This window comes from Agrobacterium fabrum str. C58 (assembly GCF_000092025.1).
GTDB classification, from domain to species: Bacteria; Pseudomonadota; Alphaproteobacteria; order Rhizobiales; family Rhizobiaceae; genus Agrobacterium; species Agrobacterium fabrum.
This window is the reverse complement of record NC_003062.2, coordinates 1-55,000: the sequence shown is the minus strand read 5'-3', so window position 1 is coordinate 55,000 and position 55,000 is coordinate 1. Positions and strand designations below refer to the sequence as shown.

General features: G+C 59.0%; 51 protein-coding genes (1 of these 51 cut by a window edge). 26 read left to right on the top strand and 25 right to left on the bottom strand.

The features are described 5' to 3' along the window. The 3 genes from hrpB to ATU_RS00245 all read left to right on the top strand — a co-directional run. Nucleotides 1-1,409 carry the 3' portion of an ATP-dependent helicase HrpB gene (gene hrpB, locus ATU_RS00255; RefSeq protein WP_010970628.1) on the top strand. It extends 1,078 nt beyond the left edge of the window, so only the last 1,409 of its 2,487 coding nucleotides appear in the window; its start codon lies off the left edge, out of view; its stop codon occupies nucleotides 1,407-1,409. A gap of 29 nt (nucleotides 1,410-1,438) precedes the next feature. Continuing rightward, on the top strand, nucleotides 1,439-2,746 hold the full coding sequence (gene actS / locus ATU_RS00250; protein WP_010970627.1) for a two-component system sensor histidine kinase ActS: 1,308 nt from the start codon (nucleotides 1,439-1,441) through the stop codon (nucleotides 2,744-2,746). 73 nt (nucleotides 2,747-2,819) lie between these two features. Beyond that, nucleotides 2,820-3,407, top strand: coding sequence for an ActR/PrrA/RegA family redox response regulator transcription factor (locus tag ATU_RS00245; RefSeq protein WP_010970626.1), 588 nt, complete (start codon nucleotides 2,820-2,822; stop codon nucleotides 3,405-3,407). A 60-nt stretch (nucleotides 3,408-3,467) separates the two neighbouring features. Here ATU_RS00245 and ATU_RS00240 read toward each other — a convergent pair whose 3' ends face one another. Then, a complete protein-coding gene (locus ATU_RS00240; protein WP_006311123.1) occupies nucleotides 3,468-3,953 on the bottom strand; it encodes an MmcB family DNA repair protein in 486 nt (161 codons plus the stop codon). Nucleotides 3,954-4,136: 183 nt separating this feature from the next. Between ATU_RS00240 and ATU_RS00235 the strand changes: the two genes are divergently transcribed. After that, nucleotides 4,137-4,850 (top strand): L,D-transpeptidase, encoded by a 714-nt coding sequence (locus ATU_RS00235; RefSeq protein WP_006311122.1) that lies wholly within the window; start codon nucleotides 4,137-4,139, stop codon nucleotides 4,848-4,850. A gap of 180 nt (nucleotides 4,851-5,030) precedes the next feature. Here the strand turns inward: ATU_RS00235 and ATU_RS00230 are convergent, their stop codons facing one another. The 4 genes from ATU_RS00230 to hslV all read right to left on the bottom strand — a co-directional run bounded on the left by ATU_RS00230 (nucleotide 5,031) and on the right by hslV (nucleotide 10,399). After that, entirely contained in the window at nucleotides 5,031-7,199 is a 2,169-nt protein-coding gene (locus ATU_RS00230; protein WP_035258105.1) for a malate synthase G, read from the bottom strand. Between the two features lie 120 nt (nucleotides 7,200-7,319). Continuing rightward, the gene (locus ATU_RS00225) at nucleotides 7,320-8,285 is read right to left on the bottom strand and encodes a DUF1402 family protein (protein ID WP_006311118.1); all 966 of its coding nucleotides are present in this window, start codon (nucleotides 8,283-8,285) and stop codon (nucleotides 7,320-7,322) included. A gap of 194 nt (nucleotides 8,286-8,479) precedes the next feature. Next, nucleotides 8,480-9,787 carry an ATP-dependent protease ATPase subunit HslU gene (gene hslU / locus ATU_RS00220; RefSeq protein WP_010970624.1) on the bottom strand — a complete coding sequence of 436 codons (1,308 nt, stop codon included), beginning with the start codon at nucleotides 9,785-9,787 and terminating at the stop codon, nucleotides 8,480-8,482. A gap of 87 nt (nucleotides 9,788-9,874) precedes the next feature. Further along, nucleotides 9,875-10,399 carry an ATP-dependent protease subunit HslV gene (gene hslV, locus ATU_RS00215; protein ID WP_003521197.1) on the bottom strand — a complete coding sequence of 175 codons (525 nt, stop codon included), beginning with the start codon at nucleotides 10,397-10,399 and terminating at the stop codon, nucleotides 9,875-9,877. A 200-nt stretch (nucleotides 10,400-10,599) separates the two neighbouring features. Between hslV and hisB the strand changes: the two genes are divergently transcribed. The 7 genes from hisB to coaA are packed head-to-tail and all read left to right on the top strand — an operon-like array spanning nucleotide 10,600 to nucleotide 15,220. After that, nucleotides 10,600-11,196, top strand: a complete 597-nt coding sequence (gene hisB / locus ATU_RS00210; RefSeq protein WP_010970622.1) for an imidazoleglycerol-phosphate dehydratase HisB — start codon at nucleotides 10,600-10,602, stop codon at nucleotides 11,194-11,196. A 22-nt stretch (nucleotides 11,197-11,218) separates the two neighbouring features. Further along, the gene (locus ATU_RS00205; protein WP_010972624.1) at nucleotides 11,219-11,713 is read left to right on the top strand and encodes a DUF2628 domain-containing protein; all 495 of its coding nucleotides are present in this window, start codon (nucleotides 11,219-11,221) and stop codon (nucleotides 11,711-11,713) included. Nucleotide 11,714: 1 nt separating this feature from the next. Then, nucleotides 11,715-12,365: an imidazole glycerol phosphate synthase subunit HisH gene (gene hisH, locus ATU_RS00200; RefSeq protein ID WP_010970621.1), complete on the top strand. Its 651-nt coding sequence runs from the start codon at nucleotides 11,715-11,717 to the stop codon at nucleotides 12,363-12,365. A gap of 1 nt (nucleotide 12,366) precedes the next feature. After that, a complete protein-coding gene (gene hisA / locus ATU_RS00195) occupies nucleotides 12,367-13,110 on the top strand; it encodes a 1-(5-phosphoribosyl)-5-[(5-phosphoribosylamino)methylideneamino]imidazole-4-carboxamide isomerase (protein WP_010970620.1) in 744 nt (247 codons plus the stop codon). Continuing rightward, the gene (gene hisF / locus ATU_RS00190) at nucleotides 13,107-13,883 is read left to right on the top strand and encodes an imidazole glycerol phosphate synthase subunit HisF (RefSeq protein ID WP_010970619.1); all 777 of its coding nucleotides are present in this window, start codon (nucleotides 13,107-13,109) and stop codon (nucleotides 13,881-13,883) included. Before hisA ends, hisF begins: the two co-directional genes overlap by 4 nt. A gap of 15 nt (nucleotides 13,884-13,898) precedes the next feature. After that, nucleotides 13,899-14,222, top strand: coding sequence for a phosphoribosyl-ATP diphosphatase (locus tag ATU_RS00185; protein WP_006311110.1), 324 nt, complete (start codon nucleotides 13,899-13,901; stop codon nucleotides 14,220-14,222). Continuing rightward, entirely contained in the window at nucleotides 14,219-15,220 is a 1,002-nt protein-coding gene (gene coaA, locus ATU_RS00180; protein WP_169539100.1) for a type I pantothenate kinase, read from the top strand. The genes ATU_RS00185 and coaA overlap by 4 nt, the downstream gene beginning before the upstream one ends. A 19-nt stretch (nucleotides 15,221-15,239) precedes the next feature. On the opposite strand, the gene arfB is transcribed toward coaA, so the two are convergent. Beyond that, nucleotides 15,240-15,674, bottom strand: a complete 435-nt coding sequence (gene arfB, locus ATU_RS00175; protein WP_010970617.1) for an alternative ribosome rescue aminoacyl-tRNA hydrolase ArfB — start codon at nucleotides 15,672-15,674, stop codon at nucleotides 15,240-15,242. A 127-nt stretch (nucleotides 15,675-15,801) separates the two neighbouring features. Beyond that, nucleotides 15,802-17,412: a phosphoenolpyruvate carboxykinase gene (locus ATU_RS00170; RefSeq protein WP_010970616.1), complete on the bottom strand. Its 1,611-nt coding sequence runs from the start codon at nucleotides 17,410-17,412 to the stop codon at nucleotides 15,802-15,804. A 338-nt stretch (nucleotides 17,413-17,750) separates the two neighbouring features. Between ATU_RS00170 and chvI the strand changes: the two genes are divergently transcribed. From chvI to trxA, 12 genes are all read left to right on the top strand, one after another. Further along, a complete protein-coding gene (gene chvI, locus ATU_RS00165; protein ID WP_010970615.1) occupies nucleotides 17,751-18,476 on the top strand; it encodes a two-component system response regulator ChvI in 726 nt (241 codons plus the stop codon). A gap of 55 nt (nucleotides 18,477-18,531) precedes the next feature. Continuing rightward, on the top strand, nucleotides 18,532-20,322 hold the full coding sequence (chvG, locus tag ATU_RS00160; RefSeq protein ID WP_006311105.1) for a two-component system sensor histidine kinase ChvG: 1,791 nt from the start codon (nucleotides 18,532-18,534) through the stop codon (nucleotides 20,320-20,322). Beyond that, nucleotides 20,312-20,776, top strand: coding sequence for an HPr kinase/phosphorylase (locus tag ATU_RS00155; RefSeq protein ID WP_010970614.1), 465 nt, complete (start codon nucleotides 20,312-20,314; stop codon nucleotides 20,774-20,776). Before chvG ends, ATU_RS00155 begins: the two co-directional genes overlap by 11 nt. A gap of 125 nt (nucleotides 20,777-20,901) precedes the next feature. Beyond that, nucleotides 20,902-21,303 carry a PTS sugar transporter subunit IIA gene (locus ATU_RS00150; RefSeq protein WP_003505374.1) on the top strand — a complete coding sequence of 134 codons (402 nt, stop codon included), beginning with the start codon at nucleotides 20,902-20,904 and terminating at the stop codon, nucleotides 21,301-21,303. 11 nt (nucleotides 21,304-21,314) lie between these two features. After that, nucleotides 21,315-21,590, top strand: a complete 276-nt coding sequence (locus tag ATU_RS00145) for an HPr family phosphocarrier protein (RefSeq protein ID WP_006311103.1) — start codon at nucleotides 21,315-21,317, stop codon at nucleotides 21,588-21,590. Nucleotides 21,591-21,718: 128 nt separating this feature from the next. Beyond that, nucleotides 21,719-23,119, top strand: coding sequence for an adenosylhomocysteinase (gene ahcY / locus ATU_RS00140; RefSeq protein WP_006311102.1), 1,401 nt, complete (start codon nucleotides 21,719-21,721; stop codon nucleotides 23,117-23,119). A gap of 208 nt (nucleotides 23,120-23,327) precedes the next feature. After that, nucleotides 23,328-25,973 (top strand): sensor histidine kinase, encoded by a 2,646-nt coding sequence (locus tag ATU_RS00135; RefSeq protein ID WP_010970612.1) that lies wholly within the window; start codon nucleotides 23,328-23,330, stop codon nucleotides 25,971-25,973. Further along, entirely contained in the window at nucleotides 25,970-27,481 is a 1,512-nt protein-coding gene (locus tag ATU_RS00130; protein WP_010970611.1) for a bifunctional tRNA (adenosine(37)-N6)-threonylcarbamoyltransferase complex ATPase subunit type 1 TsaE/phosphotransferase, read from the top strand. The genes ATU_RS00135 and ATU_RS00130 overlap by 4 nt, the downstream gene beginning before the upstream one ends. A 14-nt stretch (nucleotides 27,482-27,495) precedes the next feature. After that, the gene (locus tag ATU_RS00125) at nucleotides 27,496-28,233 is read left to right on the top strand and encodes a nucleotidyltransferase family protein (RefSeq protein ID WP_006311099.1); all 738 of its coding nucleotides are present in this window, start codon (nucleotides 27,496-27,498) and stop codon (nucleotides 28,231-28,233) included. Continuing rightward, nucleotides 28,230-31,415 carry a double-strand break repair protein AddB gene (gene addB, locus ATU_RS00120; protein ID WP_010970610.1) on the top strand — a complete coding sequence of 1,062 codons (3,186 nt, stop codon included), beginning with the start codon at nucleotides 28,230-28,232 and terminating at the stop codon, nucleotides 31,413-31,415. Before ATU_RS00125 ends, addB begins: the two co-directional genes overlap by 4 nt. Then, nucleotides 31,405-34,962 (top strand): double-strand break repair helicase AddA, encoded by a 3,558-nt coding sequence (addA, locus tag ATU_RS00115; protein ID WP_010970609.1) that lies wholly within the window; start codon nucleotides 31,405-31,407, stop codon nucleotides 34,960-34,962. The genes addB and addA overlap by 11 nt, the downstream gene beginning before the upstream one ends. Before the next feature lie 77 nt (nucleotides 34,963-35,039). Then, entirely contained in the window at nucleotides 35,040-35,360 is a 321-nt protein-coding gene (gene trxA, locus ATU_RS00110; RefSeq protein ID WP_006311093.1) for a thioredoxin, read from the top strand. A gap of 47 nt (nucleotides 35,361-35,407) precedes the next feature. Here trxA and ATU_RS00105 read toward each other — a convergent pair whose 3' ends face one another. From ATU_RS00105 to ATU_RS00070, 8 genes are all read right to left on the bottom strand, one after another. Continuing rightward, entirely contained in the window at nucleotides 35,408-36,787 is a 1,380-nt protein-coding gene (locus ATU_RS00105) for a bifunctional folylpolyglutamate synthase/dihydrofolate synthase (protein WP_169539099.1), read from the bottom strand. A gap of 86 nt (nucleotides 36,788-36,873) precedes the next feature. Continuing rightward, entirely contained in the window at nucleotides 36,874-37,770 is an 897-nt protein-coding gene (gene accD, locus ATU_RS00100; RefSeq protein WP_006311090.1) for an acetyl-CoA carboxylase, carboxyltransferase subunit beta, read from the bottom strand. Nucleotides 37,771-37,797: 27 nt separating this feature from the next. Beyond that, the gene (gene trpA, locus ATU_RS00095; protein WP_010970607.1) at nucleotides 37,798-38,637 is read right to left on the bottom strand and encodes a tryptophan synthase subunit alpha; all 840 of its coding nucleotides are present in this window, start codon (nucleotides 38,635-38,637) and stop codon (nucleotides 37,798-37,800) included. A gap of 4 nt (nucleotides 38,638-38,641) precedes the next feature. Further along, a complete protein-coding gene (gene trpB, locus ATU_RS00090) occupies nucleotides 38,642-39,862 on the bottom strand; it encodes a tryptophan synthase subunit beta (RefSeq protein ID WP_010970606.1) in 1,221 nt (406 codons plus the stop codon). Nucleotide 39,863: 1 nt separating this feature from the next. Further along, entirely contained in the window at nucleotides 39,864-40,526 is a 663-nt protein-coding gene (locus tag ATU_RS00085; RefSeq protein ID WP_010970605.1) for a phosphoribosylanthranilate isomerase, read from the bottom strand. Between the two features lie 102 nt (nucleotides 40,527-40,628). Then, complete coding sequence (locus tag ATU_RS00080; protein WP_010970604.1) at nucleotides 40,629-41,396, bottom strand: M48 family metallopeptidase; 768 nt, start codon at nucleotides 41,394-41,396, stop codon at nucleotides 40,629-40,631. 69 nt (nucleotides 41,397-41,465) lie between these two features. Continuing rightward, nucleotides 41,466-42,698, bottom strand: coding sequence for a polyhydroxyalkanoate depolymerase (locus ATU_RS00075; protein WP_035258068.1), 1,233 nt, complete (start codon nucleotides 42,696-42,698; stop codon nucleotides 41,466-41,468). Between the two features lie 125 nt (nucleotides 42,699-42,823). Next, entirely contained in the window at nucleotides 42,824-43,666 is an 843-nt protein-coding gene (locus tag ATU_RS00070) for a fumarylacetoacetate hydrolase family protein (protein ID WP_010970602.1), read from the bottom strand. A gap of 128 nt (nucleotides 43,667-43,794) precedes the next feature. Here ATU_RS00070 and ATU_RS00065 point away from each other — a divergent pair, with 128 nt between their 5' ends. Continuing rightward, the gene (locus ATU_RS00065; protein WP_010970601.1) at nucleotides 43,795-44,397 is read left to right on the top strand and encodes a nitroreductase family protein; all 603 of its coding nucleotides are present in this window, start codon (nucleotides 43,795-43,797) and stop codon (nucleotides 44,395-44,397) included. A 104-nt stretch (nucleotides 44,398-44,501) separates the two neighbouring features. Here ATU_RS00065 and gyrB read toward each other — a convergent pair whose 3' ends face one another. The 5 genes from gyrB to ATU_RS00040 form a co-directional block, all read right to left on the bottom strand. Next, on the bottom strand, nucleotides 44,502-46,937 hold the full coding sequence (gene gyrB, locus ATU_RS00060) for a DNA topoisomerase (ATP-hydrolyzing) subunit B (RefSeq protein ID WP_010970600.1): 2,436 nt from the start codon (nucleotides 46,935-46,937) through the stop codon (nucleotides 44,502-44,504). 158 nt (nucleotides 46,938-47,095) lie between these two features. Further along, a complete protein-coding gene (locus ATU_RS00055; RefSeq protein ID WP_006311080.1) occupies nucleotides 47,096-47,461 on the bottom strand; it encodes a helix-turn-helix domain-containing protein in 366 nt (121 codons plus the stop codon). Next, nucleotides 47,458-48,027 (bottom strand): Smr/MutS family protein, encoded by a 570-nt coding sequence (locus tag ATU_RS00050; RefSeq protein WP_010970599.1) that lies wholly within the window; start codon nucleotides 48,025-48,027, stop codon nucleotides 47,458-47,460. Before ATU_RS00050 ends, ATU_RS00055 begins: the two co-directional genes overlap by 4 nt. After that, complete coding sequence (gene mltA / locus ATU_RS00045) at nucleotides 48,024-49,136, bottom strand: murein transglycosylase A (RefSeq protein WP_010970598.1); 1,113 nt, start codon at nucleotides 49,134-49,136, stop codon at nucleotides 48,024-48,026. The genes ATU_RS00050 and mltA overlap by 4 nt, the downstream gene beginning before the upstream one ends. After that, nucleotides 49,133-49,831 carry a Tim44/TimA family putative adaptor protein gene (locus tag ATU_RS00040; protein WP_035258064.1) on the bottom strand — a complete coding sequence of 233 codons (699 nt, stop codon included), beginning with the start codon at nucleotides 49,829-49,831 and terminating at the stop codon, nucleotides 49,133-49,135. Before ATU_RS00040 ends, mltA begins: the two co-directional genes overlap by 4 nt. 140 nt (nucleotides 49,832-49,971) lie before the next feature. On the opposite strand from ATU_RS00040, the gene ATU_RS00035 reads away from it, so the two are divergent. Further along, nucleotides 49,972-50,508 (top strand): FxsA family protein, encoded by a 537-nt coding sequence (locus tag ATU_RS00035; protein ID WP_010970596.1) that lies wholly within the window; start codon nucleotides 49,972-49,974, stop codon nucleotides 50,506-50,508. Between the two features lie 103 nt (nucleotides 50,509-50,611). Beyond that, a complete protein-coding gene (gene secB / locus ATU_RS00030; protein ID WP_010970595.1) occupies nucleotides 50,612-51,094 on the top strand; it encodes a protein-export chaperone SecB in 483 nt (160 codons plus the stop codon). A 98-nt stretch (nucleotides 51,095-51,192) separates the two neighbouring features. On the opposite strand, the gene dnaQ is transcribed toward secB, so the two are convergent. Genes dnaQ through ATU_RS00005 form a run of 5 tightly spaced genes read right to left on the bottom strand, consistent with a single transcriptional unit; the run spans nucleotide 51,193 to nucleotide 54,798 of the window. Beyond that, nucleotides 51,193-51,891 carry a DNA polymerase III subunit epsilon gene (gene dnaQ, locus ATU_RS00025; protein WP_010970594.1) on the bottom strand — a complete coding sequence of 233 codons (699 nt, stop codon included), beginning with the start codon at nucleotides 51,889-51,891 and terminating at the stop codon, nucleotides 51,193-51,195. Nucleotides 51,892-51,911: 20 nt separating this feature from the next. Beyond that, complete coding sequence (gene coaE, locus ATU_RS00020; protein WP_010970593.1) at nucleotides 51,912-52,493, bottom strand: dephospho-CoA kinase; 582 nt, start codon at nucleotides 52,491-52,493, stop codon at nucleotides 51,912-51,914. Then, nucleotides 52,493-53,353 (bottom strand): shikimate dehydrogenase, encoded by an 861-nt coding sequence (locus tag ATU_RS00015; protein ID WP_010970592.1) that lies wholly within the window; start codon nucleotides 53,351-53,353, stop codon nucleotides 52,493-52,495. Before ATU_RS00015 ends, coaE begins: the two co-directional genes overlap by 1 nt. Next, a complete protein-coding gene (actR, locus tag ATU_RS00010; protein ID WP_010970591.1) occupies nucleotides 53,346-53,945 on the bottom strand; it encodes a two-component system response regulator ActR in 600 nt (199 codons plus the stop codon). Before actR ends, ATU_RS00015 begins: the two co-directional genes overlap by 8 nt. Before the next feature lie 31 nt (nucleotides 53,946-53,976). After that, complete coding sequence (locus ATU_RS00005; protein WP_010970590.1) at nucleotides 53,977-54,798, bottom strand: pyruvate, water dikinase regulatory protein; 822 nt, start codon at nucleotides 54,796-54,798, stop codon at nucleotides 53,977-53,979. Between the last annotated feature and the right edge of the window lie 202 nt (nucleotides 54,799-55,000).

The window sequence follows — 55,000 nt, the reverse complement described above, 5'->3', positions numbered from 1 at the left end:
CGCCACCGCAAATTCTGGCGAGCGATCTTTCCGGTCTCGCCCTCGATCTCGCCCACTGGGGCGTTCACGACCCTTCCGCGCTCGCATTTCTCGATGCGCCGCCTGAAGCTGCACTGAAAGAATCGGTGGCGCTTCTCAAAAACCTCGGTGCCCTCGATAACAGCGGCGGGCTGACGCGACAGGGCCATCTGATGCGTGGCCTTTCATTGCCGCCGCGGCTTGCGGCCATGGTGATTGCCTCGGCGGAAGAAGGTGCCGGGAAAAAGGCGGCGATGCTCGCCGTCATGCTGACGGAACAGGGACTGGGTGGCAACGACATCGACCTAGATGAAAGGCTGCGGCGCTTTTTTTCCGAGAGAAGTGAGAGGGCACAGGCGGCGCGCAAGCTTGCATCAAGGCTGCTCGACGCGATCGGCGACAAGACCGCGAAGGCTGAAACGCCGAGCGAGGTCGGTGCTCTGTTGCTGCACGCCTATCCGGACAGGATTGCGCTTCAACGCGGCGCGCGGGGGCGTTACGTGATGGCCAATGGGCGGGGCGCGGAGCTGGCCGAGACCGAACGGCTGGCGGCAAGCAAAATGCTCGTCGTGGCCGATATTACCGGACGGGCGGCGCAGCCACGTGTTCTTGCGGCGGCGGCTATCGAAAGGGCTGATATAGAAGAGCGGATGCCGCATCTTATCGTCCAGCAGGAACAGTTGCTGTTCGACAAGGCGAGCGGTCAGGCGCGGGCGCGAAAAGTGACACGCCTTGGTGCCATCATTCTCGACGAGACACCCTTGCCCAGACCCGATGGCGAACAGGCGGCGCGGGCACTTGCCAATGGCGTCAGGGAATTCGGCCTCGACATTCTTCCATTTTCGAAAGAAACCCTGCAGCTGCGTGACAGGATCGGTTTTCTGAATGCCAGCATCGGCGATCCGTGGCCTGACGTTAGCGATGCGGCGCTGCTTGCACGGCTGGAGGAATGGTTCGTTCCTTTCCAGAACGGCGCCCGCAGCCTTCAGGACATCCGGCCCGGCAGCCTCTCCGAGGGAATCCTGTCGCTGGTGCCGCATGAGGTGGCACGAGATCTCGGGCGGCTGGCACCGACGCATTTCGAAGCGCCGACGGGTCAGCGGCACCCCATCCGTTACGACGCCAGCGAACCGACGCTTTCCATTCGCGTACAGGAGCTTTTCGGACTGAAGGCCCACCCCGCCATTGCGCAGGGGCGCCTGCCGCTGCTCCTGGAATTGACCTCCCCGGCGCACAGGCCGATACAGACGACACGCGATCTTCCCGGTTTCTGGACGGGCTCGTGGAAGGATGTGCGGGCGGATATGCGCGGGCGGTATCCGCGCCATCCCTGGCCGGAGGATCCGGCCTCGGCCCTGCCGACCAGCCGTGCGAAACCGCGCGGGACGTGACGATGATGAAAAGGGTAAAGGAGAAGACGGTGGCTGGCCATCCGATCGAAACCACCAGGCTTGGCCGCGCCAGCCGCAGGATAAGGTTGCAGACTATCATCTGGCTGCGCTGGCTGGCGGTGGCCGGACAGACGGCGACGATCCTGTTTGTCGCTTTCGCGCTGAATTTTCCCCTGCCGCTTCTCGCCTGCGGACTTCTGATCGCGGCGCTGGCGCTTGCCAATCTGTTTCTCACCGCCCGTTTTCCGTCCACCTATCGTCTGGAGCCGTGGGAAGCGACATTGCTGCTCGCCTTCGACCTGCTGCAACTGACGGCACTGATCTATATTACCGGTGGACTTTCCAATCCCTTCGCGCCGCTGATCTGCGTGCAGGTCATCATCGCCTTTGCCTCGCAGCCGCTGAAGCATTCGCTCATCCTGCTCGGCTTTGCCGTCATCTGCTCGACGGCGATCGCCTTTTCGCCTTTTCCTGTTCCCTGGTACCCCGACGAGGTTTTGCCGATCCAGCTTCTGCTGCATGTCGGCACCTGGGTTGCGATCATCGCTACTACGTCTTTCGCGGCCTTTTATGCCTATCGCGTTTCACATGAGGCCAATCAACTGGCTGATGCGCTGGCGGCAACGGAGCTGGTGCTGGAGCGGGAAAAACACCTTTCCCAGCTCGACGGGCTGGCGGCAGCGGCAGCGCATGAGCTCGGCACGCCGCTTGCGACAATCAGCGTCGTCGCCAAGGAAATGGAACGGGAACTGGGGCATGATGAGAAATACGGCGAAGACATCGCGCTGCTGCGCAGCCAGAGCGAAAGATGCCGCGATATTCTGCGCCGGCTCACCTCGCTTTCCGCCGACAACGAGGAGCATATGAGCCGCCTTCCACTTTCCTCGCTGATCGAGGAGGTGATGGCGCCGCATCGCGAGTTTGGCATTCGCCTGGAACTGGTGGAAAAGACTGGCCGTGCCGAGGAGCCGGTCGGTATCCGCAACGCCGGCATTATCTACGGACTGGGCAACCTCATCGAAAATGCCGTGGACTATGCGCGTGAGAAGGTGACCGTGACGGTGGATCACGATGCCCAGAACGTCGCCGTCACCATAGAGGATGACGGTCCGGGTTATGCCCATGACGTGCTTGCCCGTATCGGCGAGCCCTATGTGACCGAACGTCACAATGATACGCGCGCCGGTGGGCTCGGGCTCGGGCTTTTCATCGCCAAGACCTTGCTGGAGCGTTCCGGCGCGGCCGTCACCTTTGAGAATCGCGCGTCAAGCAAAAGCGGGGCGCGGGTCACAATCGTCTGGCCTCGGGCGCTGATGGACGATAAAAGAAGCCGTTGACTTTACCATCCACGTTGAAGCGGCGATAAGAAGAAGAAAATCAAGCCGATGAAGTTGCCGGAAGGCCGGAAACATGAAGATTGAAGACCAGACCCCAGCCACCAGCGAACCGGTGGACGATATCGATCCGATCGGACCCGACAGATCGCTGCTGATCGTCGACGATGACGGCCCGTTTCTGCGCCGGCTTGCCCGGGCCATGGAAACGCGCGGCTTTGCCGTCGATACTGCCGAGACAGTGAGCGAGGGCATTGCCCGCTCCAAGGCCGCGCCGCCGAAATATGCGGTCGTCGATTTGAGGCTTGCTGACGGCAACGGGCTGGAAGTGATCGAAGCCATCAGGCAGAACCGGGACGATACACAGATCGTCGTTTTGACCGGCTACGGCAATATCGCCACCGCCGTGACTGCCGTGAAGCTCGGTGCGCTGGACTATCTCGCCAAACCCGCCGATGCGGACGATGTCTTTAATGCTCTGACACAGCGCAAGGGTGAAAAGACCGAGGTTCCCGAAAACCCCATGTCGGCAGACCGCGTGCGCTGGGAGCATATTCAGCGGGTTTATGAAATGTGCGAACGCAATGTTTCGGAAACGGCGCGTCGGCTCAACATGCATCGGCGCACCCTGCAGCGCATTCTCGCGAAACGCGCTCCGAAGTGAAGCATTTCCAGTAAAAGTGCGCAATGGTTTTACGTCCGGATAATGGGCTGGAACCGAACGCTATTCCCCGAAACTGCGCCCGGTCGTCCATTCAGCCAACATAAGCCGGGTTGCAGCGGTTCTTGAAAAATCCAGCATTACCGATTTGCGGGTCGCCGGTGGCAATTTGTGCTCCGGCGCATCTCGCAGCATGTGTGCTCCATAGCCATCCGAGAGGATCAGCCCACATTCCTCAGGGAATATGTCGGTCGGAACTTCCGGATGAGTGGCGAAAAATAGCCGGTCGCAATGCAGGCGATAATCCGGCCATTTACGATCGACGCGGAAATCCTCGATCGAGGATTTGATTTCGATGATCCAGATTTCACCCTTGGCCGACAGGCTAATGAGATCGGCTCTGCGTCCGCTCGCAAGCGGCAGTTCCGGCAGAACCGAATGGCGCATCTCATGCAACAGCACCTGTACGCCGCGACGTACCAGCATCGCCTTGTCCGACTGGCGGCCGTCGATTAACGGATTATTATTGGTAAAGGAAAGAATAGTCATGGATAAAGGCTGCTGAAGCGTTTGGCCTATTGTTGCAAAAAGGCAATCAACCGGCAATTTTAAAGGCGTTGCCGTTTCGCGGCTGCACAATGGCTTGCCAAGTGCGACTTAATGGAAAATAACCGATTTATCCAATTAAGCCTACTCCTTCGCACAATTTGGCGAATTTTCCGCGAGAACGACATGCGCATCCGCACCCCATTGACCCTACTCGGTCTGACGGCAGCACTGGCACTGGCCGGCTGCGCCGAAACGACTTCCCAATCCTCCGCTCCGACCTCCGGCAAGATCGCGGCGTCAGTGCCGGTTGCTGACCCCGTTCCGGCGAAGGTCGAAACGGTCCAGATTTTCAACGATGTCTACGGTCCCGTGACCGATGCGGGTTATGCGCTGCCGGCCATTCCGATCAATCGCGTGAATGAGAAGTACCGCCGCCAGATCGTCGAGTTCCAGACATCCGAGCGTCCCGGCACCATCATCGTCAATACGCGCGATCGTTACCTCTATTATATCATGTCCGGTAACCGCGCTGTGCGTTACGGCATTGGCGTCGGCAAGGCAGGTTTTGCATGGGCCGGTGAAGCCTATGTGGCCTGGAAGCAGGAATGGCCGATGTGGCATCCGCCGAAGGAAATGGCCGACCGCAAGCCGGAAGTGGCCAAATATGTCGAGGCCGGCATGGGCCCGGGCCTTTCCAACCCGCTCGGCGCGCGCGCCATGTATCTCTTCAACGAAAAGGGACAGGACACGCTGTTCCGCATCCATGGTTCGCCCGAATGGGCTTCGATCGGCACTGCTGCCTCTTCGGGCTGCATCCGCATGATCAACCAGGATGTGATCGATCTCTATAGCCGCGTCCGCCCCGGCCGCAGCACCAAGGTCGTCGTGATCCAGTAAAAGTTACATCAGATCAAGAAAAAGCCGCCGAGGATTTTCCCGGCGGCTTTTTTGTTTATGGAAACGCTAGAGAATTTCCGGTGAAAACGGGATCACCTGCAATGCTCAATCTCTTTGGTTTTCAGCATTTCCGGACGTAAAACCGCTACGCACTTTTACTGGAAATACCAGGCGGCCGCTTCAGCCCGCCTGCTTTGCTTTCAGCTCCAGACGGCGGCGGTGCAGAACCGGTTCGGTGTAGCCGTTCGGCTGTTCACGGCCCTTCAGCACCAGCTCGACAGCAGCCTGGAAAGCCACCGATCCATCGAAATCCGATGCCATCGGCAGATAGGCCGGATCGCCGGCATTCTGCGTGTCCACTACCGCGGCCATGCGCTTCATGGTCTTGATGATCTGGGCCTCCGTCACCACGCCGTGGCGCAGCCAGTTCGCCATGTGCTGGGCGGAAATGCGCAGCGTGGCGCGGTCCTCCATCAGGCCAATATTGTTGATGTCAGGCACCTTGGAGCAGCCGACACCCTGATCGACCCAGCGAACAACATAACCGAGAATGCCCTGGGCGTTATTATCAAGCTCGCGCTGGATTTCCTCCGGCGTCCAGTTGGGACGCGGTGCGACCGGCACCGACAGGATATCGGAGAGCTTTGCGCGACCGCGGCTTTTCAGGCCTTCCTGAACGGCTGCGACGTCGACCTTATGGTAATGCGTGGCGTGCAACGTCGCCGCCGTCGGCGACGGCACCCAGGCGGTATTGGCGCCGGCTTTCGGATGCGCGATCTTCTGCTCCAGCATGGCAGCCATCAGATCCGGCATGGCCCACATGCCCTTGCCGATCTGGGCGTGGCCGGAGAGACCGCATTCGAGGCCAATATCGACGTTCCAGTTTTCATAAGCCGCGATCCATGCAGCCTGTTTCATGTCGCCCTTGCGGATCATCGGGCCTGCTTCCATAGAGGTATGGATTTCGTCGCCGGTGCGATCGAGGAAGCCGGTATTGATGAAGACTACGCGATCCTTCGCCGCGCGAATGCTTTCCTTGAGGTTGACGGTGGTGCGGCGCTCCTCATCCATGATGCCCATTTTCATGGTGTTCGGCGCCATGCCCACAAGATTTTCGACGCGGGCGAATATCTCGTTGGCGAAAGCAACCTCTTCCGGTCCGTGCATCTTCGGCTTGACGACATACATGGAGCCGGCGCGGGAATTCTGGCGTCGTCCGGACGGGCCGACATCGTAAAGCGCGATCAGCGCCGTGACGACGGCATCCATAATGCCTTCCGGCACGTCGCGGCCATCCCTGTCGAGGATCGCCGGATTGGTCATGAGATGACCGACATTGCGCACCAGCATCAGGGAACGGCCCGGCAGCGTGAGCGCGGAACCATCGGGAGCGGTATAATAACGATCCGGGTTGAGGCGGCGGGTGAAAGTGTTGCCGCCCTTGGAGACGGCTTCCGTCAAATCGCCGCGCATCAGGCCAAGCCAGTTGCCGTAAACCAGCACCTTGTCCTCGGCATCGACGGCGGCGACAGAATCCTCGCAATCCATGATGGTCGTCAGCGCTGATTCGAGAATGACGTCCGATATGCCTGCTCTATCGCTTTTGCCGATTTCGGTCGAGGGATCGATGACGATTTCCGTGTGCAGACCGTTCTTGCCGAGCAGGATCGTGGCGGGCTTTGCCGCTTCACCGCTGAAACCTTTGAATTGAACTGCATCCTTGAGGCCAGTCGTGGCAGCACCGATGGCAAGCTGCAACAGGCCGTCAGCAATATTGAAGCCTGTGACGTCGGACCAGCTTCCTGTCTCGAGCGGGGCGGATTCATCGAGGAAATTGCGCGCCCAAGCGATGACCTTGTCACCACGCTTCGGATTGTAACCCCTGCCCTTTTCCGCACCGTCGGCATCGGAAATGGCGTCTGTGCCGTAGAGCGCATCATAAAGCGAACCCCAGCGGGCATTGGCGGCGTTCAGCGCATAACGCGCATTCATGACGGGAACAACGAGTTGCGGACCGGCGACGACGGCAATTTCCGGGTCGACATTATTAGTTTCGACCTTGAAGCCGGGACCTTCCGGCAGCAGGTAGCCGATCTCCTTCAGGAAGGCCTCATAGGCATCGAAATCCGAGGGAGCGCCGTTCTCACGGTACCAACCATCGATTTTTTCCTGCAGCGCATCGCGCTTGGCAAGCAGTTCACGATTCTTCGGAGAAAGCTCATGGACGATGGCCGAAAAACCCTCAAAGAAGGTCTCGCTGTCCAGACCTGTGCCCGGAAGCACCTCGTCCGTCAAAAAGGCATACAGCCTGTCGTCAATGGAAAGACCGAATTTATCCGTGCGGCTCACATGCGCCTCCTTATATTCTGAAGGCATAGATTGGACGCTGAGGCGGTCGCTCGTCAATCGCGGCATCCAGCCAAATATTATTTCCTTTTTGGAAACAATATGGCGGATAATAGTCTTTTTCTACAAAAGCGCCTGCAGATCCTTGATGCGGTCGTTTACCAGCCAGCCGTAATAATTTTCTTCCGGCAATAGCGGCTGCTCGCCGCCTCCGGCGCGTTGGCGGTTCTTCTGTGCAAGCGCAGCCGCACGCTGCTGCGAACCGCCGACATTATAAAGCGTGGAGGTCACACCAGGATTCTTCGAAATATCCATGTCGGCGATCGATCGGTAGTCGTCGATCGACTTGCGGATGGAGGCTGCCATGAAGGCGAGCGAGCGGTCCGGATCCATGATAGCCGTATAAACGGCAGTGGCATCGTTTTCATCCAGCTTTTCGTAACCGGAGGTTCTCGACACCATGTCGGACAGCATCAGCGCTGTTAGCGGGTTGATCTGGCCGAGGCCGAAGGTCTGGCCGGCATAAAATGGCTGGAAGAAAACGGCGCTGAAACGGTTGTTCGGATAGGCCACGCCGTCGACTGTTTTGCCACGGAAGCTGTCGTCCCAGACATCTTCGCGGCAGTTCCAGAGGCTGTAGGAATCCTTCTTCGCCTGGCATTTGGAAAATTGCGCATGCGTCAGAAACTGCGCAATCGTCTCATCCTTGTAGCCGAAGCGGAAACTGCTACCGGCATAGGAGGCCGCCTTGACGTAATAGGACTGCAGACGGTCATAAGCGTCGACATTATAGGTGTGTTCGCCGACGATCGCGCCGACCATATGAATTGGATCGATGCCGTAGCGTCCGGCGGTCGACTTGATCTTGGCGATCAGCGCCTTGTCGGAGGACAAAAGGTCGATCACCTTCTGGTACTTGCGTTCGAAAGAGCTGTTGGACGCCTTGGTTCTGCGGGCGGAAGCGCCGGGAACACCCGGCTGTTCGGCATTGCGATTGCCCGGGGGAACAACCGTCGCGGCCTCGGCATAAGAAGACGAAACGGCGGAAACCGCCAGAGCCACGACAAATGCCAGAAGAATTTTGCGCACGAGCGACTGCCTTTTCTCGAGCCGGCCCTTCCCGGCATGACAAGCGGGAAAACCGGATCATTCCACGAAAGCGGTTCCAACCGGAATGCAGCCCTTCCCATAAACAAAATGCGGGCTGAATGCGAGATGAGGCAGATAAAATAAAAGAGTGCGGCAAATATGGCCGCACTCTTCTTTCGTTGTCCCTGAAGTCTTCAGAGAATGTAACGCGACAAATCCGTATCGGCGGCAAGATCGCCGACATGTTTTTTGACGTATTCCTGATCGATCTTGACGGCAGACCCACCACGATCCGGTGCGTTGAAGGAGATCTCGTCGAGAACGCGCTCCATCACGGTCTGCAGGCGGCGCGCACCGATGTTTTCGACCGATGAGTTGAGATGAACGGCGACATCGGCCAGTGCATCGATGGCGTCATCTGTGAAATCGAGATCAAGTTCTTCCGTTGCCATCAGCGCCTTGTACTGGCGGATAAGGCTTGCTTCCGTCTCGGTGAGGATACGGCGGAAATCTTCCTTGGTCAGCGGCTTCAACTCGACGCGGATCGGCAGGCGACCCTGAAGCTCCGGCAGAAGATCCGACGGCTTCGCCACATGGAAGGCTCCAGAGGCGATGAAGAGGACATGGTCGGTTTTGACAGGGCCATATTTCGTCGAAACCGTCGTGCCTTCTACAAGCGGCAGGAGATCGCGCTGCACACCCTCGCGGGAGACGCCGGCGCCCATGCCGCCATCGCGGGCGGCGATCTTGTCGATCTCGTCGAGGAAGACGATGCCGTCATTTTCCACCGACTTCACCGCCTCGCGCTGGATCATTTCATTATCCAGCAGCTTGTCGGATTCGTCGCGGACAAGATCGGTATAGGACTTCGAGACCGTGGTGCGCACCTTCTTGGTACGTCCGCCCATAGCCTTGCCGAACATTTCCGACAGGTTCAGCACGCCGATATTGGCGCCCGGCATGCCGGGAATTTCGAAACCGGGCATGCCCGAGCCGCTATCCGCCACCTCGATATCGATTTCCTTGTCGTCCAGCTCACCGTCGCGCAGCTTTTTGCGGAAGCTCTCACGCGTGCCCGGCGATGCGGTCGAGCCAACAAGTGCATCAAGCACCCGTTCCTCGGCGCTTTGATGCGCCTTAGCCTGGACTTCGGCGCGCTTCTTTTCGCGCACGAGACCGATACCGATCTCCACCAGATCGCGGATGATCTGCTCGACATCGCGGCCGACATAACCGACTTCGGTGAATTTGGTGGCTTCGACCTTGATGAAAGGCGCGCCGGCCAGCTTGGCGAGGCGGCGGGAAATCTCCGTCTTGCCGACACCGGTCGGCCCGATCATCAGAATGTTTTTTGGCATGACTTCGTCGCGCAGGCTCTCATCGAGCTGCTGGCGGCGCCAGCGGTTGCGCAGTGCAATCGCGACCGCGCGTTTTGCATCATGCTGGCCGATGATGTGGCGGTCGAGTTCCGAGACGATCTCCCGGGGAGAAAAAGTGGTCATTCTATCCTCTCGGCTTTCCTGCTCCGGCCGGCCATTCCGGCCCGGCCCACAGGACCCTTGGGTGAGAAATGGGGTTGAGAAATTCGCTTATTCTGCGTCGAGCGTTTCGACGACGAGATTATGGTTGGTATAAACGCAGATATCGGCGGCGATATCGAGCGACTGGCGCGCTACCTCTTCGGCCGACTTGTCCGTGTCCATCATGGCGCGGGCGGCGGCGAAGGCATAGTTGCCGCCGGAGCCGATGGCGATTGCGCCGTGTTCCGGTTCCAGCACATCCCCATTACCGGTGATGGCAAGCGTGGTCGATTTATCGGCCACCAGCATCATCGCTTCGAGATTGCGCAGATATTTGTCCGTGCGCCAGTCCTTCGCAAGCTCCACGGCTGCGCGCATCAACTGGCCGGGATATTGCTCAAGCTTCTTTTCGAGACGGTCGAGCAGCGTGAAGGCATCCGCCGTCGCACCGGCAAAACCGGCAATCACCTCACCCTTGCCGATACGGCGAACCTTGCGGGCATTGCCCTTCATGACGGTCTGGCCAAGGCTTACCTGCCCGTCGCCAGCCATGACGACCTTGCCGCCCTTCCTGACTGTAATAATTGTTGTCATCAAACACCTGTCTGCCCTGACGGGCCTGGGGTTAACGGGCCGGGACACGGCCCTCTGTGGCTCTATGTAAGTTTGCTTTTCACGATTGCAATCTTCGGGGCGACGCACCGTTTTCGGCGCGTCACGCAAGACGATGGAACAACTGGATATTTGTGTCCCGTGCTGATAAGGAACGGCAACATTTTCACGGAGCGGCCAAAATGGCAGAACGTAAAGGCGAGATTATCCGCAAGACCAACGAAACCTCGGTTTCGGTGCGCGTGGATATCGACGGCACCGGCAAATCGAAAATTTCCACCGGCGTGGGATTTTTCGACCATATGCTGGACCAGCTCAGCCGCCATTCGCTGATCGACATGGACATCGAAGTTCAGGGCGATCTGCATATCGATGACCACCACACCGTGGAAGACACCGGCATCGCCATCGGCCAGGCAATTGCCAAGGCGCTGGGCGACCGGCGTGGCATTACCCGTTACGCCTCGCTCGATCTGGCCATGGACGAAACGATGACCAAGGCTGCCGTCGATATTTCCGGCAGGCCGTTCCTTGTGTGGAACGTCAATTTCTCCGCGCCGAAGATCGGCACCTTCGATACCGAACTGGTGCGCGAGTTCTTTCAGGCACTCGCCCAGAATGCCGGCATTACGCTGCATATCCTGAACCATTACGGCGCCAACAACCACCATATCGCCGAAACGTGCTTCAAGGCCGTTGCCCGCGTTCTTCGCACGGCAACCGAGATCGACCCCCGGCAGGCAGGCCGCGTTCCCTCGACCAAGGGTATGCTGGCCTGACGCCAAAGCTGTCAGGAAGCCCATGACAAGCTATCTCGTTCTGGAAGCCCCCAACGGGCCGGACAGGGACCACAAGACGACCCGCTTCATTGCAGACCGTTTCGTCTGGCTGGCACTGATTGCGCCCTGGTTATGGCTTGCCGTCAACCGGCTGTGGCTGACGACGGCAGTTGTTGTCATTGCCACACTTGTGGCCGGGCAAATCTCAATGTTAGCCGGATTCGAACCCGTCGGCATTCTCCTTGGTTTCGCCATCGGGCTTATCACGGCGCTGGAGGGGCGTGATTTTCTCGTCCGGCACCTGATCCGCAAAGGCTGGACGCTGACTTCGGTCATTTCCGCCCCTGATCTTTCAAGCGCGGAAGATATATATTTCTCCAGCCTCTCCGAAAACGCCGACAAGGCGGAACAGTTGTCCCGGCCGGTCTGGACCACTTCTGCGCAAAAGAGCGGTGGCAAAAACTTCGTCGACGATCCCGCCGGATCGTTTCTTTTCGACTTGAATGGAAGGCGCTGACATGCGTGTCGCGATTATCGACTACGGTTCGGGCAATTTGCGTTCGGCCACCAAAGCTTTCGAGCGTGCCGCCCGCGAGGCTGGCATCGACGCAACCATCGATCTGACCGACAAGCCGGATCACGTCGCTTCGGCGGACCGCATCGTCCTGCCGGGCGTCGGTGCCTATGCGGATTGCAGTGCGGGTCTGAATGCCATGCCCGGTATGCACGAGGCGCTCATCGAAGCCGTCGAGAAAAAAGCCCATCCTTTCCTCGGCATCTGCGTCGGCATGCAGCTGATGTCCTCGCGCGGACTGGAAAAGACCGTCAGCACCGGGCTCGGCTGGATCGAAGGTGACGTCGTGGAAATGACGCCGTCCGATCCCACTCTTAAAATCCCGCAGATCGGCTGGAATACGCTGGAAATCCGCCACGCGCACCCGCTGTTCGACGGCATAAAGACCGGTGCGGATGGGCTGCACGCCTATTTCGTGCATTCCTATCATCTGGCGGCCAAGCACTCGACTGACGTCATCGCCACCACCAATTATGGTGGCGCGATGACGGCTTTCGTCGGCCGCGACAACATGGCGGGCGCGCAGTTCCACCCGGAAAAAAGCCAGACGCTCGGCCTTGCCCTGATTTCCAATTTCCTGCGCTGGAAGCCCTGACATGATTCTTTTTCCCGCAATCGATCTCAAAGACGGTGAGTGCGTTCGCCTGAAACTCGGCGATATGGAGCAGGCAACCGTCTATAACGAGGACCCCGGTGCGCAGGCGAAGGCCTTTGAGGACCAGGGGTTTGAATGGCTGCATGTGGTTGATCTCAACGGTGCCTTTGCTGGTGAGACGGTCAATGGCGCAGCGGTTGATGCCATTTTGAAATCCACGAAAAACCCGGTGCAGCTGGGCGGTGGTATTCGCACACTCGACCATATCGAAGCTTGGCTCAGCCGTGGGCTGGCCCGTGTCATCCTCGGCACCGTGGCAGTGCGCGATCCGGTGCTGGTTATCGAAGCCTGCAAACGTTTCCCCGGCCAGGTCGCCGTCGGCATCGACGCCAAGGGCGGCAAGGTTGCGGTGGAAGGCTGGGCGGAAGCCTCCGAGCTCGGTATCATCGAACTTGCCAAACGTTTCGAAGGTGCCGGCGTTGCCGCCATCATCTATACCGACATCGATCGCGACGGCATTCTGGCCGGCATCAACTGGGCCTCGACGCTGGAACTGGCGGATGCCGTGTCGATCCCTGTCATCGCTTCCGGCGGCCTTGCCTCCATCGACGACATCAAACGAATGTTGCAGCCGGATGCCGCAAAGCTCGAGGGTGCGATTTCAGGCCGTGCCCTTTATGACGGGCGTATCGACCCCACCGAAGCGCTTGACCTCATCAAGGCCGCGAAGGAGGTACGTGCATGACCCTCAAAGCCCGCATTATTCCCTGCCTCGACGTGAAAGACGGACGTGTCGTCAAGGGTGTGAACTTCGTCGACCTGATCGATGCTGGCGACCCGGTCGAGGCAGCAAAAGCCTATGACGCGGCGGGAGCGGATGAACTCTGCTTCCTCGACATCACCGCGTCCTCGGACAATCGCGACACCATCTTCGATGTCGTCTCACGCACTGCGGACCATTGCTTCATGCCGGTGACGGTCGGTGGCGGGGTTCGTAGCGTCGCGGATATTCGTAAGCTGCTTCTTTGCGGTGCGGACAAGGTCTCTATCAACTCCGCAGCTGTCAAGGATCCCGACTTCGTTGCGCAGGCGGCCGACAAGTTCGGCAACCAATGCATCGTCGTTTCCATCGACGCCAAGCGGGTTTCCAAAGATGGCGAAGCTGACCGCTGGGAAATTTTTACCCATGGCGGACGCCAGCCAACTGGTATCGATGCCGTGGAATTCGCCATCAAGATGGTTGAACGGGGTGCCGGCGAATTGCTCGTCACCTCGATGGATCGCGACGGCACCAAGAGCGGTTATGATATCGGCCTGACGCGCAGCATTGCCGATCAGGTTCGCGTGCCCGTCATCGCCTCGGGCGGCGTTGGTACGCTTGATGATCTGGTGGCAGGTGTTCGCGATGGCCACGCGACGGCAGTGCTTGCCGCTTCCATCTTCCACTTCGGCACCTATTCGATCGGTGAAGCCAAGAGCTACATGGCCGAACATGGCATTGCCATGCGTCTCGACTGATTGCAGGAACATCCCATGAGCGCATTTTCCCTTTCCGATCTGGAACGCATCGTCGCGAAGCGTGCCGCTGCATCCCCTGATGAATCCTGGACGGCCAAGCTGGTTGCTGCCGGCCAGGAGCGCGCAGCAAAGAAGCTGGGCGAAGAAGCGGTTGAAGCCGTCATCGCTGCCATCGCACAGGATCGCGACGGGCTTAAAAACGAAGCAGCCGACCTGCTTTACCATCTGCTGGTGGTGCTGAAGATCGCCGACATTCCCTTGAGCGATGTTTTTGCCGAACTGGAGCGTCGCACAGGTCAGACCGGCCTTGCGGAAAAGGCGGCGAGGCCGACACCATGAAGATTGAGGCGGGCAGCGGGGAGAGAGGCATGCCAGGCACACTCGATCATTTTCGTGCGGACGAATATTCGCCCTATCACTTCTTCAGTTCCGAAGAATGGGCCAAATTCCGCGCTGACACGCCACTGACGCTTTCCGCCGATGAGGTGAAGCGGCTGCGATCGCTGGATGACCCCATCGATCTGGATGAAGTGCGGCGCATTTACCTGTCGCTGTCGCGCCTCCTTTCATCGCATGTTGAAGCGTCGCAGCTGCTTTTCGAACAGCGCAACCGCTTTCTGAATATGGGGGATGTCAACAAGACGCCCTTCGTCATCGGCATTGCCGGATCGGTGGCCGTTGGCAAATCGACGACAGCGCGTATCCTGAAAGAGCTTCTGGCGCGGTGGCCTTCCAGCCCGAAGGTCGATCTCATCACCACTGACGGGTTTCTTTACCCGAACGAGGTGCTGCGGCGCGAAAACCTGATGGAGCGCAAGGGCTTTCCGGAAAGCTACGATATCGGCGCGCTGCTGCGTTTTCTTTCGGCGATCAAGGCGGGCCAGCCGAATGTGAAGGCCCCGCGTTATTCGCACCTGACCTACGACGTGTTGCCGAACGAATTCACCGTCATCGACCAGCCGGATATCCTGATCTTCGAAGGCATCAACGTGCTGCAATCCCGTGACCTTCCGGCGGGCGGTCGTATCGTGCCGATCGTTTCCGACTTCTTCGATTTCTCGATCTATATCGATGCCGATGAGGATTTCATTCACAACTGGTATGTGAACCGGTTCATGAACCTGAGACAGACCGCCTTCCGCGACCCGAACTCATTCTTCAACCGGTATGCGTCGATCAGCGAAGAGGCGGCACTCAGCATTGCCGAAGGGCTCTGGCAGAACATCAACCTGAAGAACCTGCGCCAGAACATCGTGCCGACGCGCCCGCGCGCCGATCTTATTCTGCGCAAGGGAGAGAACCACCTGATAGATACGGTGGCGCTGCGAAAGCTCTGACAAACTGGGTGCTTGCGGGTTAATCGCCCGAGGGTTTGCCGCGCATTTTCTTGATATCGGAACGACCGGATTTTGCCTTGAGGCGGCGTTCGACAGATCCCTTGGTGGGTTTGGTGGCCTTGCGCACCGGCGGCGGCGGGGCGGCAGCTTCCAGTATCAGCTCCTTCAGCCGCTCGCGCGCATCTTCACGATTGCGCTCCTGACTTCGAAACCGGCTGGCCTCGATCATCAGCACACCCTCTTTCGAAACACGTCGACCGCCAAGCCTGACGGCATTGGCCTTCACCCGATCCGAGAGGGACGGTGAATTGGCAATATCGAAAAACAGCTGAACCGCCGTCGAGACCTTGTTGACGTTCTGGCCGCCCGGCCCGCCGGCCAGCACGAATTGCTCCGTCAGCTCCCAGCCGGCGATGGTGATACGGTTGCTGATGTAAAGCGGGTCGCTGGCCATGATCTTTCTCCGCGCCGGTGATGCCACAGAACGCAAAAAATGAAAACAGCGGACAAAATGAAAGAACCCGGCAAAAAGAAACCCGGCACTGGGCCGGGTTCCCTCCTCCTCACGAAAGACTTTATATTCATTCAGCCGCGAGCAGAAGGCCCGGGGCTGCGTCGCGAACCTTGCTGTCGACGTGATCTTCGAACTTGGTGAAGTTCGAAACGAACATCGATACCAGCTTCTTCGCCTGCGCGTCGTAAGCTGCGCCATCGGCCCAGGTGGAACGTGGATCAAGGATCGCACCATCGACGCCGTCGAGCGACAGCGGTACGGCGAAACCGAAATTCGCATCGGTGCGGAATTGCGCATTCTTCAGGTCGCCGGTAAGTGCGGCGGTCAGAAGCGCGCGCGTCGCCTTGATGGGCATACGCTTGCCGATGCCATAGGCGCCGCCGGTCCAGCCGGTATTGACCAGCCAGCAATCGACGCCGTGCTTGCCGATCAGCTCACGCAGCAGGTTGCCGTATTCCGCCGGATGACGCGGCATGAAGGGTGCGCCGAAGCAGGTGGAGAATGTGGCTTCCGGCTCGGTCACGCCCTTTTCCGTGCCGGCAACCTTGGCGGTGTAACCGGAGAGGAAGTGGTACATGGCCTGTTCCGGCGTCAGACGCGCGATCGGCGGCAGCACGCCGAAGGCATCCGCCGTCAGCATGATGATCGTCTTCGGATGGCCGGCAATGCCCGTTTCCGATGCATTCGGAATGAAGTGCAGCGGATAGGCGCTGCGGGTGTTTTCCGTCAGCGAGTTGTCGTTGAAATCAGGAACCCGGCTTTCATCCAGCACGACGTTTTCGAGAACCGTGCCGAAACGATTGGTCGCGGCGTAGATTTCCGGCTCGGCCTCGGACGAAAGCTTGATCGCCTTGGCATAACAGCCGCCCTCGAAGTTGAAGATGCCGTGTTCGCCCCAGCCATGTTCGTCATCGCCGATCAGCGTGCGTGCCGGGTCGGCGGAGAGCGTGGTCTTGCCGGTGCCGGAGAGGCCGAAGAACACGGCGGAATCACCCTCAGGACCGACATTGGCCGAGCAATGCATCGGCATCACGCCCTTGGCCGGCAGCAGGTAGTTCAGCACCGTGAAGACCGACTTCTTGTTTTCACCGGCATAGGACGTGCCGCCGATGAGCACGAGGCCATTCGTCAGATCGCAGGCAATGACCGTTTCCGAGCGAACGCCATGACGGGCCGGATCAGCCTTGAAGCTTGGCAGGTTGATGATGGTGAGCTTCTGGCTGAAGCCCGAAAGCGTCTCCCGCTTCGGCCGGATCAGTAGATTGCGGATGAACAGCGAATGCCAGGCAAGCTCGGTGACGACGCGGGTCGGCAGCGCATTTTCCTCATCGGCACCGCCGATCAGATCCTGCACGTAAAGCGTCTTGCCGGCGGCATGGGCCAGCATGTCCTGACGCAGCAGCTCGAAATTTTCCGGCGACAGCGGCTTGTTGTTGTCCCACCAGATGGTGTTTTCGGTGGAAGCATCACGAACGACGAATTTATCCTTCGGCGAGCGGCCCGTATGCTGGCCGGTGACGGCGCGCAGCGCGCCGTCGATGGTCAGTTCGGCTTCGCCGTTACGGATCGCGTGTTCGTATAATTCGCTCTCATTGAGGTTATAAAAGACGCGGGAGGCCTCGCCCAGTCCGAGTTCCGCAACTCCATTGGCAGGATTATGAACCCCAAGCTCGTTCATGACGCGTTCCTTGTAAATGACGATAAGGCCGTTGAAATCTTCACGGAAAATACGTGCCAGCTTTTGGAAACGCAAGAGCCTGACTTTAAAAAACTTAGTAATTTCAATATATTAATCGATTTAAAAGATTTTATTTCTTTTTAAATCGGTTGAAGACGCATTAAAATCCAGCCGCAGCGTTTTTACGAAATCCTCTCGCCGCACCCCCGCGATTTCAGGGCGAGTTTTCCTTTGCCACAATTTGTTCCACCTTTATACTCAAGAGAGTGGCTCGCGGCGCACAACCTGGCTGGGTGAATGTCGGGAGTTACGAGAAAATGACGATGGAGACCAACTACATGCAGACGATCGCGCTTGTCGACGATGACCGGAATATTCTCACTTCGGTATCGATCGCGCTCGAAGCCGAAGGCTACCGGGTCGAAACGTATACGGACGGCGCCTCCGCGCTTGACGGGTTGATCGCCCGTCCGCCGCAGCTTGCCATTTTCGATATTAAGATGCCCCGCATGGACGGCATGGAGCTTTTGCGACGCCTTCGCCAGAAATCGGATATTCCCGTTATCTTCCTCACCTCGAAGGATGAGGAGATCGACGAATTGTTCGGCCTGAAGATGGGTGCAGACGATTTCATCACAAAGCCGTTTTCGCAGCGCCTTCTGGTGGAGCGCGTCAAGGCCATCCTGCGCCGTGCCAGCAGCCGTGAGGCGTCCGCTGCAACCGGCGGCACGCTGAAGCCGACCGCGGACCAGCAGGCGCGCACGCTGGAGCGTGGACAGCTCGCCATGGACCAGGAACGCCACACCTGCACCTGGAAGGGTGAGCCGGTGACGCTGACAGTGACTGAATTCCTCATCCTGCATTCGCTTGCACAGCGGCCGGGCGTGGTGAAAAGCCGCGACGCGTTGATGGATGCCGCCTATGACGAACAGGTCTATGTGGACGACCGCACCATCGACAGCCACATCAAGCGTCTTCGCAAGAAGTTCAAACTGGTCGATGGCGACTTCGATATGATTGAAACGCTTTATGGCGTAGGATATCGCTTCCGCGAAGCGGCTTAAAGAAGCCGACTCAAGCAGAAGGGACCGCCCGAACCGGGCGTGAGGACTTTAATACGTGTTGAAGAAAACGCCGGAAACCGTCTCGGACAGTGACGATGCCGAAGAACGCGGCAGCGAACGCCGCCATCGTATCCATCCGCTGACGATCATCCGGCGCATTTTCGGCAATGCGGTGTTTTCCAGCCTCACGCGCCGTATCCTCTTCTTCAATGTCGCCGCGACCGTGGTTCTGGTCGGCGGCATTCTCTACCTCAACCAGTTCCGTGAAGGGCTGATCGACGCGCGCGTGGAAAGCCTGTTGACGCAGGGCGAAATCATCGCCGGCGCGGTCTCCGCTTCCGCATCGGTCGATACCAACTCGATCACCATCAATCCGGAAAAACTGCTCGAATTGCAGGCGGGGCAGAGCATCACCCCTGCCCCCAACGACGAGGATCTGAGTTTCCCGATCAACCCGGAGCGAGTGGCGCCTGTGCTGCGGCGTCTGATTTCGCCGACACGCACGCGCGCGCGGCTGTTCGATGCCGATGCCAATCTGTTGCTCGATTCCCGCCACCTTTATTCACGCGGACAGGTTCTGCGCTTCGATCTGCCGCCGGTGACGCCGGAAACCCAGACTTGGGGTGACTGGTTCACCAGCATGTTCAACCGCATGCTGCAGCCGAGCAGCCTGCCGCAATACAAGGAAGCGCCGGGTGGCGATGGCTCGATCTATCCAGAAGTGATGAATGCGCTGACGGGGGTTCGCGGCGCGGTCGTGCGCGTGACCGAAAAGGGTGAGCTGATCGTTTCGGTCGCCGTGCCGGTTCAGCGCTTCCGGGCCGTACTAGGCGTATTGCTTTTGTCCACCCAGGCGGGAGATATCGACAAGATCGTGCATGCCGAGCGCCTTGCCATCATGCGCGTCTTCGGCATCGCCACGCTGGTCAATATCGTGTTGTCACTGCTTTTATCCTCCACCATCGCCACGCCGCTAAGACGCCTTTCGGCGGCCGCGATCCGCGTGCGCCGCGGGGCGAGAACGCGTGAGGAAATACCGGATTTCTCAGCGCGTCAGGACGAGATCGGAAACCTCTCCATAGCGTTGCGTGAAATGACGACGGCGCTCTACGACCGTATCGACGCCATCGAAAGTTTCGCCGCCGACGTCAGCCATGAACTCAAGAACCCGCTGACCTCGCTGCGCAGCGCCGTGGAAACCCTGCCACGCGCCAAGACCGAAGAGTCCAAACAGCGGCTGACCGAAATCATCTTCCATGACGTTCGGCGCCTCGATCGCCTGATCAGCGATATTTCGGACGCGTCGCGCCTCGATGCCGAGCTGGCGCGCGCCGATGCTTCGCCACTCGACCTCGATGTGCTGATGAAGGGTCTGGTGGACATATCCCGCCAGATCAGCACCAAGAAAAAGAGCGTGGCGATCGATTATGTCGCCGACCGGAAGGCCGGAGCCAAAACCTCTTTCGTAGTCAACGGCCACGATCTTCGTATCGGGCAGATTGTCACCAACCTTATCGAGAATGCACGTTCTTTCGTTTCGGAGGAAAGCGGCCGCATCACCGTGCGCCTTTCCCGCCACAAGGACCGCTGCATCGTGCAGGTGGAAGACAACGGCCCCGGCATTCAGGCAGAAGATATCGACCGAATTTTCGAGCGGTTTTATACAGACCGGCCGGCCAGCGAAGGTTTCGGCCAGAATTCCGGCCTTGGCCTTTCCATCAGCCGCCAGATCGCGGAAGCCCATGGCGGCAGCCTCCGGGCGGAAAACGTGGTCGACAAATACGGCGTTATATCAGGCGCGCGCTTCACCCTGTCGCTGCCGGCGGCCGAAACCCATGAACGCTGAACGCTTCAACCTGCATGCGACCGCCATCGTCGTCGACGGCACCGGCATCCTCTTCACGGGTCCGTCGGGAAGCGGCAAGAGCGAGCTCGCCTTCAGCTTTTTGACAGAGGCGGAACGGTGCGGATTGCCGGCGGCCCTGATCGCGGACGATCAGATTTTCGTGTATCGCGACGGCGAAACCATCATCGCCGAGCGGCCGGAAGCAATCGCCGGACTACTGGAATTGCGCGGCAGCGGCATTGTTTCCGTCAAAAGCGTCCCAAGTGGTGTACTACATTTCGCCGTCACGACAGTTCTTTCACCGGAAAATCCAAGACTTCCCGAAGATGACGAAGCGTTGTTAATGCCCTGCGGTGGGCATCTTCGGCTTCTGCGTATTCCCCTCTCCAGTCTTGTGCCCTATGGAAAGTTTGCTGCACTTGCTCAGAATCTTTTTAAAACGAATGTGAAGTGACCGTGATTCAGGCGATTTTAGGCTTGCGATTCGCATTTTCCTCATCAAGATGAAATCCCACCGATGGACAGGATTGCCGCGTTGCGATAGTCGGCAATGAGAGTGCGTGTGCAAGGGAGCATTTCATGATCGGACTAGTGCTTGTCACCCATGGCAAGCTGGCTGAGGAGTTTCGCCATGCGTTGGAGCATGTCGTCGGTCCCCAGAAATTGATCGAGACGGTCTGTATCGGTCCCGAAGACGACATGGATCAGCGCCGGCAGGATATCATCGACGCCGTCGCGCGCGCCAATGATGGCAACGGCGTCATCATTCTGACTGACATGTTCGGTGGCACGCCGTCCAATCTCGCGATCTCAGTCATGAACAACGGCAATGTCGAAGTCATCGCCGGGGTCAATCTTCCCATGCTTATCAAGCTTGCAGGCGTTCGCAGCGAAGATAATATGGACAAGGCCCTTCAGGATGCGTCCGATGCCGGCCGCAAATATATCAACGTCGCCAGCCGCGTTTTAAGCGGCAAATAAGAAGTCAGCCCATGTCGCCTCTCTCCCGGGAATTGCCCATCATCAACAAGCGCGGTCTCCACGCTCGGGCATCCGCGAAGTTCGTGCAGATGGTCGAGGGTTTCGACGCCACGATCACGGTTTCCAAGGACGGCATGACCGTTGGCGGCACATCCATCATGGGCCTGATGATGCTGGCGGCAAGTCCCGGATGCAGCGTCTATGTCGAGGCGAGTGGCAATCAGGCGGTAGAGGCGCTGGCCGCACTGGAAGCGCTGGTCGCCAACCGCTTTGGCGAAGAGGCCTGAGACCGCCCCATATAAAGACATAAAGACTTCTTTATATCATTATTGCCAGATCGGTTGTGGCCTGCTAAACCGCTGCTACGTTTAAGAGCCGGGCCGTCAGGCGCGGCGTTTCTGATCTGGAGAACCTTATGAGCCTTGAGAAGGACTACATCGTCGCCGACATCAACCTTGCCGCATTCGGCCGCAAGGAACTGGACATCGCCGAAACCGAAATGCCGGGCCTGATGTCCTGCCGCAAGGAGTTCGGTGAAAGCAAGCCGCTGAAGGGCGCACGTATCACCGGCTCTCTTCACATGACGATCCAGACCGGTGTTCTCATCGAAACGCTCAAAGAACTGGGCGCGGAAATCCGCTGGGCCTCCTGCAACATCTTTTCGACCCAGGACCATGCGGCAGCGGCCATTGCAGCAGCCGGCATTCCGGTCTTCGCCGTCAAGGGTGAAAGCCTGACAGAATATTGGGAATATACCGACAAGATCTTCCAGTGGACCGATGGCGGCCTCTCCAACATGATCCTCGATGATGGCGGCGATGCCACCATGTATATCCTGCTTGGCGCACGCGCCGAAGCCGGTGAGGATGTGCTTTCCAATCCGGGGTCGGAAGAAGAGGAAATCCTCTTCGCGCAGATCAACAAGCGCCTCAAGGCTTCCCCCGGCTGGTTCACCAAGCAGCGTGATGCGTTGAAGGGCGTGACGGAAGAAACGACGACCGGCGTTCATCGTTTGTACGATCTCGCCAAGAAGGGCCTGCTGCCCTTCCCGGCCATCAACGTCAACGACAGCGTTACCAAGTCGAAGTTCGACAACAAATACGGCTGCAAGGAATCGCTCGTCGACGGCATTCGCCGTGCAACCGACGTGATGATGGCCGGCAAGGTTGCCGTGGTCTGCGGTTACGGCGATGTGGGCAAGGGTTCCGCGGCCTCGCTGCAGGGTGCCGGCGCCCGCGTGAAGGTCACAGAAATCGACCCTATCTGCGCACTTCAGGCCGCGATGGACGGTTTCGAGGTGGTTCGCCTGGAGGACGTGGTTTCCTCCGCCGATATCTTCATCACCACCACCGGCAACAAGGACGTGATCCGCATCGAGCATATGCGCGAGATGAAGGACATGGCCATCGTCGGTAACATCGGCCACTTCGACAATGAAATTCAGGTCGCCTCGCTGCGTAACCTGAAGTGGACGAACATCAAGCCGCAGGTCGACATGATCGAGTTCCCGAAGGGCAACCGCATCATCCTGCTTTCCGAAGGCCGCCTGCTGAACCTTGGCAACGCTACCGGTCACCCGTCCTTCGTCATGTCGGCATCCTTCACCAACCAGGTGCTTGGCCAGATCGAGCTTTTCACCAAGCCGGGTGAATACAAGAACGAAGTTTACGTGCTGCCGAAGCACCTCGATGAGAAGGTCGCGCGCCTCCACCTCGAGAAGCTCGGTGTGCGGCTAACCGAACTTTCCGACCTTCAGGCAGATTATATCGGCATCTCCAAGCAGGGTCCGTTCAAGGCTGAACACTACAGATATTAATATCATAGTTAATATCCACTGAAATTACACAATATCTAGATGCCGTGCGCTTGACAAAGCGCGCGGCATCTTTTTTGCGCGCTCCCTTCCCGCAGATTTATGAAGACGGTATTGTCATCGGACTTGATTCGGACACACCAAAGGGCGGCGTGGACGAAATGGGATGTCTTGTCGAAGATGCGGCACATAGGACGGAGACAGACCGGGGATGACGGTTCACAATTCGGATCTGCGCGAGCAGACAGTTCAACGCGTTGAAAACACGCACGCAAGCGTGGCATCAAGCACGCGGGCGTTGGAGCGTTTCTGCGTCTTTCCGGATGGAAAACCGGCGCCCACTTTTTCTGGAAATGCTTTGGCACGTTGCCGGCTGGCAATCCGCGCGATCCGGACCGGCTTTTCGCGGGCGCGTATCCTGCTTTCGGGTACGGTTCTCACCGGCTCGAGCACCGTTGCGATGGCCCAGGACGGCCTTGTGGCAAAGACCAGCGCACGGCTGTTCTCGTCTGGAGAAACCATCACCTATTCGCTTTTCGTCGGTATGCTTTCGGCAACGCTGTTTTCCGTCGTCTGGCTGGTGCGCCAGCGCGGCAATATCGAGGCGGAAAGCAGCGAATACCGTCAGGCACTCGCGCAATCCCACCACAAGATCGCGAAATACGAGGCGCTGATCTCCGATAAGAGCCGCCGCATCGTCATCTGGGATGGCGTGGATAAACGCCCGGAATTTCTGGGACAGCTGCCGGCCGAGACCGGTGTGCCGCAGGCGGACCAGGATTTTCTGGCATTCGGCCGCTGGCTGAAACCGGCATCCGCGGGCCAGCTTGAAAAATCCATCGAGAAACTGCGCAGCCACGCCCAGAGCTTCGATCTGACCATCGAGACGCAGCGCGGCGAAGTGATTGAAGTTCAGGGACGTGTATCCGGCGGCAACGCATTTGCGCGCTTCATCGCGCTCAACAATCTCCGCGCCGAACTCGCCGAATTGCAGGTGGAACGCGAGCGTCTGCTTGCCTCCGTATCGACATTTCAGGAACTTCTCGATTCCATCGAACAGCCCGTCTGGCGGCGTAATGGCGAGGGTGAACTCACCTGGGTCAACCACGCTTATGCCCATGCGGTGGATGCGCGAAATGCCGAGCAGGCCGTTCAGGAAAAGCGCGAACTTCTGAACACGGTTACCCGACAGAAGATACGCGCGGCCGCGACGCCGGAATCGCCCTATCACGACCGCATCTCGACAGTCGTTTCCGGTAACCGCAGCTTCTTCGACGTTGTCGACATCAAGACGGCGGGCGGATCAGCCGGTATCGCCATCGATGCCACCGAAGCGGAAACCATCCGCGAAGAACTCAAGCGAGTTCTGAAAAGCCACGCCGAAACGCTCGATCATCTGGCGACGCCCGTTGCCATTTTTGACGGCCGGCAGCGGCTGCAATTCTACAATCAGGCTTTTGCCAGCCTGTGGGGCTTCGATCTGGTTCTCCTCGAATCCGGCCCTGACAATTCCGAGCTTCTCGACAGGTTGCGTAGCGCCGGCAAATTGCCCGAGCAGCTGAACTGGAAGAACTGGAAGGAAACGGCGCTTTCCGTCTACCGGTCGCTCGATACCAAGACGGATCTCTGGCACCTGCCCAACGGCCAGACCCTGCGGGTGATCGCCACGGCCCATCCGCAAGGTGGCGCGACCTGGGTTTTCGAGAACCTGACCGAGCAGGTCGACCTGCAGATGCGCTATAACACCCTGGTGAAGGTGCAGGGCGAAACCATCGACCATCTGGCCGAAGGTGTCGCCGTGTTCGGCGCAGACGGGCGCATTCGCCTCTCCAACCCGGCATTCCGGGCTCTTTGGGGCGTGACGGCCGATGAGGCGGAAACAGGCACGCATATTCGCGCCATCGAAACCGCCTGCGCTCAATCCTATGACGGGCCGGATGGCTGGCGCGCCTTCAGCCAGTTCATCACCAGCTTCGATGACGAACGGCCTTCCCGGCAGGGCACGCTGGAACTGCTTTCCGGTCTCGTGCTCGATTATGCGATCATTCCGCTGCCAGACGCTCAGACCATGCTGACCTTTGTCAATATGACGGACAGCGTGCGCGCCGAGCGGGCGCTCAAGGAAAAGAACGACGCGCTTCTGAAGGCCGATGAACTGAAGAACGATTTCGTGCAGCATGTTTCCTACGAGCTTCGCTCGCCACTGACCAATATCATCGGCTTCACCGATCTCCTGAAAACGCCGGGCATCGGCCAATTGACGGAACGGCAGGCGGAATATCTCGACCATATTTCCACCTCGTCCTCGGTTCTTCTGACCATCGTCAACGATATTCTCGATCTCGCGACCGTCGATGCCGGCATCATGCAGCTCAATTATTCGGATAATGATCTGAACGAGCTGCTCGACGATGTTTCGGTGCAGATCGCCGACCGGCTGCAGGAAAGCGGTATTTCGCTCGAGATCGTCGCGCCTGCCCATCTCGGCAGTCTCGTGGCCGACCACCAGCGGCTGAAGCAGATTCTCATCAAGCTCCTCACCAATGCGATCAACTTCGCACCCGAAGGTTCCTCCGTGCAGCTCTCCTGCCAGCGCAGCGAAGGCGACTTCGTATTCTCCGTTGCAGATAAGGGTCCGGGCATTCCCGAAGACATGCTGAAGAGCGTGTTCGACCGCTTTGCGACGCGTGGCAATGGCGGGCGGCGGACCGGTGCGGGGCTCGGTCTTTCCATCGTGGAAAGCTTCGTCAGCCTGCATCATGGCACCGTCAGCATCGACAGCCGGCCCGGCAACGGCACCATCGTCACCTGCCGCATTCCCTCCGCCACACTGCCGCACTCCATCGCCGCAGAATGAGCGAAGACATTTTGCCGATCACCATTTCGCTGGCGGGAGAAAAGGACACCATAAGGCTCGGTGAAGACCTTGCCCTGGCCCTGAAACCCGGCGATTGCCTGACGCTGATCGGCGATCTCGGCGCTGGCAAATCAACGCTCGCCCGCGCCTTCATCCGGGCGATGGCGGATGAGCCCGATCTTGAGGTTCCAAGCCCCACCTTCACCATCATCCAGACCTATACGACCCGCATCCCCGTCGCCCATCTCGATCTCTACCGGCTTTCGGATGTTTCCGAGCTAGATGAACTCGGCATTGACGAGATGCTGGAGGACGGTATCTGCCTGATCGAGTGGCCCGACATCGCCGCTGAGGTTTTGCCTCCGGCCCAGACGATCACCCTGCAGCTAACACATTCGGGTGAAGGTCGCGTGGCCGTGATAGAGGCGCCGGCACAACAGAAAGCGCGGCTCGACCGTGTTTTCGCCATTCGTGAATTCCTGGCGAAAAACGGCAGAGGCGATGCGACTCGCCGTTTCCTGAGTGGTGATGCCTCGACACGCGCCTATGAAACGATCTCGACCGATGGCCCCGACCTTATTTTGATGGATTGGCGGCGCCCCATGAGGGGAGCGATCGTTGCGGACGGCAAAACTTACGCGGAAATCGTCCATCTTGCCCAGGATGCGCGCTCCTTCGTGGCGATCGGCGATTATCTGCGAAACAGCGGTTTCCGTGCGCCGGAGATTCTGGCCGCGGATATCGATCAGGGCATTCTTCTTCTGGAGGATCTCGGACGGGAGGGTGTACTTGCTGCAGATGGCACACCGATAGAAGAACGTTATCTTCAAAGTGTCGCCTGTCTCGCCACCCTTCACCAGACACCGCGCCCGGCGTTGCTGCCGATGCGTGATGGCAGCACCTACGACATTCCTTCCTTCGACCGGCAGGCGATGAAGATCGAAGTATCGCTGCTGGTGGAATGGTATCTGCCCCACAAGCGCGGCAAAGCGCTCACCGATGGCGAGAAGCAGGATTATTACGCCATTTGGGACGGCCTGATCGATGCGCTCGCCGGCTGCGAAACGGGACTTCTGCTGCGTGACTTCCATTCGCCGAATATTCTCTGGCAGGCGCAGAATAGCGGCATCGGCCAAGTTGGCCTAATCGATTTTCAGGATGCGATGATTGGCCCCACCGCCTATGATCTCGCTTCCATCGTGCAGGATGCGCGGGTCACCATCCCCCCCGAACTACAAACACGCCTCATGTCGCATTATCTCAACAGCAGAAAAGCGACGCCCGCTTTCGATGAGGCCGCATTCCTCAAGGCTTTCGCCATCATGTCGGCGCAGCGCAACTGCAAGCTTGCTGGTATCTGGGTGAGGCTGTTGGAACGGGACAAGAAACCCGGTTATATGAAACATATGCCGCGGACGTTCCGTTATCTCGCTGACGCGCTTTCGCATCCCGAACTCGCGCCACTCCGGGAATGGTGTGTCCGTATGGGCATGGACTTTAACGACTAACACGGTTGACCACGATGACGATCAAAAACGCGATGGTGCTGGCCGCCGGGCTTGGCACGCGCATGCGCCCGATCACGGATACGATCCCGAAGCCGCTTGTGAAGATCGCCGGCAAGCCGATGATCGATTACGCGCTCGACGCCCTTGTCGAAGCCGGGGCTGAAACCATCGTCGTCAATGTGCATCACCATGCCGAACAGATGATCTCCCACCTTGGACATCGCACCGATGCGGAAATTCTGATCTCGGATGAACGCACGCAGCTGATGAATTCCGGCGGTGGGCTCGCAAAAGGCCTGAAGCTTCTGAAACCCGGCCCGGTCTTCGTCATGAACGCGGATCTTTTCTGGATTGGTGAGCGGCTGAACGCCGTCAGCAACCTGCGCAAGCTAGCTCAATTCCTTGACCCGGCGCGTATGGACATGGCGCTGCTTTGCGTCGACATGGATCGCACCACCGGCCACAACGGCAAGAGGGATTTCAACCTTGCCGGCGAGGGAAAGCTGACGCGCTATCGCGATGGTGACGCTAACCCGGTGGTTTATGCCGGCGCCATCGCCATGGATTCGCGGCTGCTTGACGATGCGCCGGCGGACGCTTTCAACCTTAACATCTATTTCGACCGCGCCATTGAAAAAGACCGGCTTTTCGGCCTGTCGCTGGATGGCCACTGGATCACCGTGGGAACGCCTGACGCGATTGACGATGCGGAAAGCATCATCCGGCAATTCAGAGAAAAACGTTTCGCATGACGCTCACCCACCACGCAAAGCGCGTCCTGACGATCGCTGCGGGAACACCGTTTCTCAAAACGCTCGCGGAAACGCTGTGTGACGGGCGGCTGACAGCCGGCTATAGATATGATCCGACCGATCCTCTTTCGCTTGCGAGCGTGACGATCTATGTGCCGACGCGGCGCTCTGCGCGCGTGCTGCGCTCCGAATTCGTCGATCTTCTGGGCGGCCGATCCGCCATTCTGCCGCTGATCCGGCCTCTGGGTGAAACGGATGACGATAGCGGTTTCTTCGATATCGAAAATCCCGAGATCATGGATCTGGCGCCACCGATTTCCGGCACCGGCCGGCAGATCGAACTGGCGCGCCTCATCCTCGCCTGGCGCAACAGCCTGCCCGACGCCATCCGGGCGATCCATTCGGATTCACCGCTCGTCGCCCCTGCCAGCCCCGCGGATGCCATCTGGCTGGCGCGTGCGCTCGGCGAGGTGATCGATGCGATGGATACCGAAGAAAAGGACTGGGAAGCGCTGCAGCATCTCGATACCGGCGAACATGCGCAATGGTGGCAGCTGACGGCGGATTTCCTGAAGATCGCCAGCGTCTTCTGGCCAGCGCGGCTTGCAGAACTCAACCGTTCCTCCGCGGGCCGGCATCGCAACGCCATCCTGCGGGCAGAGGCGGACCGGCTTGCCAACCTGCCGGATACGGGGCCGATCATCGTGGCTGGCTCCACGGGCTCCATTCCGGCCGCCGCCGATCTCATCGCCGCCGTCGCCGCTCTGCCGCAGGGAACCGTTGTGCTTCCGGGGCTCGATCTTGCGATGCCCGAAGAACAGTGGCAGGCGATTATCGAGGACCCCACCGATCCTTCGAGCCGCACCCATCCGCAATATGGGCTTTATATGCTGCTGCAGAAGCTCGGCATGTCCCGCGACGAGGTGGTTCAGATCGGCGCCCTCGACCGTGATCTCGAAAAGCGCGCGGCCGTATTTTCGGCAGCACTCGCACCCGCCAAGTCCACAAGCGACTGGAACGGCTGGCGCGAAGGCCGGGATCCCGGATTTTTCGATGAAGCCTTCGCAGCGGCCACATTGATCGAGGCCGCCAATCAGCGTGAAGAGGCGACCGCCATCGCGGTGGCGCTCCGGCTGGCGCTGGAGGCCCCGGGTCCTGGGCGGCCGTCTCAGGCGGCACTGATAACGCCCGACCGCGGACTGGCGCGGCGGGTCGCGACGGAGTTGCAACGTTTTGGCATCGAGGCAGACGATTCGGCCGGGACGCCGCTTTCCGCCACGCCGCAGGCAGGGCTGACACAACTGGCGCTGGAAGCCATTCTCAGGCCCGGAGACCCGGTGCCAATCATTTCGCTCCTGAAGCATCCCCTCGCCCGCTTCGGGCTTTCCGGTGACGCTTTTACCAAGGCCTCGAAAGCGCTGGAACTGATCGCTCTGCGCGGTGGCCGCGTCGAAACCGAAATAGGCAATCTCGAAGTGGTTCTGGACGCGCAGCTTCTGGCCCAGCGTGACAACAGGCACCCGCCCGCCTGGCGGGTGGCGCTGCCGGAGGGAAGTGTTGATGCGGCCCGCGATCTGGCCCGGCGGATCGCCATCGCTACGGAGCCACTCGGCTCCGCGTTCATCCGTCGTGACCGCTCCGGGCGCGCCTTCACCGATAAATTGCCGCTTTCCGATTGGGCTGGGCGGACAGGCCGAGTGATCGAGGCCATCTGTGCCGACGACAGCAATGATCTGGCCGCATTGTGGTCTGGCGAGGCGGGAGACAAACTCTCAAGTCTCTTTGCGGAACTGATGGAGAGCGGCGACATCCTCGACGCGGACGGGCCGCAATGGATCGATATTTTTGCAGCGCTGGTGGCAGGCGAATCGATCAAGCCGCGTTCCATGCGCCATCCGCGCATTTTCATCTTCGGCGCGCTGGAGGCACGGCTGCAAAGCGTCGACACCGTCGTCATCGGTGGTCTCAATGAAGGGCTCTGGCCGGGCCAGACGGCCAATAATCCGTTCCTGTCCCGCAGCATGAAGACCGCCATCGGGCTGGAGCCGCCGGAACGGCGCATCGGCCAGCTCGCGCATGACTTCGAGATGGCGAACGGCACCCGGCAGATCTTTTACACCCGGGCGCTGAGGCAGGGCTCCACCCCCGCCGTCGCCTCCCGCTGGCTGCAAAGGCTCCTGGCTCTGGGTGGCGAGAATTTCGCCGAACAACTGAGGAAGCGCGGCGAGACCTATCGCCATTGGGCAGGTCTGATGGACGAGAGCATCGATCAGGAGACGGCAAAGCGCCCTGCCCCCAAACCGCCGGCTGATCTGCAGCCGAAGAGCTACTCCTTCAGCGAAGTAGGGCGGCTGCGGCGGGATCCCTATGCGATCTATGCGCGGCGCATCCTGAAGCTCGATCCGCTCGATCCGTTCAACCGCGACCCGAACGCCGCCGATCGCGGCACGCTTTATCACGGGATTATTGAGCGCTATTCCCGTGAGGGGCATATTCCCGGCACACCGGCCTCGCTTGAGGCGATGCAACGCATTCTCGACGACTGTTTCGACGCGGAAAACCTGCCTGTGCATGTGGATGTCATCTGGCGTCCGCGTTTTGCGGCGGTGGCCCGCGCCTTCATCGATTGGGAGAAAGAACGGCACCCCTCCATCCGCCGCAGCTTCTTCGAAGCACGGGCCGGGCAGGAGATCGCAGAGGCGGGCATCCGGCTGACCGGCGTCGCCGACCGTATCGACATCAAGACCAGCGGCCAGGCGGATATTATCGACTACAAGACCGGTCTTGCGCCTTCCGTCAATCAGGCGCGGGCGCTGCTCGACCCGCAGCTGGCGCTGGAAGCGGCGGCACTGATGCGCGGTGCCTTCCGCGAAACAGGTTCGCCCACGCCCGAAAACCTCATCTATGTACGCCTGCGGCCGGGAGACCGATTTTTTGCCGATCAGGTGAATAACGAACATTCCAACCGAAGCGGCAAGAGACCGCCGAAATCCGCTATCGAACTGGCAACGGAATCGATCGACCAGCTTGCCAAATTCGTGCGCTCGCTGCGCGACGGTGAAAACGGTTTCGCCTCCCGGCTGGTGCCGGAAGAGCAGCAATCCTATGGCGGGGAATATGACCACCTCGCCCGCGTTTCAGAATGGTCGACGGCGGAACCGGGAGACGGCGATGACGATTGATCCCTTCGACGCCGGACCTGCCGCCGATACACCTGAAAGCTGGATCGACTGGACCAGTGCCCGGCAGCGGCTTGCCTCCGATCCCGCAAGCTCGGCCTGGGTGTCGGCCAATGCCGGCTCCGGCAAGACCCATGTTTTGACCCAGCGCGTCATCCGCCTGCTTTTGGCCGGATGCCGCCCCTCGGCGATCCTCTGCCTCACCTATACCAAGGCCGCAGCATCTGAAATGTCGAGCCGCGTGTTCGACAGGCTGGCAGAATGGGCAACGTTGCCGGATTCCGATCTCAAGGACCGCATCACCACCATCGAAGGCAAGGTGCCCGATCGTATCAAGCTCGCCGAAGCGCGGCGGCTGTTCGCCAAGGCGCTGGAAACACCGGGCGGGCTGAAAATCCAGACCATCCACGCTTTTTGCGAAGCCCTGCTGCACCAATTCCCGCTGGAGGCCAATGTCGCCGGCCATTTCTCGGTTCTCGATGATCGCGCCGCCACCACGCTTCTGGCCGAGGCGCGCCGTTCGCTTCTGACGGCGGTTTCGACTGAGGACGACGCGGAATTGGTGCAGGCGCTCGCCTATGTGCTCGATCTTGCCGATGAAAGCGGCCTGGAAGCGCTGCTTTCCGCCATCATCGCCAATCGCAGCGCGCTTCGCTCGTTCCTGCACGAGGCAAAACAGTCGGGCGGCCTCGATGTCCGTTTGCGGCAGGAGATGCAAATTGCTGCCGGGGAGACCGAGGAAACGGCGGCTGAAGCCTTCTGGCCCCTGCCCGGTCTTTCCGGCCTTGTGCTCGACACCTACCTTACGCTTGCCGATGAGGTGGGCGGATCACGTGTCATCGAGGTCGCTTATGCGCTCCGGGAAGCAAAACGGCAGCCGGACCCGGTGCGGCGGATGGAACTCATCGAAGCCGCGCTGCTGACGGCCAAGGGCGAGAAAAAATCGGACGCCTATGTCATCAACAAGGGCATGCAGAAATCCGCGCCTGATCTCGTTGATGCGCTGACGCTGGCCCGCGACCATGTCGTGGCCTGCCGCAATCGCTATCGTCTGGTGCGCATGCTGGTGGCAACTAAAAGTGCCCTTGTGCTGGCCGAACGGTTGATCGGCGATTTCGAAGACCTGAAAAAGCAGCGAAGCCAGCTCGATTTTGAAGATCTGATCGAGCGTGCCGCCAATCTGCTCAATCGCGATACGGCAGGTGCATGGGTGCATTACAAGCTGGATCAGGGCATCGACCATATTCTGGTCGACGAGGCGCAGGATACCAGCCCGGTGCAATGGTCAATCATCCAGTCGCTGGCGGCGGATTTCTTCAACGGTGAAAGCGCCCGCATGGGGCGGCGCACACTCTTTGCCGTGGGTGACGAAAAACAGTCGATCTATTCCTTTCAGGGCGCGCGACCGGAACGGTTCTCGCAGGAGCGCGATGAGACCAAAAGGCGTGTCGATCAGGTGGAGCAGGCCTTCCACCGCATCCGCCTGCCGCTCTCCTTCCGCTCCACCGAAGATGTGCTGGCTGCCGTCGACCAGGTCTTTTCAGACCCGAAAAACGCGAGCGGCCTCAGCGCCGACAATGAGCCCGTCGAACACCGCTCCAACCGCGCCGGCCATCCCGGCACCGTGGAAGTGTGGGATATGGTGGCACCGGAAACCACCGAAGATGAAGAGGACTGGACCGCCCCCTTCGACGCGCTGCGGGAAAGCGCGCCGGCCACCATCGTCGCCCGGCGTATCGCCGCGCGCATTGCCGATATGATCGGAAACCAAACCATCATCGAAAAGGGCGTGGAGCGTGCCGTCGAACCCGGCGATATTCTCGTGCTTGTCAGAAAACGCGCTGCCTTCGTCAACGCGCTGACCCGCGAGTTGAAGCGGCGCAAGAACATTCCCGTTGCCGGTGCCGACCGCCTCCGCCTGACCGATCACATCGCCGTGCAGGATCTTCTGGCGCTCGGCCGGTTCGTGGTGCTGCCGGAGGATGATCTTTCGCTGGCGGCCCTGCTGAAGAGCCCGCTTTTCAACCTGACGGAAGACGATGTCTTCGAGATCGCCGCGACGCGATCCGAGGCGGAGAGTGTGTGGCAGAGGCTGCAAGTCCTTTCGGGCGAAGAAACCAGCCGTCTATCCATCGTCACCGACAAGCTTCGGCATTTCATTTCACTGTCGAAAACCGCCACGGTGCATGATTTTTTCGCGGCGGTTCTGACCCTGCATGACGGCCGCAAAAAATTTCTTGGCCGTCTTGGCAACGAGGCGAGCGACGTTCTCGACGAGTTCCTCTCCTTCGCGCTGGATCACGAAAGAACCGGCCTGCCCGGTCTTCAGGCTTTTCTCTCGGTTCTGGAGACCGATTCACCTGAAGTGAAGCGCGAGCAGGACAAGGATCGCGGCGAAGTGCGCATCATGACCGTGCATGCGTCCAAGGGGCTTGAAGCACCGGTGGTCTTTGTCGTGGATGGCGGCTCGAAGGCCTTCAACCACAGCCATGTGCCGAAACTGCGCTTCGTGGAGGGGGATGGCGATGCCTTTCCGGTCTGGCTGCCCGGCAGCGGTTTTTCCAATCATCTCATTCGCTCGGATGAGGAACGCCTGAAAACGGCCGCGGAAGATGAATATCGTCGGCTGCTTTATGTGGCGATGACCCGCGCCGCCGATCATCTTGTCGTCTGCGGTTATCGCGGCCAGAAGGAAAATCCCGAATGCTGGCACGCTATCGTCAAGGCGGCGCTTGCGGAAAATCAGGATCATTGCCAGCCGCAGGCGTTCAGCGCCGATGGCGAGGAATGGCAGGGGCTTGTCTGGCGTAAGTCCGAAGCACGCCCGGCACTTGCACCGCACAAGCCCGCAGAACCCCAGCAGGAAGAAGACCACACGCTTCCGCCCGGCCTTCTTGCCCCCCTGCCCGCGCTGCCCTCCCTGCCAAGGCCGCTCAGCCCATCGGGCGCGGGAACCATCATTGATGACGGTGCGGACGATCTGGCCGTGCGTTCACCGCTGTTCGGAGAAAAAACCGAGGCCTCCAGCCTTGCCCTGCAAAGGGGCAAGCTGGTGCATCGAATGCTGCAGGCCCTGCCGGATTTTGCGGAAAGCGAGCGGGAAGAGGCAGCCCGGCGTTATGCCGAGCGCGCAGCGCGTTTCTGGCCCGCCACTGATCGGGAGCGTTTGATCCAGGCGGTTTTGCGGGTCCTCTCCGAACCAGCGGTTCAGCCAGCCTTTTCCGCCAACAGCCGTGCGGAAGTGTCGATTATGGGCACGATGACCCTCGGCCGGCAGCACTATGCCGTCTCCGGCCGCATCGACCGGCTGGCGGTGGAGCGTGATCGGGTCATTCTGGTCGATTACAAGACAAACCGCGTGCCGCCGCGCGAAGCACGCGAGCTTCCCTTCTCGCACGTCGCGCAGCTTGCCATTTATCGCGAAATTCTGGCGCCGCTTTACCCCGGCAAGGAATTTGTCTGTGCGCTGATTTATACGGAAAGTGCCGCTTTTGTGCGGGTTGACGACGATGCCATGGCAGAGGCCCTTGCCGCAATAAAGACAAAGTGAGATACCGGGGCATTGAAATTTCGACGCGCCCGCATCACATCGATAGCGGAAAAGATTTACTGAAAGGAGAGCCAGATATGGCTACCGTAAAAGTCGATGCCGCCAACTTCCAGTCCGAAGTCCTCGAATCCGCCGAACCCGTCGTGGTGGATTTCTGGGCCGAGTGGTGCGGTCCGTGCAAGATGATCGCGCCGAGCCTTGAGGAAATTTCCTCCGAGCTGGCTGGCAAGGTCAAAGTTGCGAAGCTCAACATCGACGAAAACCCGGAGCTGGCCGCTCAGTTCGGCGTTCGCTCGATCCCGACGCTTGCCATATTCAAGGGTGGCGAAGTGGCTGATATCAAGGTAGGTGCTGCACCCAAGACAGCGCTTTCCGCCTGGATTTCCAGCGCTGCTTAAGCCGTTTTTATGGAATGAAAAAAGCCCGGCATGATCGCCGGGCTTTTTTATTGGGGAACGGTACCGTTGAAAGCAAGGGCGTTTCCGGCAAGATAAAGCGATCCGCCGATAAGGATGCGCGGCGGCGGTCCTTCGGGATCTACACGGCGCGACAATTCTTCCAGAGCATGGGTCAGCGTCGATGTGGGCGCGGCCACCAGACCGGCATCAAAAGCGGCATGGGCAAGCACGACAGGGTCGATCGCCGCATCCGTGCCGCCTATCGGCACGGTGAAGACATATTCGGCAATATCGGCGAAAGCCTTGAAATAACCCACCGGGTCCTTGGTATTGATCATGCCAGCGATGATGAAGAGTGGGCGCGGCGTCTTTTCCTCAAAACCTGCCATGGCCTCGGCAATCACCTCACCCGCGCCGGGGTTGTGACCGCCATCGATCCAGATCTCGGCACCCTTCGGGGCGATTTCAGCGATTTTGCCGGTCAGGATGCGCTGAAGACGGCCGGGCCATTCCACTGAAGTCATGGCCTTTTCGATCATCCGCTCCGTCACTTCGAAACCGGCTGCTTTCACGGCGCGGATCGCTGCGGCAGCGTTAGCGAGCTGATGGCGGCCGGGAAGACGCGGCAACGGCGCATCGGCCAAGCCGAATTCATCCTGGTAGACCATGCGGCCGAATTCTTCATGGGCGGAAAAATCCTGTCCGTAGACAGAAACCAGGCAACCAAGCCGCTCGGCCGTAGCGACGAGCGTTTCACGCGCCGCATCATATTCCTGATGGCCGATGACGACGGGCGAACCCTTTTTCATGATGCCAGCCTTTTCGGCGGCAATCAGTTCCACGCGGTCGCCGAGATAAGCTTCATGGTCGAGCGAAATCGGCATGATGATGGAAACGGCAGGGCTATTGATCACATTGGTTGCATCGAAGCGACCGCCCAGTCCAACCTCGACGATCGCAGCATCAGCGGGATGCTCCGAAAAAAGCAGGAACATGACAGCAGTCAAAATTTCAAAAACGGTGATCTTCTGCCCATCGTTCGCGACTTCGATGCGACGCAGGGCGTCCGCGAAGACAGCGTCTTCAACAAAGCGGCCCCTCTCCCCGGCAACGCCGAGACGATAGCGCTCATGCCAGTTGACGAGATGGGGCTTGGTATGGACATGAACAGGAAGTCCGGCCGCTTCCAGCAAAGCCCGGCAAAAGGCGCTAACGGAACCCTTGCCATTGGTGCCCGCCACATGGATCACCGGCGGCATTCTGTTTTGCGGATTGCCGAGTTTTTCGAGAAGACGGGAAATTCTGTCGAGTGAAAGATCAAACCCCTTGGGGTGAAGCTGCATCAGCTCTTCAATGATCTTTTCGGCCTCACCGATCGCGGGCTTCGTCATGTCTTCCGTTCGCCTTTCAGGCGTTTTGTTTGCCATTTGTCCGCTGCCCCAAAAATGAAATCAGGCAACGTATAGCATCATCCCGAAAGCAGTTTATGCCTCCGGGCGACATATTTTTTTCCTCAGGCCGAAGCGGCCAGCGGAACGACGGCGTTCGCGTTATCGGCAGGCGCCTTGGTCATGATCTTGAGCATGCTGGCCAGCGTGTCCGGGATTTCGCGACGATCGATGACCATATCCACCATGCCGTGTTCCAGCAGGTATTCCGAGGTCTGGAAGCCTTCCGGCAGCTTTTCGCGAATGGTCTGCTCGATGACACGCTTGCCGGCAAAGCAGATTTCCGCGCCCGGCTCGGCAATATGGACATCGCCCAGCATGGCGTAGGAAGCCGTGACACCGCCCGTGGTCGGGTTGGTCAGAACCACGATATACGGCATGCCTGCCTCTTTCAGCATATTCACCGCAACCGTGGTGCGCGGTAGTTGCATCAGCGACAGAATGCCTTCCTGCATACGGGCGCCACCCGAGGCCGGGAACATGACGAGCGGGCAACGCTCCGAGATGGCGCGCTCGAAAGCCTTGACGATCGCTTCGCCGGCGGCAATGCCGAGCGAGCCGGCCATGAACTGGAATTCATGCACAACGGCAACGATCTTCAGGCCTTTCAGAAGACCAACGCCGGCAAGGATCGTATCTTCCTGCTCGGTCTTTGCGCGGCTGTCGCGCAGGCGATCGGTGTATTTCTTGGAATCGCGGAATTTCAGCGGGTCCTGTGCCACTTTAGGCTGGGCCAAGGCCTCATAGATGCCACCATCAAAAAGATCGGCAAGGCGCGCCTTGGCCGGCATCTTCATGTGGTAACCGGAAGCCGGGATGACCCACTTGTTGTCCTCCAGATCCTTGTGGAAGACCATCTCACCCGTTTCCGGGCACTTGATCCACAGGTTCTCCGGAACCTCCGGGCGGCGGCCAAGCATGGAATTGATCCGCGGCCGAACGTAATTGGTGATCCAGTTCAACTGTCTACTCCTGACTGGGCCGCGCGCTTATTCCGCAGCGGCGAGGCGCGATGCACGCACGCCCGTTGAAAGTCCTTTTACCAGCGTCGTAACTGCCGGCACAGTGTCGGCGGTCGCCTGCCCGTCCTTGGTCAGGCTGCCCGCAATCTGGTTGACGATGGCTGAACCCACCACCACACCATCCGCTACGGCACCGATCGCCTTCGCATGATCGGCCGTCTTGACGCCAAAACCGACACAAACCGGCAGTTCCGTATGCGCCTTGATACGACCGACAGCGCCCGAGATCAACGAGGGATCGGGAAGTGCTGAACCGGTGATACCGTTCATCGAGACGTAATACACGAAACCTGAGGTATTTTTAAGGACGGCCGGCAGGCGCTTGCCATCCGTGGTCGGCGTCGCCAGACGGATGAAATTGATGCCGCGCGCAAGCGCCGGAATGCAGAGTTCATCGTCCATTTCCGGCGGCAGGTCGACCACGATAAGGCCATCAATGCCACTGGCAATTGCGTCGTCCAGAAACTTTTCAACGCCATAGATATAGATCGGATTATAATAGCCCATCATCACGATCGGCGTTGCATTGTCCTGCTTGCGGAACTCGCGGGCGAGATCGAGCGTGGTCTTCAGTGTCTGTCCACCCTTCAGCGCGCGCTGGCCGGCCAGCTGAATGGCCGGGCCATCCGCCATGGGATCGGAAAACGGCATGCCGAGTTCGATAACGTCGGCGCCTGCTTCCGGCAGGGCCTTCATGATGCCAAGCGAGGTCTGGAAATCCGGGTCGCCGCCCATGAAATAGGTGATCAGGGCGGGGCGATTTTCAGCCCGCAGATCGGCAAAGCGCTTGTCCATACGTACAGTCATGATCTTATACATCCATTCCAAGGAACTTGCTGACGGTGTGGACATCTTTGTCGCCACGGCCGGAGAGGTTCATCAGGATGATTTCATCCTTGCCCATTTTCGGCGCGCGCTTGATGACTTCGGCCAGCGCGTGGCTTGGCTCCAGAGCCGGAATGATCCCTTCGAGGCGGGTCAACATCTGGAAGGCGTCCAATGCCTCATGGTCCATGATCGGCACATATTCGACGCGGCCGATATCGTTCAGCCAGGAATGCTCTGGCCCGATGCCGGGATAATCGAGGCCTGCGGAGATCGAATGACCTTCCTTGATCTGGCCATCACCGTCCTGAAGCAGATAGGTGCGGTTGCCATGCAGCACGCCCGGTGAACCGGCTGTGATCGAGGCGCAGTGTTCTTCGCCAGACAGGCCCTTGCCGCCGGCTTCGACGCCGACGATACGGACATTCTTGTCATCGAGGAACGGATGGAAGATGCCGATGGCGTTCGACCCGCCGCCGACAGCGGCAATGATCATATCCGGCAGGCGGCCTTCCGCCTCCAGCATCTGCGCCTTGGCTTCCTCGCCGATAACCGCCTGGAAATCACGGACCATTTCCGGATAGGGATGCGGGCCGGCTGCGGTGCCAATCAGGTAATAGGTATCGTCGACATTGGTGACCCAGTCACGCAGTGCCTCGTTCATGGCGTCCTTGAGCGTGCCATGGCCGGCCGTGACCGGCTTTACCTCGGCGCCGAGAAGCTTCATGCGAAATACGTTCGGGGCCTGACGGGCGACATCAGTGGCGCCCATATAAACCACGCAAGGCAGGCCGAAACGTGCAGCAACCGTGGCCGAGGCAACGCCGTGCTGGCCCGCACCGGTTTCGGCAATGATGCGGGTCTTGCCCATGCGCTTGGCAAGCAGGATCTGGCCGAGGCAATTGTTGATCTTGTGCGAGCCAGTATGGTTCAACTCTTCGCGCTTGAAATAAATCTTCGCGCCGCCAAGTTCCGCCGTGAGACGCTCCGCGAAATAAAGCGGGCTCGGGCGGCCGGTGTAATGCGTGCCGAGATATTTTAGTTCGGCCTGAAACTCGGGATCGCTCTTGGCCTTATCCCATTCCGCCTGCAAATCCAGGATAAGCGGCATCAGCGTTTCGGCAACGAAGCGTCCTCCGTAAATGCCGAAGCGTCCGTCCTCATCGGGACCAGCACGAAAAGAATTGGGTGTTGGCGCGTCGTTCACTTCAAGCTCCCTTTGGGCCTTTCGACCAATCATTCACCACATCGAAAAAAGCATCAATCTTGGACAAATCCTTGACGCCCGGCGCGCTTTCGACGCCAGACGACAAATCTAATCCGCTCGCCCGGGTTTCCGCCAGAGCCTCGGCGACATTGTCCTTATTCAGCCCCCCGGAAAGCATGTAATCCACACTTTCGTCAAGTGAGCGCAGGATCGTCCAGTCGAACGAGACGCCGTTGCCGCCAGGCAGATCAGAACCGGCAGGCGCCTTGGCATCCAGCAGGAAACGGTCGGCTATGCCAATATAAGGCTCTATTTTGGCAAGATCCGCGGCATCGCGAATGGAAATCGCCTTCATCACCGGCAGGCCGTAAAGCGCCTTGATATGCAGCAGCCGCTCCGGGCTTTCGCTGCCATGCAATTGCAGAATATCCGGCCTGACAAGATCGACGATTTCATCGAGATAATCATTATCAGCATCGACAGTGACGGCAACCACTTTGGCGGCGCCACGGGCGGCTTCGGCCAACCGGCCGGCAAGGTCCGGCTCGATATAGCGGGGGCTTTTTTCAAAGAAAATAAAACCGACATGGGACGCACCGCGCCGGACGACGCGCTCCAGCGTTTCCGGTGTCTTCAATCCGCAAATCTTGATATCCGGTTTCATACCCGCGACCTGACATGAAATGCGACAAGAGTCGAGCCAAATCGCATCCCTTTTCGATGGAATGTTTCACGTGAATCCAGATGGCGATGCACGCCGCCAGTTTCAATCGAAATCGATGGCGTGCAGTTTGGAGCCATGGCGTTTCAGCCAGTCCTTGGCTTCACTGGTGTGTGGACAGAGTTTTTCGCACAGCGCCCAGAATTTCGGGCCGTGGTTCATTTCGCTCAGATGCGCGACCTCATGGGCAGCGAGATAATCGATGACCCTGTCCGGAGCCATGACGATACGCCACGAAAAGCTCAAATTTCCATCATGGGAACAGGAGCCCCAGCGGCTGCGTGTATCCTTCATGCTGATGGACCGCACCGGCCGGCCGGCAGCACGGCCATGAATGGCAACCAGCCGTTCCAGATCGGCCTTTGCTTCCTTTTTCAGGAAGGTCGCGATCCGCCGTCTCAGATGCTCCGGCGCGCCGCTGACTTTTAGAACAGCCACACCATCAGCGTCTTTCGCGATATGGGTCAGGCCCCTCAGGCTGCCGGTGTGCTCGATGCGATGAGAGATGCCTCTGATATCGATGGTCGCACCGGGACGAAGACCGTCATCAGGGCTGAACTTCAGAAGCTTGCCTTCCAGCCAGCCCTGGTGTCTTTCGAGAAAGTCATCTACCTGACGGTGATGCAGGCCCATCGGGATCGTCAGCTTCAGCGCCCGACCGCCCGGTTCGATGCGCAATGTGATGCGCGTTGCCCGCGGGTTTTCCCTGACCGTGATCGGCACTTGCCGTCCCGCAACGGAAACGGTGCGCTGGCTCGGCACGACCTTTTTGGGCGCCGGTGACTTCAGGGATTTTCTGAGGAGCGAAAACATGAAGCCTTCATAACCGATTCGTCCATCGCTTGGCCATGCAAATGCGCGGCACCACCTGCCGTTTCACGCTTAGGCCATCTGGTGTTTGCCGATGAAATCCAGCATGCGCGGCACGATTTCCTTGCGGAAGCGCGAACCGTTGAAGACGCCATAGTGCCCCACATCCGGCTGCATGTAGTGGGCGCGCTTGTCTTCAGGGATGTTCCGGCAAAGATCATGTGCAGCCTTCGTCTGGCCGACACCGGAGATATCGTCATTCTCGCCTTCGACCGTGAATAACGCGACATTGTGGATCGCGGTAGGATCAACCGCCCTGCCCCGGTGCAGCATATTGCCTTTCGGAAGCGCATGGTCGATGAAGACGGTTTCCACCGTCTGCAGATAAAATTCCGCCGTCAGGTCCATGACAGCAAGATATTCATCGTAAAATTCGCGGTGTTTTTCGGCGGAATCGCCGTCATTCTTGACCAGGTTCAGGTAAAAATCCTTATGCGCCGTCATGTGCTTGTCGAGGTTCATGGACATGAAACCCGACAGCTGCAAGAAACCTGGATAGACATAGCGCCCGAAAGCCGGCTGCGGCCACGGCACCTGCATGACGACATTGTCGCGAAACCATTCGATCGGCTTGGCCGTGGCAAGACCGTTGACGGCGGTGGGGTTGATGCGCGTATCGATCGGTCCGCCCATCAGCGTCATGGAGGCCGGCGCAAACGTATCGCCATCCGCCTCCATGAGGGAAACGGCAGCCAGAACCGGCACGGATGGCTGGCAGACGGCGACCACATGGGCGCCGGGGCCGATATGCCGCAGCATTTCGATGACATAGTCAATATAGTCGTCGAGATCGAAGGTTCCCTCAGTTGCCGGTACGATACGGGCATCGGCCCAATCGGTGATGTAAATATCGGCCGAGGGCAACAGGGCTTCCACCGTCCCGCGCAGCAGAGTCGCATAGTGGCCGGACATCGGCGCGACGAGCAAGACTTTCGGATCCGGCTTGCGGGTCGGCTCCAGGTCGCGGTTAAAATGAACAAGGCTGCAGAACGGGCGCGACCAGACGGTCTCGTCAGTGACAACAACGGTCTGGCCATCGACGCTCGTGGAGCCGAGGTCGAATTCCGGCTTGACGTAACGGCGCGTCAGACGTTCGAAAACCTCGAAACCGGCATCGAGGCTTCTGCCGAAAGCGGTGCTGGACAGCGGATTGAGAGGATTGTTGCAGGCCTGGCGCATCATGTCCGCGCCGGCACGCAGCGGCGCCATGGCCGCATGGTTCATTTCATAGAGGTGGTAGAACACTGATGACGCCTCCCTCGCGATCACGCTCTTTTTCTGACCATAGCAGCTTTTCGCAGGTGCACAAAATTTAAGGCGCCAGCGGTTTCCCGCCGGCGCCTCACTTTTCGTTGAATGCCTGCCGGCGATCAGATGTCAGCGACGAAAGTCTGCTTCTGGGAACCGAGGCCCTCGATGCCGAGTTCCACGACGTCACCAGTCTTCAGGTAACGCGGCGGCTTTTGGCCCATGCCGACGCCGGGAGGGGTGCCGGTGGAAATGACATCGCCGGGATGCAGCGACATGAACTGGCTGAGATAGGAGACAACGTGGGCGACGCCGTAAACCATTGTCTTGCTGGAACCGTCCTGCATGGTCTGGCCATTGACCTTCAGCCACATGCCGAGGTTCTGCGGATCGGTGATTTCGTCCTTCGTCACCAGCCAGGGGCCGATGGGGCCGAAAGTGTCGCAGGACTTGCCCTTTGTCCACTGACCGGCACGTTCTGTCTGGAAGGCGCGCTCGGAAACGTCGTGCGATACGCAATAACCGGCGACATAATCGAGGGCGTCCGCTTCCGAGACGTATTTCGCGGTCTTGCCGATGACGACGCCAAGCTCGACTTCCCAGTCGGTCTTTTCCGAGCCGCGCGGAATGGTGACGTTATCGTTCGGACCGACGATGGCCGAGGTCGCCTTCATGAAAATGACCGGTTCCGGCGGTACGGTAGCACCCGTTTCAGCCGCATGGTCGGAGAAGTTGAGGCCGATGCAGATGAATTTTCCGGTACCCGCAACGCAGGCGCCAATGCGCTCTTCGCTCAACACCGGCAGGGTGGCGAGGTCGATCGCGGCGATCTTCTTGAGACCCTCGGGAGAAATCGCGTCGCCGCCGATATCTTTCACATGGGCGGACAGATCGCGGACTTTTCCTTCCGCATCGAGAATGGCTGGTTTTTCCTGGCCGGGCTGGCCAACACGCATCAATTTCATGGAACTCTCTCCCGGTTGTCAGACAAGGTGATGCATATATGAACGATGCATTCATACTTGTCACCCCTTGACTGCGCCAAGTTTCGAAAAATACCTTTTCCTTCCCGGCAATCAAAAGGACATCGCCCGTGACGAACAGCAATAACAGGCAATCTGAATATCCCGTCGATCCCCTCTTCCTCGACCGCTGGTCTCCGCGCGCCTTCGATGGCAGCCCTATGCCGAAAGAGCATTTGTTGACCATTCTCGACGCGGCCCACTGGGCGCCATCCGCTTCCAACCATCAACCGTGGCGTTTCGTTTATGCCCATAAGGACAGCGAAGACTGGCCACTCTTCGTGGAACTGTTGATGGAGGGAAACCAGAAGTGGGCGAAGAACGCCTCCGTGCTGCTTTTCGTCATCTCCCGCGACCACACCATTTCGCACGAAGGCGAGAAGAAGCCATCCGCCACTCACTCCTTCGATGCCGGCGCAGCCTGGTTCTCGCTCGCCATGCAAGCTCATCTACTTGGCTATCATGCGCATGGGATGGGCGGTATCTTCAAAGACCGGATCGTCGAAAAGCTTGATATACCTGATGGCTTCAAGGTGGAGGCCGGGGTTGCGATCGGGACGTTGACGGATAAATCCATTCTTCCCGATGATCTGGCGGAGCGCGAGGTGCCCAGCAAGCGCGTACCTCTGGCAGATGTCGCTTTCGAAGGCCGCTTCACCGGCAAGGCCGATTAATCACGCCCGACACCATCAAACAAAAGGCCCGGCGGAAATTCACCGCCGGGCCTTTTGTTAAATTTTCGTTTCACGTGAATCGTTACGCGAAACACCCCACAAGATTAAATGTCGAGGTTGGCGACATTCAACGCATTTTCCTGAATGAAGTCGCGGCGCGGCTCCACTTCATCGCCCATCAGGCGGGCGAACAGGCCATCGGCATCGGTCGCGTCGTTCACTCTCACCTGCAGCAGGGAGCGGACATTGGCGTCGAGCGTGGTTTCCCACAGCTGCTCCGCATTCATCTCGCCGAGGCCCTTATAACGCTGCATGGAAAGGCCCTTGCGGCCGGCGGCGAAAATCGCATCCAGAAGCGCGCGTGGTCCGGCCAGCTCCATGCTGCCATCCTTGCGCTGCAGAACCGGCGGCGTTGCATAGATATCGCGGGTGCGGGCTACCAGCTGATCGATATGGCGCGCATCGGCTGAACCGAGCAGGCCCATATCCAGCGTCGAGATTTCCTTGACGCCGCGTACCATGCGCTCGAAGCGCAGGCCGCCATCCTCCAGAACTACGCCCGACCAGCCGCGCTCGGTTTCTTCCGCAATCATGTCCAGACGCCGGGCCACTTCGGCAACGGTTTCCTGAGCACGGGCCGCATCGGCAGAAAGCTCCGGGTTCAGCGCGCCGGCAATGGCCGCCTGTTCCACGATCGAGCGGCTGTAGCGGGAATGCAGACCATCGATCAGCGAGCGCATGCGTAGCGCATCGAGAATGACTTCGCGCAGATCGGCGCCGACTCGGACCTCACCGGTGCCGAGCGTCAGTGACGCTTCCTCGATACCCATGGAGATCAGGTATTCTTCCAGCGCCTTCTCATCCTTCAGGTACTGCACGGATTTACCGCGCGTCACCTTATAAAGTGGCGGCTGGGCGATATAGAGATGGCCGCGCTCGATCAGTTCCGGCATCTGGCGGAAGAAGAAGGTCAATAGTAGGGTACGGATGTGGGCGCCGTCGACGTCAGCATCCGTCATGATGATGATCTTGTGGTAACGCAGCTTGTCGGCATTGAACTCGTCCTTGCCGATCGATGTGCCGAGCGCGGTAATCAGCGTGCCGATTTCCTGGCTGGACAACATCTTATCGAAACGGGCGCGCTCCACGTTGAGAATCTTCCCGCGAAGCGGCAGGATGGCCTGCGTTTCACGCGAGCGGCCTTGCTTGGCGGAACCACCGGCGGAGTCGCCCTCGACGAGAAAGAGTTCGGATTTGGCCGGATCGCGCTCCGAGCAATCGGCAAGCTTGCCGGGCAGAGAAGCGATATCGAGCGCGCCTTTGCGGCGCGTCAATTCGCGAGCCTTGCGGGCGGCTTCACGGGCGACGGCCGCTTCCACAACCTTGCCGATGAGTATCTTCGCTTCGGAAGGGTGCTCTTCGAGCCAGGTGGAGAGCGCTTCGTTAACGAGGCTTTCCACGACCGGTCGCACTTCCGACGAAACGAGCTTGTCCTTCGTCTGCGAGGAAAACTTGGGATCGGGAACCTTGACCGAAAGAATGGCCGTCAGGCCTTCACGGCAGTCCTCACCCTGCAGGCTCACCTTTTCTCTTTTCATGATGCCGGATGTATCGGCATAGGAGGTGACCTGACGGGTAAGCGCCGCGCGGAAACCGGCCATATGGGTGCCGCCATCGCGCTGGGGAATGTTGTTGGTGAAGCAGAGCACATTCTCGTGGTAGCTGTCGTTCCACCACAGCGCGACTTCGACGGTGATACCGTCCTTCTCGCTGTGAATGGCGATGGGTTTGTCCACCAGCGGCTTCTTGGCGCGGTCGAGATAACGGACGAAGGCTTCGAGGCCGCCGTCATACAGCAATTCCTGCTGCTTGACGTCCGAGTGGCGTTTGTCGGTGAGCAGGATACGGACGCCGGAATTCAGGAACGCGAGTTCACGCAGGCGATGCTCCAGCGTGCCGTAATCATAATCCGTCATGGTGAAGGTTTGCGGGCTGGCCAGGAAGGTGACTTCCGTGCCGGACCGGCCTTCATATTCGCCGATGACCGACAGCGGCGCATCGGCAACGCCGTGGGTGAAGCCGATTTCGTGCAGTTTGCCATTGCGGCGGATTCTGAGCTTCAGCCAGACGGAAAGAGCGTTCACCACCGAAACACCAACGCCGTGCAGACCACCGGAAACCTTATAGGAGTTCTGGTCGAATTTGCCGCCCGCATGAAGCTGGGTCATGATGACTTCGGCGGCGGAAACGCCTTCGGAGGAATGGATGTCGGTCGGAATGCCGCGTCCGTTATCGGTCACCGTCACGGAACCGTCGGCATTCAGCGTCACTGTTACCAGATCGGCATGGCCGGCGAGCGCCTCATCGATGGCGTTGTCGACGACTTCGTAGACCATGTGATGCAGGCCGGAACCGTCATCGGTATCGCCGATATACATGCCGGGCCGTTTGCGCACGGCATCAAGGCCCTTGAGGACCTTGATCGAATCGGCTCCATATTCCGCGTTCGCGCCGACTTCGCTTGACGATGTTTCGGTCATAAGTACTCTTTCCAAAGTTTTCTCGGGCCAGGCGTTTCAGTGAGAAGGCCTGAAGCCAGCGAATCACTCAAATCCGACATGCGACTATAGAAATTCTACACCCAATCCCAAAGGCCGCATGCTTCAGGATGCTGAATAAAGCAGGGGATAGAGGGGTTTCAATCGCAAGAACGGCTTTTTTGCAGCACGGCTGACAGTTCCTCTACCACACTCGGCGGCAGCTTGCGAATATCCCGTGCGAGACGGTTGGCGAAAGCCGTATATTGCGGCGGCAGGCCCACCGTATCGATCACCACCTTCGGGTCTGACGAACCGGCCAGAAAGAACAATTCCTCCGCCTCATCCCAGATGATGTTGAAATAACCGGCAATGCGCTGCAGCAGATCGAAGCTCGGTTTGCCCCGCTTGCCATGCTCCAGCGCCGAAAGATAGGCCGGTGACACACCGATTGCCGCGGCCATTTCCTTCTGCGTCACGCCCTTGCGTTCACGAAGCTGCCGCACGGCCTCCGCAAAAGGCGTCATGATTTTTCACCGCGCCGCCGCGAAAGCCGCACATAAAGCGCACCGTCACCACCATGATTGGCCGACGCATCCTCATAGGACGAAATCAGGTAGCGATATTCCGGTTTGGCGAACCACATTGGCACTGCCCTTTTCAGCGCACCATCGCTACCGATGGAACGCCCCTTGCCCGTGATGACCAGCACATGGCGAAGGCCTCGTTCATGCGCCCGCAGCAGGAAATCCAGGAGCACCGCATGGGCTTCGCTCTGGAACATGCCGTGCAGATCGATCCGCCCTTCCAGCGGCAACCGGCCACGGGTGAGCTTGCGCTTGACCGGCTTTTCCATCGGCTGATGGGTCTTCGGCTTTTTATCCGGTGACGCAGGCAGTGCTTCCGCCGTCTCCACAATCATGCGCGGAAATGCGCTTTTACCAGTTTGCGGAACGCTGGGTTCCAGCGGATGTTCTTCTACGTCGTCGAAAGCCAGCAAATCTTCCAGCCTGCCGGAAATTGGCCGCGTGGTTTTTGCGACCCTTCCCCACAGAATGCGTTCTTCCTTGCCGAGCTTGCGACTGCCTTTCATCGCCGATACCTTTCCGCAGCAATCCGCGGCAGCAGTATATAAAAATCGGCTTCGTTGCGCACCGTGCCGGCAAGCTCTCCCGCTTCGAAACCCGAGCCGGTGAAAATATCGCCGCGCGCCGGGCCGACAATGGCCGAGCCGGTATCCAGCGCCAGCATCAGCCGGGCGAACGGCTTTCCATCGTCGAGATGGGTCAGCGTCGGCGCATGGATGAAGAACGGCAGGCCGAAGGTGTGGATCAGCCTGTCGACCGCAAGCGCACGGCCCGCAACCAGCGGCACCTTGGCGGCGGCGATCGGCCCCATGTCCAGACCGGCGACATCCGCCTCCCGGAAAAAAATGTAGGAGCGGTTGTGCCACAGCACCCCGTCCACCTCATCCGGATGGTCGGCGAGCCATTGGCGGATCGTCTGCATCGAGATTGTTTTCGGATCGAGCTCACCGCGGTCGAGAAGCAGCCGGCCGATCGGCGAAAAGACATGCCCGGCCTTGGCCGCGTAGGTGATGCGCTTTATCGCGCCATCCGGAAACACCAGACGCGCTGCACCCTGCACATGGACGAAGAATAGATCGACCTTCGATCTTGCCCAGGCAATCTCAAGACCCCTGCCCCGCAGACACCCTTCATCGATGGCGCGGCGATCGGGAAAATAGGAAATGCCCTCTTCATCCGCCTTGCCGAAAGCATAGGACGGATCGAAACCATCCGGCCGGTTATCGTTGTCAATATCCACCAGCTCCGGCGGCCGGCGGTAGATCGGATAACGCCACACATCATCCGGCGTGGCGGAGACCTCCAGTTCGGGCTCATAAAAAGCGGTCACGAAACCGCTTTTGCCCTGAGCCGGAGAAATCCTGAAAGGCACAGAATTGGTTTCGAAAAACTGGCGCGCCTGTTCGGGGCTGTTCACTTGGCCTCTTTCGGCGAGCTCCAGAAGCGAAACCAGCTCCGCTGCCGTTATCCCGAGCGCACCGGTCCTGTAGGGTTTCGCATTACGAAGATGCGACAGGATCGTTGCCATCGCCGGAAAAAGCTTGCGGGGGTCATCCTGCCCCCATCCGGGCAGATCGCGGAAAGAAACCTCGTCGATCGAAAAGGGCGTATTCATTGCTCGGATTCGGTGGCGATCAGCTTCCAGTTCGGATCGCGCGAGCGGATGTCGCGCGAGAAGGTCCAGATGTCATCCACCTCCGCAACCGCTTCCGGGTCGCCATCCACCAGCTTGCCGTCCTTGTCATAGGTCGCCGAAATCAGCTGGCTGACAATCCTCAGCGTCACCTGCACTTCGGAATCGCGAACGCCCGCCTGGGTGATGTCGGCCTTCTCGATGCCAACGAATGTGGATTTCACCACTTCGCCACGGCTTTCCCGTTCGGAGATCGCCGCCTCGAAACCGTCAAACACCTCCTTCGACAGAAGGTTCTTCAGTGTCTTGCGGTCGCCATCCGCAAAACCCATGACGATCATTTCGTAAGCCATGCGAGCACCGTTCAGGAATTCCTTGGGCCTGAAGGACGGGTCCTTGGTCATCACATCGCGCAGCGATGCATTGAGTGGGGTGTCAGCAGGGGCAAGCGCGTCTGCCTCGGCAAAGCGGTTGTCTTCTTCCGCCTCGCCGCGTTTCGGCAAGGTCACGACCTTGTTATCGTCAGCGACAGGCCCCTTTGCCACATCACGGGGGCTATAGGGGTCGAATGGCGGCTTTTCATTGCCGGTGCGGCGGCCAAGGACACTGCGCAGCTGAAAGAAGATCAGCACCGCTGCAACGAGAAAAAACAATGTGATAAAGTCGCTAAAGCCCATGTTTTACCAAAACCGCCATTTAAAATCAAAAACCTCACCATCATATAGTCTGCATCTTATCATCATTCAAATGTGCAGATTCAATCATTGGTGTCCCGGGAACCGGCAATCTGCCAGAGATGCACACGCAAGGCTAGAAGATGCGTTTTTCCTTTCTCCCCATCGTCATCCTGATGATGCCCATTCTCGAAATTGCCGGCTTCATCATCGTCGGCAAGGCGATCGGTCTATGGCTGACATTGGCGCTCATCCTGTTCACGTCATTCCTGGGGTTACTCATACTGCGCCTCGGCGGCGTCGGCATGGTGCGAAATCTTCAGGCTGCGGGCCGCACTGGCGCGCAGCCGGCGGATGAGCTCGTTAACGGGGCCATGCGCGTCGTCGCAGGCATCCTGCTCATCATTCCCGGTTTCATCACCGACATTCTCGGCCTTCTGCTTCTGTCGCCGGCCATTCGCCGGTTTTTCTGGAAAGCCTTCGGCCCGCGCGTCGTCGTTTCTGGCTCATTCAGGCAGTCCGGCCCCCAGCAAGGTGACTATTCCGGATTTCGCAATGGCCCCGGGCCTGCGGGCAATTCGAAGGTGGTGGATCTGGACGAAGAGGAGTTTCACCGCGAGGGCTCGAAGGACTCTCCCTGGTCGAACAGGCCTGATGATCGCGACCTTCCCAAACCCTGACTAGCGCGTGGAATGGATGGCGATGACGCGATCAGGAAGGGTTGTAAGCCCCGGGTCGAAATGATAGACCGCCTTCCACGAATTCACGCCGCGAGGAACCGTAATGACCGCTGAAAATGGCGCACAGGGCGCAGTTAGCCCTTCTCTCAATATTCTTGCCCAGTACATCAAGGATCTCTCTTTCGAAAATCCGGGTGCTCCTCGTTCTCTGCAGGGTCGTGAGAATGCGCCGGCGATCAACATCAACGTCAATGTCAACGCAAACCCGATCTCCGGTTCGGATTTCGACGTTGTTCTGACGCTGAATGCGGAAGCCAAGGATGGCGACAAGATCTTGTTCGCGGCCGAGCTGGTTTATGGCGGCGTGTTCCGCATTGCCGGCTTCCCGCAGGAACACATGCTGCCGGTCCTCTTCATCGAGTGCCCGCGCCTGCTCTTCCCCTTCGCCCGCCAGATCATTGCCGATGTCACCCGCAATGGCGGTTTCCCGCCGCTGATGATCGACCCGATTGATTTCTCGCAGATGTTTGCGCAGCGCGTTGCCGAAGAACAGGCCAAGGCCCAGGTTCAGGCTGTCCCGAACTAAACGGCACGCACCGCTTTTCATTGCAGACAAAACAAAACCCGGGTTCTTCACCCGGGTTTTTATTTAGCCGATTTTCCATTTCAAAGTATGGGCGGGCTTTAGTTCTGGTAGCGGTTCCAGATCGCCTTGTCGCCCATGCCGAGAACGAGTTTGCCATGCGCTGCGATCGTGTCCGCATCCAGCCTCGAGGGCAGAGCGCTTGGCCGTTGCAATGGCGCAAGCGGCACGTCTTCTTCGATGATGATCGTTTCCTGCCGGGCGGCGGAACCGAAACCGAGCGCTGTCTGGCGACCGCCGATCATTTCGATATAGACTTCGGCCAGAAGTTCGGAGTCGAGAAGCGCGCCGTGTTTGGTGCGGTGGGAATTGTCGATGCCGTAACGCCGGCAAAGCGCATCCAGCGAATTCGGCCCCATCGGGTTCTTGCGACGGGCAAGTGAGAGCGTGTCGGTCACCAGCTCGGCGGAAACCGGCTCAATGCCCAGACGCGCGAATTCCGCATTGATGAAGCCCATATCGAAGGTCGCATTATGCGCCACCCAGCGTGCGCCATCGAAGAATTCACGGATCTGGTCGATGACTTCTGCGAATTTCGGTTTGTCCTTCAGAAACTCATCGGTAATGCCGTGAACGGCAAGCGCATCCGGGTGGACCTTGCGATCCTCCGGGCTGATATAAAGATGCAGCGTGCGGCCAGTGGGAAAATGATTGATCAGTTCGATACCGCCGATTTCAATCACGCGGTCCAGCTTCGATTCGAGGCCCGTGGTTTCCGTATCGAAAATGATCTCACGCATTCATCTCTCCGCGGCGCGACTCAAGCGCCTAGTTTCTGCAGAATTTCTTTTACCTGATCCCGTGCCGCTTCGACACCATTTCCCGAATCGACGACAAAATCGGCGCGCTGGCGCTTTTCCGCATCCGGCATCTGCCGGGCAAGAATCATTTCGAATTTCTCCTCCGTCATGCCGGGCCGGGATAAAACGCGCTCGCGCTGGATTTCCGGCGCGCAACTCACCACCACGACTTTATCGACCCGTCCTTCCGCCCCCGTTTCAAACAGCAAGGGTATGTCGAGCAGAGCAAAAGCCCGATCGTCTATCCTTGCCTTTGCCAGAAAGGCCTCCTGTCTGTTGCGCACCAGCGGATGAACGATCTCTTCCAACCTGTTAAAATTAGCCGGATTCTTTCGCAGCACGTCTCCAAGTTTCTGCCGGTCGACCATGCCGGAAATCGTCGTGCCGGGAAAGGCGGCGTCGATCAGTGGAACGGCTTCCGCACGATAAAGCCCGTGCACGACCTCATCGGAATCGAGAACCGGAACACCCTCTTCGGCGAAGAGCTTCGCCGTCGTGGTTTTTCCCATTCCAATCGAACCGGTGAGACCGATGACGATCATCAATGTTTCTCCATATCCGCGATGATCAGGGAACGAAGGGTTTCATCCACCTCCGGAATCCTGCCGAACCATCGCCTGAAACCAGGTTTTGCCTGATGAAGCAACATGCCGAGCCCATCGACGGTTGCGATGCCCTGCTCTTGCGCCATGTTGAGGATCGGCGTTTTCAACGGCACGTAGACGATATCGGTCACCACCGCATTGGCCGCGAGATGCGAAAAATCAAGATGCGGCGCTTCGGTTCCATTCATTCCGAGCGATGTCGTATTCACGAACAACCCCGCGCCGTGCATGACCTCCTGAAGCGCTGCCTGGGGATGGGAAAAGACCCGTGGGCCAAAGCGGTCGGCCAGTTCGCGAGCGCGCTCGACCGTACGGTTCACGACGTGAATTTCCGCAACATCCCGATCACGCAGCGACTGAATGACGGCCCGGCTTGCACCGCCGGCGCCGAACACCACCGCGCGCTGGGTCTTATCCCAGCCCGGATGCCGCTCGTCCAGGTTCGAGACGAAACCGTAACCATCCGTGTTGGTCGCGTGGAGTTTACCCTCCTCCATCCAGATGGTGTTGGCGGCGCCGAGTTCTTCCGCCAAGGCATCGGGATGATCGGCCAACCGGTAAGCCGCTTCCTTGTGCGGAATGGTGGCGTTACCGCCCACCGCTGCACCCGGCTTGCCTTCCTTCAGCGTTGCAATGAACTTCGGGAAATCGTCTGGGGAGACCTCAACTGCCGTATAGGAACCGGCGATACCGAATTTTTTCAGCCAATAGGAATGGATGATCGGCGACCGGGAATGTTTGATCGGGTAACCGACAACGAAGGCATTTATAGTTAATGTTTCACGTGAATCAGCCATCGATGACATCCATGTCGCGTAGTTTCGATAAAAGAGGCAGAAGCGGCAAACCGAGGATCGTGAAATAATCCCCCTCTATGGAGGTGAATAGCTGGATTCCTTCCCTCTCAAGCTGGTAAGCGCCGACGCTGCTGAGCGCCTTTTCTCCCACCCGCTGCAGGTGGCGGGACACAAACTCAGCGCTCAAGGTTCGAACGGCAAGCTCTGCACTGGAAACGGTCTGCCACACCACCTTTCCGTTGTGAACGAGAACAGCCGCGCTGTTCAGGCGGTGGACCTTGCCGGACAACGACAGCAGATGCGTCGCGGCTTCCGCCATGTTTTTTGGCTTGTGATAAACGCGTGTGCCGAGCGCCATGGTCTGGTCGCAGCCAAGAACCAGTGCTTCTGGATGGAGCGCACTGACTGCAAGAGCCTTCGCCCGCGCAAGTTCCAGCGCAACCTCTTCGGGGCTGGCGCCGTCCCGTTCCAGTTGCTCATCAAGCGCACGCTCATCAATATCCGCGGGTATTGCCGAAAATGTCAGCCCCGCATTGCGCATCAGCATCTGCCGGGATGCGCTGGATGAGGCGAGGATCAACTCTTGTTTCATCGACTGTCTGCTCCTGATGATGCGATTCGGATTATCGCGTCCTCGGGCGCAGGGCAAGGATCGCCGCGGCCGTTTCCTCGATGGAACGGCGTGTGACGTCGATCAGCGGCCAATTGTTGCGGGCGCAGAGCGCACGCGCATATTTCAGCTCTTCCATGATGGTGGCGCGATCCGTGTAACGGCCACCGTCAAATCCGCCGGTTGTACCCAGATCCCTGTTCTCACGAACCTGCGATATGCGATCCGATGTCGCGACGAGACCGACGATCAACGGCCGGGTCGCGGCATATAGGCTTTCGGGCAAAGGCACATTGGGAACGACCGGGATATTGGCAGTCTTTATGCCCCTGTTAGCAAGATAGATGCTGGTTGGTGTTTTCGACGTGCGGCTGATGCCGATGATGACGACATCCGCATCGTCATAGGTCTCCGGCATCTGCCCGTCATCATGGTCCATGGCGAAATTGAGTGCTTCGATCCGCGCGAAATAATCGGCATTCAGCGCGTGTTGCGCACCCACCCGCCGCCTGGACGGCGCGCCGAGATAGGTCTGGAAAATGCCGATGATCGGTTCGAGAACGTTGACGCAGGGCACGCCAATCGCATGGCAGCGCAGATCCAGGAATTCCGCCAGCTGCTGATCAACGATTGTATAAAGAACAATGCCGGGCTCCTTGTCGATGAGATCGATGACCTGCGCGAGCTGCTTCTGGTTGCGGATCATCGGATAGACATGTTCCACCGGCATGGATGTATGAAACTGCGCCGAGACGGCGCGGCCGGCCGACATCAGAGTCTCTCCCGTCGAGTCCGAAATCAGGTGCAGATGGAAGAAGCTTTTTTTGTTCTCCACGCTGTTTTTCTCCCCCTGTTGATAAACCGGGACAAATCTCTGAATTGTCCGACGGGCCGAGCCGCGGGGTGAATAAGGTGGTGTTTTTCCACAATCCGCAAGTGGCGTCTCTCGTCTTCGAGACGCCTGTGAATTACTGGAATAAGACGGAACTGTTCAAAATTCTCCCCAGATTGTCCACAGGTGCGTAAATTTCGGTCTT

Excerpts from the sequence above, each read along its gene's own strand:
- ATU_RS00245 (WP_010970626.1), top strand. The coding sequence starts at position 2,820 with ATGAAGATTGAAGACCAGACCCCAGCCACCAGCGAACCGGTGGACGAT.
- ATU_RS00240 (WP_006311123.1), bottom strand. The coding sequence starts at position 3,953 with ATGACTATTCTTTCCTTTACCAATAATAATCCGTTAATCGACGGCCGC.
- ATU_RS00235 (WP_006311122.1), top strand. The coding sequence starts at position 4,137 with ATGCGCATCCGCACCCCATTGACCCTACTCGGTCTGACGGCAGCACTG.
- hslU (WP_010970624.1), bottom strand. The coding sequence starts at position 9,787 with ATGACCACTTTTTCTCCCCGGGAGATCGTCTCGGAACTCGACCGCCAC.
- hslV (WP_003521197.1), bottom strand. The coding sequence starts at position 10,399 with ATGACAACAATTATTACAGTCAGGAAGGGCGGCAAGGTCGTCATGGCT.
- hisB (WP_010970622.1), top strand. The coding sequence starts at position 10,600 with ATGGCAGAACGTAAAGGCGAGATTATCCGCAAGACCAACGAAACCTCG.
- ATU_RS00205 (WP_010972624.1), top strand. The coding sequence starts at position 11,219 with ATGACAAGCTATCTCGTTCTGGAAGCCCCCAACGGGCCGGACAGGGAC.
- hisH (WP_010970621.1), top strand. The coding sequence starts at position 11,715 with ATGCGTGTCGCGATTATCGACTACGGTTCGGGCAATTTGCGTTCGGCC.
- hisA (WP_010970620.1), top strand. The coding sequence starts at position 12,367 with ATGATTCTTTTTCCCGCAATCGATCTCAAAGACGGTGAGTGCGTTCGC.
- hisF (WP_010970619.1), top strand. The coding sequence starts at position 13,107 with ATGACCCTCAAAGCCCGCATTATTCCCTGCCTCGACGTGAAAGACGGA.
- ATU_RS00185 (WP_006311110.1), top strand. The coding sequence starts at position 13,899 with ATGAGCGCATTTTCCCTTTCCGATCTGGAACGCATCGTCGCGAAGCGT.
- coaA (WP_169539100.1), top strand. The coding sequence starts at position 14,219 with ATGAAGATTGAGGCGGGCAGCGGGGAGAGAGGCATGCCAGGCACACTC.
- arfB (WP_010970617.1), bottom strand. The coding sequence starts at position 15,674 with ATGGCCAGCGACCCGCTTTACATCAGCAACCGTATCACCATCGCCGGC.
- ATU_RS00170 (WP_010970616.1), bottom strand. The coding sequence starts at position 17,412 with ATGAACGAGCTTGGGGTTCATAATCCTGCCAATGGAGTTGCGGAACTC.
- chvI (WP_010970615.1), top strand. The coding sequence starts at position 17,751 with ATGCAGACGATCGCGCTTGTCGACGATGACCGGAATATTCTCACTTCG.
- ATU_RS00155 (WP_010970614.1), top strand. The coding sequence starts at position 20,312 with ATGAACGCTGAACGCTTCAACCTGCATGCGACCGCCATCGTCGTCGAC.
- ATU_RS00150 (WP_003505374.1), top strand. The coding sequence starts at position 20,902 with ATGATCGGACTAGTGCTTGTCACCCATGGCAAGCTGGCTGAGGAGTTT.
- ATU_RS00145 (WP_006311103.1), top strand. The coding sequence starts at position 21,315 with ATGTCGCCTCTCTCCCGGGAATTGCCCATCATCAACAAGCGCGGTCTC.
- ahcY (WP_006311102.1), top strand. The coding sequence starts at position 21,719 with ATGAGCCTTGAGAAGGACTACATCGTCGCCGACATCAACCTTGCCGCA.
- ATU_RS00135 (WP_010970612.1), top strand. The coding sequence starts at position 23,328 with ATGACGGTTCACAATTCGGATCTGCGCGAGCAGACAGTTCAACGCGTT.
- ATU_RS00130 (WP_010970611.1), top strand. The coding sequence starts at position 25,970 with ATGAGCGAAGACATTTTGCCGATCACCATTTCGCTGGCGGGAGAAAAG.
- ATU_RS00125 (WP_006311099.1), top strand. The coding sequence starts at position 27,496 with ATGACGATCAAAAACGCGATGGTGCTGGCCGCCGGGCTTGGCACGCGC.
- addB (WP_010970610.1), top strand. The coding sequence starts at position 28,230 with ATGACGCTCACCCACCACGCAAAGCGCGTCCTGACGATCGCTGCGGGA.
- addA (WP_010970609.1), top strand. The coding sequence starts at position 31,405 with ATGACGATTGATCCCTTCGACGCCGGACCTGCCGCCGATACACCTGAA.
- trxA (WP_006311093.1), top strand. The coding sequence starts at position 35,040 with ATGGCTACCGTAAAAGTCGATGCCGCCAACTTCCAGTCCGAAGTCCTC.
- ATU_RS00105 (WP_169539099.1), bottom strand. The coding sequence starts at position 36,787 with ATGGCAAACAAAACGCCTGAAAGGCGAACGGAAGACATGACGAAGCCC.
- trpA (WP_010970607.1), bottom strand. The coding sequence starts at position 38,637 with ATGACTGTACGTATGGACAAGCGCTTTGCCGATCTGCGGGCTGAAAAT.
- ATU_RS00085 (WP_010970605.1), bottom strand. The coding sequence starts at position 40,526 with ATGAAACCGGATATCAAGATTTGCGGATTGAAGACACCGGAAACGCTG.
- ATU_RS00080 (WP_010970604.1), bottom strand. The coding sequence starts at position 41,396 with ATGTTTTCGCTCCTCAGAAAATCCCTGAAGTCACCGGCGCCCAAAAAG.
- ATU_RS00070 (WP_010970602.1), bottom strand. The coding sequence starts at position 43,666 with ATGAAATTGATGCGTGTTGGCCAGCCCGGCCAGGAAAAACCAGCCATT.
- gyrB (WP_010970600.1), bottom strand. The coding sequence starts at position 46,937 with ATGACCGAAACATCGTCAAGCGAAGTCGGCGCGAACGCGGAATATGGA.
- ATU_RS00055 (WP_006311080.1), bottom strand. The coding sequence starts at position 47,461 with ATGACGCCTTTTGCGGAGGCCGTGCGGCAGCTTCGTGAACGCAAGGGC.
- ATU_RS00050 (WP_010970599.1), bottom strand. The coding sequence starts at position 48,027 with ATGAAAGGCAGTCGCAAGCTCGGCAAGGAAGAACGCATTCTGTGGGGA.
- mltA (WP_010970598.1), bottom strand. The coding sequence starts at position 49,136 with ATGAATACGCCCTTTTCGATCGACGAGGTTTCTTTCCGCGATCTGCCC.
- ATU_RS00040 (WP_035258064.1), bottom strand. The coding sequence starts at position 49,831 with ATGGGCTTTAGCGACTTTATCACATTGTTTTTTCTCGTTGCAGCGGTG.
- ATU_RS00035 (WP_010970596.1), top strand. The coding sequence starts at position 49,972 with ATGCGTTTTTCCTTTCTCCCCATCGTCATCCTGATGATGCCCATTCTC.
- secB (WP_010970595.1), top strand. The coding sequence starts at position 50,612 with ATGACCGCTGAAAATGGCGCACAGGGCGCAGTTAGCCCTTCTCTCAAT.
- dnaQ (WP_010970594.1), bottom strand. The coding sequence starts at position 51,891 with ATGCGTGAGATCATTTTCGATACGGAAACCACGGGCCTCGAATCGAAG.
- coaE (WP_010970593.1), bottom strand. The coding sequence starts at position 52,493 with ATGATCGTCATCGGTCTCACCGGTTCGATTGGAATGGGAAAAACCACG.
- ATU_RS00015 (WP_010970592.1), bottom strand. The coding sequence starts at position 53,353 with ATGGCTGATTCACGTGAAACATTAACTATAAATGCCTTCGTTGTCGGT.
- actR (WP_010970591.1), bottom strand. The coding sequence starts at position 53,945 with ATGAAACAAGAGTTGATCCTCGCCTCATCCAGCGCATCCCGGCAGATG.